General features: G+C 46.3%; 46 protein-coding genes (1 of these 46 running past the window's edge). 24 read left to right on the top strand and 22 right to left on the bottom strand.

The window, feature by feature from the left end:
• From NDA03_RS05720 to NDA03_RS05690, 7 genes are all read left to right on the top strand, one after another.
• On the top strand, window positions 1-2,758 hold the 3' portion of the coding sequence (locus tag NDA03_RS05720; RefSeq protein WP_190532757.1) for a PAS domain S-box protein. 605 nt of this gene lie to the left of the window's left edge; 2,758 of the gene's 3,363 nt are visible here — the last part of the coding sequence; its start codon lies beyond the left edge, outside the window; the stop codon is at window positions 2,756-2,758.
• Window positions 2,759-2,828: 70 nt separating this feature from the next.
• Window positions 2,829-3,290, top strand: a complete 462-nt coding sequence (locus NDA03_RS05715; protein ID WP_348237534.1) for a response regulator — start codon at window positions 2,829-2,831, stop codon at window positions 3,288-3,290.
• Window positions 3,291-3,501: 211 nt separating this feature from the next.
• The gene (locus NDA03_RS05710) at window positions 3,502-6,156 is read left to right on the top strand and encodes a response regulator (protein ID WP_348237532.1); all 2,655 of its coding nucleotides are present in this window, start codon (window positions 3,502-3,504) and stop codon (window positions 6,154-6,156) included.
• Window positions 6,157-6,748: 592 nt separating this feature from the next.
• Complete coding sequence (locus tag NDA03_RS05705) at window positions 6,749-8,077, top strand: ABC transporter substrate-binding protein (protein ID WP_348237531.1); 1,329 nt, start codon at window positions 6,749-6,751, stop codon at window positions 8,075-8,077.
• Window positions 8,078-8,204: 127 nt separating this feature from the next.
• Entirely contained in the window at window positions 8,205-9,116 is a 912-nt protein-coding gene (locus tag NDA03_RS05700; RefSeq protein ID WP_190436357.1) for an ABC transporter permease subunit, read from the top strand.
• A gap of 81 nt (window positions 9,117-9,197) precedes the next feature.
• Window positions 9,198-10,004 (top strand): carbohydrate ABC transporter permease, encoded by an 807-nt coding sequence (locus NDA03_RS05695; RefSeq protein ID WP_242028893.1) that lies wholly within the window; start codon window positions 9,198-9,200, stop codon window positions 10,002-10,004.
• A gap of 144 nt (window positions 10,005-10,148) precedes the next feature.
• On the top strand, window positions 10,149-11,249 hold the full coding sequence (locus tag NDA03_RS05690; protein WP_348237530.1) for an ABC transporter ATP-binding protein: 1,101 nt from the start codon (window positions 10,149-10,151) through the stop codon (window positions 11,247-11,249).
• A 202-nt stretch (window positions 11,250-11,451) separates the two neighbouring features.
• On the opposite strand, the gene NDA03_RS05685 is transcribed toward NDA03_RS05690, so the two are convergent.
• Entirely contained in the window at window positions 11,452-13,269 is a 1,818-nt protein-coding gene (locus NDA03_RS05685) for an iron uptake porin (RefSeq protein WP_348237529.1), read from the bottom strand.
• Window positions 13,270-13,795: 526 nt separating this feature from the next.
• Between NDA03_RS05685 and NDA03_RS05680 the strand changes: the two genes are divergently transcribed.
• From NDA03_RS05680 to upp, 4 genes are all read left to right on the top strand, one after another.
• Window positions 13,796-14,350, top strand: a complete 555-nt coding sequence (locus tag NDA03_RS05680) for a DUF2808 domain-containing protein (RefSeq protein ID WP_190411440.1) — start codon at window positions 13,796-13,798, stop codon at window positions 14,348-14,350.
• A 480-nt stretch (window positions 14,351-14,830) separates the two neighbouring features.
• On the top strand, window positions 14,831-16,096 hold the full coding sequence (locus NDA03_RS05675) for a GTP cyclohydrolase II (protein ID WP_190411441.1): 1,266 nt from the start codon (window positions 14,831-14,833) through the stop codon (window positions 16,094-16,096).
• 72 nt (window positions 16,097-16,168) lie between these two features.
• A complete protein-coding gene (locus tag NDA03_RS05670) occupies window positions 16,169-17,404 on the top strand; it encodes a URC4/urg3 family protein (protein WP_348237528.1) in 1,236 nt (411 codons plus the stop codon).
• A 232-nt stretch (window positions 17,405-17,636) separates the two neighbouring features.
• A complete protein-coding gene (gene upp / locus NDA03_RS05665; protein ID WP_190411443.1) occupies window positions 17,637-18,272 on the top strand; it encodes a uracil phosphoribosyltransferase in 636 nt (211 codons plus the stop codon).
• 10 nt (window positions 18,273-18,282) lie between these two features.
• Here upp and NDA03_RS05660 read toward each other — a convergent pair whose 3' ends face one another.
• The 7 genes from NDA03_RS05660 to NDA03_RS05630 all read right to left on the bottom strand — a co-directional run bounded on the left by NDA03_RS05660 (window position 18,283) and on the right by NDA03_RS05630 (window position 26,618).
• Window positions 18,283-18,942 carry an HAD family hydrolase gene (locus NDA03_RS05660; protein ID WP_190411444.1) on the bottom strand — a complete coding sequence of 220 codons (660 nt, stop codon included), beginning with the start codon at window positions 18,940-18,942 and terminating at the stop codon, window positions 18,283-18,285.
• Window positions 18,939-19,874, bottom strand: coding sequence for an ABC transporter permease (locus NDA03_RS05655; protein ID WP_348237527.1), 936 nt, complete (start codon window positions 19,872-19,874; stop codon window positions 18,939-18,941). Before NDA03_RS05655 ends, NDA03_RS05660 begins: the two co-directional genes overlap by 4 nt.
• 244 nt (window positions 19,875-20,118) lie before the next feature.
• Window positions 20,119-21,903 carry a pyruvate kinase gene (pyk, locus tag NDA03_RS05650; protein WP_190411446.1) on the bottom strand — a complete coding sequence of 595 codons (1,785 nt, stop codon included), beginning with the start codon at window positions 21,901-21,903 and terminating at the stop codon, window positions 20,119-20,121.
• A 143-nt stretch (window positions 21,904-22,046) separates the two neighbouring features.
• Window positions 22,047-22,550 carry a pentapeptide repeat-containing protein gene (locus tag NDA03_RS05645; protein ID WP_190689496.1) on the bottom strand — a complete coding sequence of 168 codons (504 nt, stop codon included), beginning with the start codon at window positions 22,548-22,550 and terminating at the stop codon, window positions 22,047-22,049.
• Window positions 22,551-22,681: 131 nt separating this feature from the next.
• Window positions 22,682-23,974: a pentapeptide repeat-containing protein gene (locus NDA03_RS05640; protein ID WP_348237526.1), complete on the bottom strand. Its 1,293-nt coding sequence runs from the start codon at window positions 23,972-23,974 to the stop codon at window positions 22,682-22,684.
• Between the two features lie 33 nt (window positions 23,975-24,007).
• A complete protein-coding gene (locus NDA03_RS05635; protein ID WP_348237525.1) occupies window positions 24,008-25,366 on the bottom strand; it encodes a sorbosone dehydrogenase family protein in 1,359 nt (452 codons plus the stop codon).
• Window positions 25,367-25,532: 166 nt separating this feature from the next.
• Window positions 25,533-26,618: an RNA ligase family protein gene (locus tag NDA03_RS05630; RefSeq protein WP_348237524.1), complete on the bottom strand. Its 1,086-nt coding sequence runs from the start codon at window positions 26,616-26,618 to the stop codon at window positions 25,533-25,535.
• Window positions 26,619-26,831: 213 nt separating this feature from the next.
• On the opposite strand from NDA03_RS05630, the gene NDA03_RS05625 reads away from it, so the two are divergent.
• Complete coding sequence (locus NDA03_RS05625) at window positions 26,832-27,050, top strand: hypothetical protein (protein ID WP_348237522.1); 219 nt, start codon at window positions 26,832-26,834, stop codon at window positions 27,048-27,050.
• Window positions 27,051-27,265: 215 nt separating this feature from the next.
• On the opposite strand, the gene NDA03_RS05620 is transcribed toward NDA03_RS05625, so the two are convergent.
• Both NDA03_RS05620 and NDA03_RS05615 read right to left on the bottom strand, forming a co-directional pair.
• Window positions 27,266-29,743, bottom strand: coding sequence for a tetratricopeptide repeat protein (locus NDA03_RS05620; RefSeq protein WP_348237521.1), 2,478 nt, complete (start codon window positions 29,741-29,743; stop codon window positions 27,266-27,268).
• A 124-nt stretch (window positions 29,744-29,867) separates the two neighbouring features.
• The gene (locus NDA03_RS05615; protein WP_348237519.1) at window positions 29,868-31,139 is read right to left on the bottom strand and encodes an NACHT domain-containing protein; all 1,272 of its coding nucleotides are present in this window, start codon (window positions 31,137-31,139) and stop codon (window positions 29,868-29,870) included.
• A gap of 117 nt (window positions 31,140-31,256) precedes the next feature.
• Here NDA03_RS05615 and NDA03_RS05610 point away from each other — a divergent pair, with 117 nt between their 5' ends.
• Window positions 31,257-31,529, top strand: coding sequence for a hypothetical protein (locus NDA03_RS05610; RefSeq protein ID WP_348237518.1), 273 nt, complete (start codon window positions 31,257-31,259; stop codon window positions 31,527-31,529).
• On the opposite strand, the gene NDA03_RS05605 is transcribed toward NDA03_RS05610, so the two are convergent.
• The 5 genes from NDA03_RS05605 to NDA03_RS05585 all read right to left on the bottom strand — a co-directional run bounded on the left by NDA03_RS05605 (window position 31,508) and on the right by NDA03_RS05585 (window position 34,587).
• Entirely contained in the window at window positions 31,508-32,191 is a 684-nt protein-coding gene (locus tag NDA03_RS05605; RefSeq protein WP_348237517.1) for a chromophore lyase CpcT/CpeT, read from the bottom strand. The two genes, NDA03_RS05610 and NDA03_RS05605, sit on opposite strands and share 22 nt — an antisense overlap.
• A gap of 15 nt (window positions 32,192-32,206) precedes the next feature.
• Entirely contained in the window at window positions 32,207-32,623 is a 417-nt protein-coding gene (locus NDA03_RS05600; RefSeq protein ID WP_348237516.1) for a hypothetical protein, read from the bottom strand.
• A 57-nt stretch (window positions 32,624-32,680) separates the two neighbouring features.
• Window positions 32,681-33,523: an FAD-binding domain-containing protein gene (locus tag NDA03_RS05595; RefSeq protein ID WP_348237553.1), complete on the bottom strand. Its 843-nt coding sequence runs from the start codon at window positions 33,521-33,523 to the stop codon at window positions 32,681-32,683.
• A gap of 147 nt (window positions 33,524-33,670) precedes the next feature.
• On the bottom strand, window positions 33,671-34,354 hold the full coding sequence (locus tag NDA03_RS05590) for an S-layer homology domain-containing protein (protein WP_190430327.1): 684 nt from the start codon (window positions 34,352-34,354) through the stop codon (window positions 33,671-33,673).
• Between the two features lie 56 nt (window positions 34,355-34,410).
• The gene (locus NDA03_RS05585) at window positions 34,411-34,587 is read right to left on the bottom strand and encodes a hypothetical protein (protein WP_190436328.1); all 177 of its coding nucleotides are present in this window, start codon (window positions 34,585-34,587) and stop codon (window positions 34,411-34,413) included.
• Between the two features lie 455 nt (window positions 34,588-35,042).
• Here NDA03_RS05585 and NDA03_RS05580 point away from each other — a divergent pair, with 455 nt between their 5' ends.
• The 5 genes from NDA03_RS05580 (at window position 35,043) to NDA03_RS05560 (ending at window position 43,357) form a co-directional block, all read left to right on the top strand.
• Complete coding sequence (locus NDA03_RS05580; RefSeq protein WP_190411459.1) at window positions 35,043-36,839, top strand: serine/threonine-protein kinase; 1,797 nt, start codon at window positions 35,043-35,045, stop codon at window positions 36,837-36,839.
• Window positions 36,840-37,055: 216 nt separating this feature from the next.
• The gene (locus tag NDA03_RS05575; protein ID WP_190411460.1) at window positions 37,056-37,403 is read left to right on the top strand and encodes a hypothetical protein; all 348 of its coding nucleotides are present in this window, start codon (window positions 37,056-37,058) and stop codon (window positions 37,401-37,403) included.
• Window positions 37,404-37,612: 209 nt separating this feature from the next.
• Entirely contained in the window at window positions 37,613-39,826 is a 2,214-nt protein-coding gene (locus NDA03_RS05570; protein WP_190411461.1) for a polysaccharide biosynthesis tyrosine autokinase, read from the top strand.
• A gap of 1,099 nt (window positions 39,827-40,925) precedes the next feature.
• Window positions 40,926-42,173 (top strand): glycosyltransferase family 4 protein, encoded by a 1,248-nt coding sequence (locus NDA03_RS05565; RefSeq protein WP_190411462.1) that lies wholly within the window; start codon window positions 40,926-40,928, stop codon window positions 42,171-42,173.
• Complete coding sequence (locus NDA03_RS05560) at window positions 42,170-43,357, top strand: glycosyltransferase family 4 protein (protein ID WP_190411463.1); 1,188 nt, start codon at window positions 42,170-42,172, stop codon at window positions 43,355-43,357. Before NDA03_RS05565 ends, NDA03_RS05560 begins: the two co-directional genes overlap by 4 nt.
• A gap of 1,028 nt (window positions 43,358-44,385) precedes the next feature.
• Here NDA03_RS05560 and NDA03_RS05555 read toward each other — a convergent pair.
• Window positions 44,386-44,565 carry a hypothetical protein gene (locus NDA03_RS05555; protein ID WP_348237514.1) on the bottom strand — a complete coding sequence of 60 codons (180 nt, stop codon included), beginning with the start codon at window positions 44,563-44,565 and terminating at the stop codon, window positions 44,386-44,388.
• Window positions 44,566-44,711: 146 nt separating this feature from the next.
• Window positions 44,712-45,191, bottom strand: a complete 480-nt coding sequence (locus tag NDA03_RS05550; RefSeq protein ID WP_348237513.1) for a hypothetical protein — start codon at window positions 45,189-45,191, stop codon at window positions 44,712-44,714.
• A gap of 874 nt (window positions 45,192-46,065) precedes the next feature.
• Here NDA03_RS05550 and NDA03_RS05545 point away from each other — a divergent pair.
• The 5 genes from NDA03_RS05545 (at window position 46,066) to NDA03_RS05525 (ending at window position 53,409) form a co-directional block, all read left to right on the top strand.
• Window positions 46,066-47,466: an oligosaccharide flippase family protein gene (locus NDA03_RS05545; protein ID WP_348237512.1), complete on the top strand. Its 1,401-nt coding sequence runs from the start codon at window positions 46,066-46,068 to the stop codon at window positions 47,464-47,466.
• A 125-nt stretch (window positions 47,467-47,591) separates the two neighbouring features.
• On the top strand, window positions 47,592-48,884 hold the full coding sequence (locus NDA03_RS05540; protein ID WP_348237511.1) for an O-antigen ligase: 1,293 nt from the start codon (window positions 47,592-47,594) through the stop codon (window positions 48,882-48,884).
• Between the two features lie 105 nt (window positions 48,885-48,989).
• Window positions 48,990-50,087 carry a glycosyltransferase gene (locus NDA03_RS05535; protein WP_348237510.1) on the top strand — a complete coding sequence of 366 codons (1,098 nt, stop codon included), beginning with the start codon at window positions 48,990-48,992 and terminating at the stop codon, window positions 50,085-50,087.
• Between the two features lie 77 nt (window positions 50,088-50,164).
• Window positions 50,165-51,112 carry a glycosyltransferase gene (locus NDA03_RS05530; protein WP_348237509.1) on the top strand — a complete coding sequence of 316 codons (948 nt, stop codon included), beginning with the start codon at window positions 50,165-50,167 and terminating at the stop codon, window positions 51,110-51,112.
• Window positions 51,113-51,231: 119 nt separating this feature from the next.
• Window positions 51,232-53,409 carry a hypothetical protein gene (locus tag NDA03_RS05525; RefSeq protein ID WP_190436305.1) on the top strand — a complete coding sequence of 726 codons (2,178 nt, stop codon included), beginning with the start codon at window positions 51,232-51,234 and terminating at the stop codon, window positions 53,407-53,409.
• Between the two features lie 284 nt (window positions 53,410-53,693).
• Here the strand turns inward: NDA03_RS05525 and NDA03_RS05520 are convergent, their stop codons facing one another.
• The 4 genes from NDA03_RS05520 to rpmI form a co-directional block, all read right to left on the bottom strand.
• Window positions 53,694-54,221, bottom strand: coding sequence for a tetratricopeptide repeat protein (locus NDA03_RS05520; protein WP_190413797.1), 528 nt, complete (start codon window positions 54,219-54,221; stop codon window positions 53,694-53,696).
• Window positions 54,222-54,318: 97 nt separating this feature from the next.
• Window positions 54,319-55,092: a transporter substrate-binding domain-containing protein gene (locus tag NDA03_RS05515; protein ID WP_348237552.1), complete on the bottom strand. Its 774-nt coding sequence runs from the start codon at window positions 55,090-55,092 to the stop codon at window positions 54,319-54,321.
• A 98-nt stretch (window positions 55,093-55,190) separates the two neighbouring features.
• Window positions 55,191-55,547 carry a 50S ribosomal protein L20 gene (gene rplT, locus NDA03_RS05510; RefSeq protein WP_190413799.1) on the bottom strand — a complete coding sequence of 119 codons (357 nt, stop codon included), beginning with the start codon at window positions 55,545-55,547 and terminating at the stop codon, window positions 55,191-55,193.
• 98 nt (window positions 55,548-55,645) lie between these two features.
• Window positions 55,646-55,843 (bottom strand): 50S ribosomal protein L35, encoded by a 198-nt coding sequence (gene rpmI / locus NDA03_RS05505; protein ID WP_190413800.1) that lies wholly within the window; start codon window positions 55,841-55,843, stop codon window positions 55,646-55,648.
• Between the two features lie 130 nt (window positions 55,844-55,973).
• Here rpmI and NDA03_RS05500 point away from each other — a divergent pair, with 130 nt between their 5' ends.
• On the top strand, window positions 55,974-56,417 hold the full coding sequence (locus NDA03_RS05500; protein WP_190532696.1) for a late competence development ComFB family protein: 444 nt from the start codon (window positions 55,974-55,976) through the stop codon (window positions 56,415-56,417).
• Window positions 56,418-56,471: 54 nt separating this feature from the next.
• On the opposite strand, the gene galK is transcribed toward NDA03_RS05500, so the two are convergent.
• Window positions 56,472-57,530 (bottom strand): galactokinase, encoded by a 1,059-nt coding sequence (gene galK, locus NDA03_RS05495; protein WP_348237551.1) that lies wholly within the window; start codon window positions 57,528-57,530, stop codon window positions 56,472-56,474.
• Window positions 57,531-57,671 lie beyond the last annotated feature (141 nt).

Below are 57,671 nucleotides of genomic sequence, written 5' to 3'. Positions count from 1 at the left end.
CCGCCGCAAAGACGGCTCGGATCTCTGGGCAATTGTATGTACCAGTCCAATTTTCAGCGACATGGGGGAATTCCTCGGCACGCTTGCCATGATTACCGATGTCAGCGATCGCAAGCAAGCAGAGTTGGTGCTACAGGAGTCCACCCGTCGCGTTACGAACGTCCTAGAGAGCATCACTGATGCGTTTGTCGCTTTGGATCGCCAGTGGCGGATCACCTATGTAAACCATGAAACAGCGAGGCTCAACGGGCAAAAGCTGGAGGAAATCGTTGGAAAAACTCACTGGGAGCAATGGCCTTGGTCAGTAGGGACGAAAGTTGAGCGAGAATATCGACGGGCAATTACCGAGCAGGTGGCTGTCCATTTCGAGGTGTTCTACGAGCCGTTAAGCATCTGGTTAGAGATCCATGCTTATCCTTCCGAAGACGGGCTGAGCATTTATTACCGGGACATCACCGAGCGCAAGCAAGCGCAGGAGACGCTGGAAAAAAAAGAAAATGAACTCCGCCTGATTACAAATGCCTTGCCAGTCCTGATTGCCTATATCAATTCAGAACAGCGCTATTGCTTTCACAACAAAGCCTATGAAGAATGGTTCGGGGATTATGGCACGCAAGTGAATGGAAAGCAAGTTCGGGAGGTTCTGGGCGAAGCCGCTTATGAAGCGACTCGTCCGTATATCGAAGCAGTCTTGTCAGGAAAACAAGTTACTTACGAAACCGAAATCCCTTATCAAGATGGTGGCATCCGCTACATCAGTGCCACTTACATTCCCCAGTTTGACAGTCTTGGGCAAGTTGAAGGATTTGTCGGCTTAGTTAGCGATATCAGCGATCGCAAAGCATCTGAGGAAGCGTTGCGTCGCTCGGAAGAGCGCTTCCGCAGACTCTTCGACTCCAACCTGAGCGGCGTTGCCTTCTGGAATTTGGATGGTTTCATCACTGAAGCCAATGACGCTTACCTCCGCTTGGTTGGCTACACCCGCGAAGAATTTACCGAATTGGGAAAAATCAGTTGGAAAAACCTAACGCCCCCAGAGTACCAACACGTAGATGAGCGAGCGATCGCAGAGGTTCTAGCAACGGGAGTTTCCAATATTTACGAGAAAGAGTACGTCCAACGGGACGGCAAGCGAGTGCCGATCGTTCTGGGGATTGCCTTGCTTAACGACTCTCAGCAAGAGGGTGTCGCCTTTTTACTGGACATTAGCGATCGCAAACAAGTAGAGGCAGAACGCGCTGTGCTTTTATCCTTAGAGCAAATCGCCCGTGCGGAAGCAGAAGCCGCTAGAGAGCAAGTCTCCAATATTCTCGAAAGCATCACCGACGGCTTTCTCGCCTTCGACCGCGAGTGGCGTTTCACCTACGTCAACCGCGAGGGAGCCAGAACTTTGGGTCGTTCCCCGGAAGAACTTCTGGGCAAGAACTTCTGGGAAGAGTTGCCAGAAGTTGTCAACACCCGCTTCGATCAGATGTACCGGCGGGTAATTGCCGAGCAAGTGCCTCTGGAACTGGAAGACTATTACCCACCATTCGACGCTTGGTTTGTCGTCCGCGCTTACCCTACGGAAACCGGAGGACTATCGCTATACTTCCGCAATATTAGCGATCGCAAGCACGCTGAAGCCGCATTAATCGAAAGTGAGGAACGCTTTCGCCTAATGGCAGATACGGCTCCCGTCTTGATTTGGATGTCTGGTTTAGACAAGCTCTATTACTACTTCAATAAACCTTGGCTAAACTTTACTGGCAGGACTTTGGAACAAGAGATGGGCAACGGTTGGATAGAAGGAGTCCATCCCGACGATCTCCAGTTTTTAGATACTTATGTAAATGCCTTTGATGCTCGTCAAGATTTCAAAATGGAATATCGTCTCAGACGCTTTGATGGGGAGTACCGATGGCTTCTAGAGATTGGGATTCCCCGATTTACACCGGATGGCAGTTTTCTGGGTTATATCGGCTCGTGTATCGACATTAGCGATCGCAAAGAAGCTGAAGCATCGATTCGACAACTCAATGAAAAGTTAGAAAAACGGGTCCAAGAACGGACTGCTCAACTAGAAGCTGCTAATAAAGAACTTGAATCTTTCTCCTACTCGGTTTCCCATGACTTGCGGGCACCACTTCGCCATATTAGCGGTTTCGTGGACTTGCTCCTAAAACGGCTAGGGTCAACAACCCTCGATGAAACCAGTCTGCGTTATCTCAAAACGATTGCCCAGACCACTAAACAAGCCGGAGTTCTCGTCGATGAACTGCTCGCCTTTTCCCGCATGGGGCGCACTGAGATGCGCTATGCATCGATTAATATGGATCGGCTGGTTCGAGAAGTCCAACGCGATCTAGAGCCGGAAATCAATAACCGGGCGGTAACTTGGCAACTTGAAAACTTACCTGAAGTCCAAGGCGACCCTTCCATGTTACGGCTGGTACTCCAGAATCTGATGGCGAATGCTATTAAGTACACGCAGACACGCACCCATGCCGAAATAGAAATTGGCAGCACTGACAATGAGTCTGAGGTTGTCTTTTTTATTCGTGATAATGGCGTAGGATTCGATATGCAGTACGTACACAAACTTTTTGGCGTATTTCAGCGCCTGCACAGCCAACAAGAGTTCGAGGGGACTGGCATTGGATTGGCGAACGTCCAGCGAATTATCCATCGTCATGGCGGTCGAACCTGGGCAGAGGGTGCGGTAGAGGGTGGAGCAACTTTCTACTTCTCATTGCCAAAATTGGCAGGAAAAACATGAAAATTAAAAATGCAAAATTAAAAATTAAGAAGAATAAATTTTTTAATTTTTAATTGATACAGGGGGATGAATGAAAGAATTGAAACGAATTTTGCTAGTTGAAGATAGTCCCAACGATGTTGAGTTAACACTCGCAGCGCTAGAGGAAAACCATCTAGCGAATGAAGTGGTGGTCGTGCGCGACGGGGAGGAAGCGCTAGATTATCTCTATCGACGGGGGATTTTTAAGCTGCGGATTGAAGGGAATCCGGTCGTGGTACTGCTAGATCTAAAATTACCCAAAGTGGATGGGCTGGAAGTGCTAGCACAGTTGAAGTCTGACCCTACGATGAAAGTAATCCCAATCGTCATGCTGACTTCTTCACGGGAGGAGCAAGATCTGATTAGGAGTTACGATTTAGGGGTGAATGCTTATGTTGTGAAGCCCGTTGATTTTCATGAATTTGTGAACGCCATCCAGGAAATCGGGCTTTTTTGGGCAATCGTCAATCAGCCACCACCTGGTTCTTTACCCATTGCCTGTACTGTCTAAGCAGGTAGAAGAAATTAAGCATTCACGATGGAGTTTATTCATGAAAACAAGGGATTATAAACGAAAATTTTTTAAATTATGAGTTTTAAATTTGGAATCAAAAAAAAATCTAATCACTCAAAATCAAAACTTTCATTTTCAGTTTTCAGCTTTAAGCAGTAATGTTGATTTCCACGGTTGCGCTGAATAATCAAAAAAAGGTTTGAGTCCTGTGAAAGTACTGCGTATCCTCCTACTCGAAGACAGTCTGCTAGATACAGAACTCATCTATGCGAATTTAAGCAATGGTGGGATTGACTGCGAGTTGGTGCAAGTAGAGACGCGCACTGACTTTGTTACAGCACTAGAAACAGACTCTTTTGACTTGATTCTCTCAGATTACTCACTGCCGTCGTTTGATGGCATCTCAGCGCTGAAAATCGCTCGCTCCCTTTGCTGCGATGTGCCATTTATTTTTGTCTCGGCGACGATTGGCGAGGAATTGGCGATTGACACTCTGAAAAACGGTGCGACAGACTACGTGGTGAAGCAACGGCTAGAGCGACTGGTGCCATCAGTCATGCGAGCTTTGCGAGAAAGCCAGGAACGCAGCGATCGCAAAGCTGCGGAACAAGACCTACACAAAAGCCACGAGCGGCTCAAGCTTCTATCGGAAACGGCAAGCAAGTTACTGTTGAACGATCGACCGCAAGAACTGATCGAAAACCTATTTCAAGAACTTTCTTCTCATCTAGGGCTTGAAGTTTATTTCAACTACTTGGTCGATCGGGAAAAACAACTTCTGCATTTAAACTGTTGTGGTGGAGTTTCCGAGCAAGTTTCTCAAGAAAGAGAGTGGTTGGATTTGGGTGAAACTGTGTGTGGACGTGTCGCTTTAGAGCGTCACCACTTCGTCGCAGAGAACGTTCAGCAATCCACAGACCCGAAAATAGAAATGGCGCGATCGCTGGGAATGACAGCTTATACTTGTCACCCGTTACTCGCCCACGGTCAGCTCATGGGAACCCTTTCTTTTGGCACCCGCAACCGCATCCGTTTCGAGACGGATGAAATTGAATTGATGAAGGTTGTTTGCGATCAGGTAGCGATCGCATTAGAACGCGCCCAAATGTTAACCCGTCAACGGCAATATACCAGCCGTTTGCAACGCCTCGCAGAGGCATCCGTTTCCATCAACTCAACCCTATCTCTCGAAGAGTTGCTACGGTTGATTACGGAGCAGTCCCGCGACATTATTGGGGCACATCAGTCAGTCACAAGCTTGACGCTAGACGAGAACTGGGCACAGGCGATTAACTCAGTCTCTCTGTCAGATAAGTACGCGCAGTGGCGAGATTACAGTGAAACAACTGATGGTTCTGGCATCTATGCACTGGTCTGTAGCATGAAGCGCCCGATGCGGATGACGCAAGCCGAACTAGAAGCACATCCAGCTTGGCGAGGTTTTGGGAAGGCGGCGGACAACCACCCACCCATGCGGGGTTGGCTGGCTGTTCCCCTGATCGGTCGCAATGGACAAAATATCGGTTTAATTCAGCTTTCCGACAAATACGAGGGGGAATTTACCGAAGAGGACGAAGCCATCCTGGTACAAATGGCTCAGATGGCATCGGCGGCGATTGATAATGCACAGCTTTACCAAGAATCTCAGCAAGCGAATCGCATGAAGGATGAGTTCTTGGCGATACTTTCTCACGAGTTGCGATCGCCGCTCAACCCAATCCTCGGTTGGACGCAACTACTCCGCACCCGCAAGTTTGACCAAGCTACCACCACTCGTGCGATTGAAACTATCGAGCGCAATGCTAAGTTACAGACACAGCTCATTGATGATTTGCTGGATGTCTCGCGGATCATCCGCGGAAAAGTCGGTCTAAATATCTCCCCAATCAACCTAGTCTCTACCCTTGAGGCAGCTATCGACACGGTGCGTCTGGCGGCTGACGCGAAATCGATTCAGCTTCAGTCTTTCCTCGATCCATCTGTAGGGCTGGTTTCGGGGGATTCCAGCCGCATACAACAAGTTGTTTGGAATTTGCTCTCAAACGCGATTAAGTTTACGCCGGAAGGCGGTCGTGTTGAGATAAGACTGTCAATGGTCAGCGGTCAAAAGTCATTCGCCAACGAACGCGAATTCATGACAAATGAAGGACTCAGGACTAATCGCAACTATGCCCAAATTCAAGTCCTTGACACCGGAAAGGGTATCCGTGCTGACTTTTTGCCCCATGTCTTTGATTACTTCCGACAAGCGGATGGCTCAACGACTCGGAAGCACGGTGGACTGGGACTCGGTTTGGCAATCGTGCATCATTTAGTAGAACTGCACGGTGGGACTGTCTACGCAGAAAGTCCGGGCGAAGGACAGGGAGCAACTTTCACAGTAATATTGCCACTTATCAAGAGTGAGGCGAAAAAACTAACAATGGAAGAAGATGTTTTATTGGGTTCTGAATCCTCCGTCGGCAGCGCTTTACTCGATGGCGTGCGAGTACTGGTTGTGGACGATGATACTGACACGCGGGAATTTCTGACCTTCATGCTGGAACAATATGGCGCTGAAGCGATCGCAGCGGCATCGGCACAAGAAGCATTTGAGCGAATCCCTCAAGTCAGACCGGATGTTCTGGTGAGTGACATTGGGATGCCCGACGAGGATGGCTATTCTTTGCTTGGGAAAGTGCGGAAACTGGATGCCAGCCAAGGAGGAGACACTCCGGCGATCGCGCTGACTGCCTATGCGAGGGAAGAAGACCGCACGCAGGCTCTCTCGGCAGGCTTTCAGATGCATTTGGCGAAGCCAGTTGAGCCAGATGAATTGGCGAATGTGGTTGCAAAGCTGGCGGCAAGCACTTCAAATCGATAACTGCTAATTCTAATAGATGAATATCAATAGAAATTGTGGTTTGTACAATTGGGTAGTTTTTCGCAGCGATCGCTAGTCTTAACCTTAGAGTTTTTCGTAGCGATCGCGAGTCTTAACCCTTCCAAGGTTAATCAAACTTTTTTTAAATTTAATAAAACTTAATCTTATATTAACGAGGATTTTACCACTTTTAGGTCTGCAACTCAAACCCCCCAGGAAAGTTTTTTGTTTATAGCTTGCTATCTCTTTGGAAGGTTGATCTCTCATTAATAAGAAATTAATTTACTGATATCAAAGCATTTTTATCTATCGGAAATAAACAGTTTGTACTCCTAGCAGAACCAGAGACGATCTTAGTTCAGTCTAGGATACGTTTCTGCAAACTTTGCCTTTTTCAAAGGAATCATCTGCATTGATGACAAGCTGAAACTTTATCTGTAGCACGAGCTATTTTTTTCGGGCTTCTTATCAGAGTATTAAGCAATTTTAAGCAAACTGAGTAAGCTAGCCATCAAATAAGCCGGTTGAGAAAATTTAATTGTCTTTATTTGTTTCCTAATCAACTATTAAACCTTTGCTTGATAAAGCGACAATGTTATATCGCCAATCGGTAAACAAACTGCGAAAATTCCTACCAAACCTCCGCTCTTTGCGTCGCTTTGGGATATCTATTCTTCTTTTCTTGGGCATCGTATTGTTTAGCTGGTTCGTGATGGCTCAGCAGCCAGTCACGCTCAACCTGTTGCTGCCTGCCCCAGATGCCCCACCCTTGCAGCGGATGATCAAAGACTTCGAGGCAGAGAATCCAGGCATTCGCATCAACATCGTTGAAGGTCCTAACGCTACAAACTTGGTTGAAGACCTCTATACCTCTGCTTTCATCTTGGGAGAATCTCCTTATGACCTGGTGGTCATGGATATCATCTGGACGCCAAAATTTGCGGCGGCGGGTTGGCTGCTAGACCTCAGCAACCGGATTTCCCAAGACGAATTGGCAGCATTTTCACCCAATGATGTCGAAGGGGGACGTTACGAAGGCAAGCTGTACCGACTGCCAATTCGTTCTGATGCGGGGATGCTCTACTACCGGAAAGACTTGCTAGCAGAAGCCGGATTGCAGCCGCCAGAAACTTTTCAAGATTTAATGGCAGCTTCCAAAACCTTGCAGAAGACAGGAAAGGTAACATGGGGCTACCTCTGGCAAGGTCGCCAATACGAAGGAGCGGTGGCAATGTTTATGGAGGTTCTCGAAGGCGCTGGTGGCTTCTGGGTGAATCCCGACACGTTAGAAGTTGGGTTAGATCGACCGGAAGCCTTAAGAGCCATCGAGTTTTTGCGCGGCACCGTTCAGGAGGGTGTTGCTCCGCCTGGGGTGACAACCTATCACGAAGAAGATACCCGACGCTTCTTCCAAAACGGTCAGGCAGCGTTTTTAAGAAGTTGGCCTTATGTCTGGCCCTTAGCGAATGAAGAGACTTCGCCAATTAAGGGAAAAATCGGGATTAAACCGATGGTTCACGCCGCCGGTCAAAGTGGGGCGGCTTGCCTAGGCGGCTGGGGTTTTGGAATTTCTAAATCCTCTCGACATCCAGAGGAAGCCTGGAAAGCGATTCAATACTTTACCAGTGAAGAAACACAGCGGCAATTCATATTGAAAGAGGGCTATCTGCCCAGCCGACGGGCATTATTTACAGACCCACAGATTGTCGCTAAATACCCCCACTACCCGCAGATTTTAGAGGTGGTGCAAAAAGCCGTCTTACGTCCGCCGATTGCACAATATGCCCAAGCCTCTGATATTTTGCAACGCTACCTCAGTGCCGCACTCACCAACCGGACGAGTCCGGAAAAAGCAATGCAATCTGCCGCCAATGAAACGCGCCGACTCCTCAACGCGGGTCAAGCGAAACCGTCGGCATAACCAGGCAACCCTGTAAAAGGCAAAAGTCAATCAAAACAATTGCATCATTTGCGGTTTCTTTTGCCTTTTCACCTTGGACTTTTTACTTGTTTAAGAGTTAGTCTTTTGAATTTTTACCTTTGACTTCATGATGAACCTGAATACAATCCGAGGTCGGGAACAACGCACGGGCTGGATCTTACTACTGCCTGCCTTGCTTGTCCTGTTATTGGTCTATGGCTACCCGATTGTCCGGGCATTCTGGTTGAGTTTGTTTACGAAGAACCTAGGAACCGAGTTGCAACCTGTCTTCGTGGGTCTGGATAATTACGGGCGGATGGCGGGGGATGGTCGTTTCTGGCAGAGTTTCTGGACAACAACAGTCTTCACTACCTCAGCCGTCATTATCGAGCTATTACTAGGGCTGGGAATCGCTCTGGTTCTGACTCAGAAATTTCGGGGAAGAAGCTTGGTGCGAACGACAGCTATCTTACCGTGGGCATTACCGACTGCTCTGATCGGTCTTGCCTGGGGTTGGATTTTTAACGACCAGTTTGGCGTTGTCAACGACATTCTCAGACGAGTGGGTCTAATTGAAGGTGGGATTAACTGGCTCGGAGATCCAACGCTGGCATTGATGGCGGTGATCTTTGCCGATGTTTGGAAAACCACGCCGTTTATCAGCATTCTGCTCTTGGCTGGGTTGCAGTCGATTTCGCCTGACCTCTACGAAGCCCATTCGATTGATGGAGCAACCCCTTGGCAAAACTTCACTAGAATTACGCTACCGTTGCTGATGCCGCAAATCTTAATTGCACTGCTATTTCGATTTGCCCAATCTTTCGGGATTTTCGACTTGATTGCGGTGATGACGGGTGGCGGGCCTGGAGGTTCGACGGAAGTGGTCTCGCTGTACATCTACTCCACCGTGATGCGCTACTTAGACTTTGGTTATGGTGCGGCGCTGGTGGTAGTGACCTTTACGTTGCTGATTGTAGCGGTAGCGATCGCTAGTTTCTTGCTCAGTCGCTCTCGTGCCAAAACTTCAGGAGCCGCTTAAGTTATGACTGTCATTCCCCAAGAACGCCCAACCGCTCCAACCCCAACCAAGGGGAAAAAGTTTTCCTGGAAAAAAATCTTAATGCCCCTGGCAGTTGCCCTGGTAGTAATCTTCTGCCTAGCGCCAGTTTTATGGCAACTGCTGACTTCATTCAAAGTCAATGAGGATATTGCCGCCGTTCCCACGGTCTATTTTCCCACTCGATACACCCTTGCTCACTACATTGAGTTATTCGTTCGTCGTCCATTTTGGCGCTACATCTTAAATAGTGCCTTCGTCTCGATTACTTCCACTGCTCTGGCTTTAGCGATTGGGGCACCCGCTGCTTACGCTCTGGCACGATTGCATCTTCGGGGCGGCAAAGTTATCCTCGCCGGTGTCCTCATCATTACTTTATTCCCTGGAATTTTGTTGTTCTTGGGACTGTTAGAAATTGTCCAGGCATTTCGCTTGGGTAACAACTATTTGGCGCTGATAATTCCTTATACTGCCATCAATTTACCGTTGACGATTTTAGTGCTGCGAAGCTTTTTCGAGCAATTACCAAAAGATTTGGAAGATGCTGCTAAAGTCGATGGCTATAATACGTTCCAAATGCTGACGCAAATCTTACTGCCGATGACGGTTCCAGCTTTGGTCACGACTGGAATTCTCACCTTTATTTTTGCTTGGAACGAGTTTATCTTCGCCCTCACCTTTATTACTCGTGAAGATATGAAGACGATTCCGGTTGGGGCTGCTCAATTAGGCGGTGCGTCCCTATTTGAAATTCCATACGGGCCAATTGCTGCGGCAACGGTCTTGGGGACTTTGCCCCTAGTTTTACTGGTGTTGTTCTTCCAGCGCAAGATTGTCCAAGGTTTAACAGCGGGTGCTGTTAAAGGATAAAGGGATGAATTTTGAGTTTTGAGTGATGAATGAATCACTCAACCTTAAAAATCATCCCTTTTCTCAGACTGAGCCAGAAACCGAGGTAAAAAACTTTCAACCTTCAACTTTCTGCAACTTTCAACCTTCAACCTGTTTAAAATCATGGCTAGACTCGAACTCCGAAACTTAAATAAAACCTATAATCCGAAAGTCATCCCGGTCAAAGACGTTAGCTTAAGCGTAGAAGATGGTGAGTTTCTCACGTTACTTGGACCTTCTGGATGCGGTAAATCTACCATTCTGCGGTTGATTGCAGGTTTGGAAGAACCCACTCGCGGTCGGGTCTCGATCGGGGATAAAGATGTCACAAACTTGCGACCGGGCGATCGCGACATTGCAATGGTATTTCAAAGCTATGCCCTTTATCCTCACATGACGGTTTACGAGAATATCGGTTCTGGTCTCAAACTGCAAAAAACACCCTCTGACGAAATTAAACAACGGGTGGCAGAAGCTTCAAGAGTATTGGGATTAGACGAATTAATGAGCCGCAAACCGGGTCAAATGTCTGGCGGACAACGGCAGCGGGTCGCTTTAGCACGGGCTTTAGTACGTCGCCCTCATGTCTTTTTATTAGATGAACCCCTCAGTAATCTGGATGCGCTGTTGCGGGAAAACGTCAGAGCTGAAATTAAGCAATTGTTTGAATCTCAACACGTTCCGGTTGTTTACGTCACCCACGACCAGACAGAAGCGATGACGCTTTCTAGTAAAGTCGCTGTTCTCAACAAGGGCGATGTGCAGCAACTTGACCCCCCCGAACGTATTTATAATAATCCGGCAAATCTATTTGTGGCTGGGTTTGTGGGCAGTCCCCAGATGAATTTGTTAACGCTGCCTTGCCAGGGAAATTCCGCCATGCTAGGTAATTTTAGAATCCCGCTGCCGGAAGTTCCAACCGTGCCGCTGCAGATTGTGTTGGGGATTCGTCCGGAAAATGTTCGCATTGCACAACCTGAAGATAGAAACACCGTTCGGGGTCGGGTGTTTTTGGTAGAAAACTTGGGGATGAACAACTTAGTAAGCGTACGGGTTGAGGGTTCTGCTGGCGAACCCACGACAATTCGTACCTTGTTACCGACGGATCGGCGCTGGAGTGGCGAAGATATAACACTGGCATTGCCACTTCAGAATATCCACTGGTTTGATGTGCAGACGGGGGATGCTGTTTTTAGACGGCAACCGCTTGCGGTTGGGCGTTAGGCAACACTAAAGGTTCATTTTGCAATCAGAAAAAATTTTTGTTTGACTCGGTCAAAGAGCCAGGGGATTGTTTCCCTGACTCTTTGCTATGCCCCTACATCTGCGAAGACTCTACAGAGCTTGCCTGTGCTATGCACCGCTACGCTAACAAGTGATCGCGCTTCGGTAATGCTCAGAATGGTAACAGGATTAAAACACTTTCTTAAAACACAAAACTGGTGCGGACGGTGCCGACATAAATTAGATCGTTGTTAGCATTGTGTTCGGGATTTGTGACTACAAAAAATCCTGGGGTAATCGCAATATTATCAGTGAGTTGATAGCGGTAAAAGGCTTCTAAATGTAAAGAGGTATCGGGATCTTCGCGCCCAACAACATCATTTTCAATCGCTTTGGGCGGTTGACCAATCACGAATCCGAGCAGATTACCGAGTCCACCGACATCGGGTAAAGCAAAGCTTAAAGCCCACGTAAAGATTTTGGCATCGCTACCTTTATTCGGTTCGGATTCGGCACGAGCATTAATTAACCCCGTCCAGCCAGAAATGTTGAAGTTAGGGGAGACTTGGTAGGAGGCTTGCAATCCATAAGCATTGGTAGAAAGATTCGCACCATTAAAGGGGTCTTCGGCGTTACGACTGCCTTTGCCAGTGACGATGTTGTAGGAATGAATATAAGTTAAACCCACACTCAGGCTGTCTGTGGGGTATAGAGTGACTTGAGCGATCGCGCCGTAACGACCCCCAAATAGACCCGTTTCCGCTTGATTGGTGTTCGATGCGAGATATCCCAAAGACAGCCGCACCGCTCGACTAATGCGATATTCTAAACCAAACCCCGTGCCTCCATTCAGCCCAAATAGCTGCGATTCTCCGGCAAAGTTAGAAACGGCAGCAAGAAGAGAATTGTTGACATAGGGATTGAGGGTAGGCGTAAAATCACCAAAGCCAATCCCGATCAGTCCAAAGTAAACGATCGCTTGCTCTGTCACCGGATACCGATAGAACAGTGCGCCAAGTTGAATGTCATTCTCGTTGTTTCCGGTGAATGAGAGTTTGGCAAAGTTGGTTCCCGTGACTTCTGCAAAGTTAGGCGTATTTTGAGCCGCTAATCGGGTTCTCAACAAGTCTTGACCAGAGAAACTGGTATCTAAATTCAATTCAACTCGGTTGCTGAGGACAACATTCGCATCGACATCCTGGTTGTTGATTTCGCCGCCACCAACTCCACTGACGGCAAACAGGATTTCTCCCCGGAGTCGAGTTGTCGTGGAAAAGCGTTGTTCTTCTAACTGAGTAACAGATGCCTCTAAGTTACCGACACGAGTTAACAAGGTTGCAAGTTCTGGTGCAAATTCGGTTTGTAATCGTTGCAGCGTCGCTAAATCTTCTTGGCTGGCAAGTTCGCCAGTTGAGGTTTGAATGAGTTGATTGATTCGATTGAGACAGGCATTTAACCCGGCGGCAAATTCATAGCGACTGAGTGCGCGGTTGCCTCTAAAGGTGCTATCGGGATAACCTGCAATGCAACCATAGCGCTCGACTAGGGATTCCAGCGCCTGGAATGCCCAGTCTGTCGGCTGCACATCGGAAAGTTGAGTGACGGAAGTGACTTGCTCCATCGAGTCAGCTTCTAGCTCATCTAGGCTGGTTGGCTCCAAGTCGTCGGGGGTTTGCGCTATTGTTGTCGCTTTTTCGCTTAACTCTGTTTCAATAACTGATTCAATAACTGGCGCTTCCGGTAAATTTGTATCGGTAGCGGCACGAGTCGGCTCAGATAGAACGGCAACTGAGCTGACATCTATGCTGACATCTATTGGTGCAAGCTCGGTGCTGTTTGCTTTTGGTGACTCCAGGGTTTCTGGGGTAGATGAGGCAATTGTTTCTAAGGAAGTGGTATTAGGTTCGGTATTGGCAATTTCTGTGGCGATCGCTTCTATAGCAACGGCACGATTGCACAATAGCAAAGCGACACCCCAGATGCCTATACCAAGTCCTAAAGCCCGGAATAGCTTAAACATAGTTCCTCCGCACACCTGTATACACGCTGGTGAAAGCGCTGAGTCGGCAAAGACAACCTGTGAAAAACTCCCTAGTTTTTCAAAATCTTTTGTAGTTAGGTTAAAACTCGGTTGTTCTCAGCTTTGCTCAACCGCGCTTTAAAAATTAATCTGTAGCTTGATTTTATCTATTATTTTCCGATTTTTAGCTGATTTGATGCAGTTATTGACATTCTGTAAACTTAGAAGCGGCGAATGAGAACTGCACAAATCTGAAGGGAATTATTAGGAGCGATCGCTCAAATCTTAAATGAAGGTTTAAAATTATATGTTCAAGGCGGAGCTACTTTTAAAATTCTTTGCTATAAAAAAGGTAAGAAAGATAAAGCATCCTTCTTAGGTAGCATTGTTACTTATCATTTTCATGAATAATTGTTGAAGATGATATACGCGATCGCTTTGCCGTAAATGGCTCTCCCTTTAGAACAGCTTTCCAAGTTCCTGAATCGCATCTACCAGACACTCGCAACCCTAGGAGGTCACAACAATGAAGCGTCTTAAGCAATTGTCTCTGGCATTAATTGCAGGCACTCTTACCTTTGGCGTCGGCGCTTCTGGAGTAAACAATCCATCAGCGCAGGCGATTCAATTCTCAAACGGCAGAAGTTCTTTTGGTGTTCCTTTTCAATTAAGTAATACCAGAACGAGTCAAGCCAGCGTCCGGTTCAGAGGCGCAAGCTATTACTTCACTTTTAACTTACCAAAAACGGCGTCTCAATCTTTAAATCGAGTAACAATTCGTCAAAATGGTGGCAATTTAGTTGAATTCGATTCTGCCAGAACTAAGGCGTTTCTCAATGAGAAACCCAAAGAGAATTGTAAGTTGGGCGAAGTAAAAGTTGACAAAAAAACTCAGGAAGTTGACCTAGTATTCGATCCCCCAATTCAACCCGGTCAAACTGTAACGGTTGCCATTGGACCCTTTGAAAATCCTAGTGTCTCTGGGATTTATAACTTTGGCGTGTCAGCGTTTCCTACAGGCGATAAACCCGAAAAGCAATTTTTAGGTTATGGTCCTTTGCGCTTTTTTGATGCTCGGTAAAGTTTGTATTATCAATAAAGCCAAGCCGCAACCGCTGGGGAGTTTTCTCTAGCGGTTTTTTCGTGAATATTCTTGACAATATAGTGATTCTCGGTTAAGCATAATTTCTCTGTATGGGCGTTGTATTGTAGTGCGGGGATCGTCTGCCGCGATCGCGCCGAGCGAACTTACTCATAAAGCCTAACTAGCGCTGAAAATCCTCTAAAAACCTCAGGAGAAAAGTTAAGCACAAACGTTTGTATGGATGAATTCATAGGAGTATAGCGATAGGATTAGATTTCTATTAAGTTAATTTAAAAATCTGGAAATTGTATAAGTTTGTAGCAAATAATACTAAATGAAAGGGTAGCAACCACAAACAGATTTGGCTGTGCAGGATACTCCGAGAGCCAAAATCCCCTTGCTATGATGAGAGCTTATTTCCAATTCCCTGCGTAGATTGCCCTAGACGACATCTTGAGTGCATCTTGTGAGCTATTTATGGAAAACCCAAAAAAAGTATCTTCGCATAAGCATATTGTTTTAACATCCCATCCCGGTAAATCGGGTAAAAAATCCGTTTCTGTTCATTGGGGAGAAAGCGATCCGATTAAACGAGGACCCATTATTGGGACATTAGCGAACCCAAATCAACGGAATGCAATTGGCACGCATTCGGGATCTTATGCCGTTTATCGGGCACTTGCGATCGCATCTGGCGCTCTCCAGGCAAATCACCGCGCCGATTTAACCAATACTTCTCCGGTTGTCCACATTGGGCCACATCCTAGTTGGGCAGATGCGAACAAAATTGTCTCACTCGATCCATTTGGAGCAATCGTGGGTGAAGTTTACCCTTCATTTTATGAAGAAGGGTACGATATTCGCCCTACCATTGCTGTCACCAAAGCTCACATTAATATGCCGGAATTGCAAGATTCTGTGGCAAAAGGGCGCTTGCAAGTTGATGGTCAAATTATCAAAAGTAACGGTAATTTAGTCGTCACAAAGGTCGCAATCGATCCAGTCTGGTATTTACCAGGGATTGCCAAGCGACTCAACATTGAAGAAAGCGATTTACGTCGCATTCTCTTCCAGCAAACAGGCGGGATGTTCCCAGAATTGGTAACGCGCCCAGATTTACACGTATTCTTACCACCGATTGGCGGCACGACGATTTATCTGATTGGCGATGTCGCCGCAATTACAGATCCCAACCGACTGCTTGCCGTGCGGGTACATGATGAATGTAACGGTTCAGATGTGTTTGGTTCCGATATTTGCACTTGTCGCCCTTATCTGGTGCATGGCATTGAAGTCTGCGTCCAGACAGCACAAGCAGGCGGCGCAGGGGTGATTGTCTATTTCCGCAAAGAAGGTCGTGCCTTGGGCGAAGTAACTAAATTTTTAGTTTACAATGCCCGGAAGCGTCAGGAAGGAGGCGATCGCGCAGATGCCTATTTTGCCCGGACTGAATGCGTGGCGGGACTTCAAGATATGCGGTTTCAAGAACTGATGCCGGATGTGTTGCATTGGCTAGGAATTACGCGAATTGACCGCTTGGTGTCGATGAGTGATATGAAATACAACGCGATTACAAATTCTGGTATCGAGGTAATCCAACGCATCCCGATTCCCGATGATTGGATTCCAGAAGATGCGTGGGTGGAAATTGCTGCCAAGCAAGCCGCTGGTTACTACACGCCGGGAGAGGTGCCCACTGCGACAACTCTGGCAGAAATTAAGGGACGGGGTTTAGGGGATTAGGTTTTTTAACGCAAAGGTACGCAAAGGTTTACGCAAAGGTACGCAAAGTTAATCTTTGCGTTTTTATTGTTTATGAGCAATTCTGAACGGGAAGCGATCGCATATTTGAGGAGTCCGGCGGCAATTCGGGAAAGATGCGATCGCCTCTTTCTTTTAGGCTGTGAAGACAAACTGCGTTACTTTCGAGTTGATTTAACGCAGTTAGAGAAATGCGCTGATTATGTCATCGGGGTGATGCGCGATGATTATCCCGATCTCGATATTCCTTTTCACAGTCGCTGGCGACATTTTGAAGTCGGAAATGTGCCTCGTCTTTTGGAACTTGAACAAGCTTTAACGAGACTGACTGGATTAGAAAAAGCGAAAGTTAAGTTTGATTTAGCGATTGTTAGCGTTTTACTGGATGCAGGTGCAGGCACTCATTGGGAGTATTGCGAACCAGAAACGGGACAAGTGTTTCGGCGTTCGGAAGGCTTAGCCGTGGCTAGCTTCCGAATGTTTTTTCAAGGTGCTTTCTCTAGCCACTCGAAATTACCATTACAGGTAGATGCTAATGGACTCCTACCGTTAACAGAAGACGCTTTAGCGCAGGGTTTCCAAGTTAGTGAAAAAAATCCGCTGGTAGGGGTAGAAGGGCGCGTTCAGATGCTACAGCGTTTGGGACAAATCCTCACTCAAAATCCTAAGTTTTTTGGCACCGAAAGCCCGCGTCTTGGCAATCTAGTCAATTATTTGTGGGATAACAGCAATCACGGACAACTGGCTGCAAGTAAGGTGTTGAGTGCAGTTTTGGAAGGGTTGGGGGAAATTTGGTCGGGAAGACTTGCGATCGCTGGGGTAAACCTAGGCGATGTCTGGATTCATTCCGCTTTACCGGGAGATCGGAAAAGTGACAATTATGTGCCATTTCACAAACTCTCCCAGTGGTTAACGTATTCTCTTTTAGAACCCCTTCAGGAACTCGATTTAAAAATCACTGGACTAGAGGAACTTACAGGTTTGCCCGAATATCGTAATGGCGGTTTATGTCTAGATACTGGATTGTTACAAGTCAAAGATTCAGCAGTTTTGCAGGAACGTCATCCAGTAGGTTCTGAGGTAATTGTAGAATGGAGGGCTTTAACGGTTAGTTTGTTAGATAAAATTGCGGCAACGATTCGACAAAAACTGAATATGACTGCTGATGAATTACCCCTAGTAAAAGTTTTACAAGGAGGAACTTGGAGTGCGGGGAGAAAAATTGCCGCACAATTACGAGAAGGCGGCGTTCCTCCAATTGAAATTGCGAGTGATGGAACCGTGTTTTAATAGAAATTAGCTGGTGAATATAGCAATGCTCTATTGGATGCAGTTTAACCCCACCCTTGCCCCTCCCCGCTTACGAGGAGGGGTTAAATATTCCCTCTTCCCCGTTTACGGAGAGGGGTTGGGGGTGAGGTTCTTTTATATATTGCACTCAAGTGAAAAGGAATTTTTGCTTATTTTTTAAGCCTGCGTAGGTAGGCTTTGTCTTTGTGCATCTTTCGAGAGGAATTTATTAATGAATGCTGAAGTCACTGTAATCGAACATCCCTTGATCCAACATAAATTAACCCTGATGCGGAAAACGGAAACTAGCACAGGAAAATTTCGCAATCTCCTCAAAGAAATCGGAATGTTGTTAGCTTACGAGGTGACGCGAGATTTACCGCTAAAATATGAAGAAATTAAGACGCCTATTGCCCCCATGTTGGCACCGATGCTGGCTGCTGAAAAGAAGATGGTGATTGTCTCAATTATGCGGGCAGGGCAGGGAATTTTAGATGGAATTTTGGAACTGATTCCTTCAGCGAGAGTCGGGCATATTGGTTTATATCGCGACCCGACTACTCATGTTGCGATCGAGTATTATTTCAAGGTTCCGAATGATATTGAACAGCGAGATATTTTAGTTGTCGATCCGATGTTGGCAACCGGAAATTCAGCCGTCGCAGCGATTGACAGAATTAAGGAAGTTAGCCCGATGTCAATCAAGTTTTTGTGCTTGCTGGCAGCACCAGAGGGGATTGCACACTTACGCCGCGAACATCCGGACGTGTCTATTTATACGGCTGCAATTGACGAAAAATTAGATGAACACGGTTATATTGTCCCAGGACTTGGGGATGCAGGCGATCGCTTGTACGGGACAAAGTAGCGATTTGCGCTTAGGATTTGATGATTGAAATCAGTTGGGAAATCTCGTTAACGACAAAAGTTGGGTTGAGTGCTAAACATTTTGCGCGATCGCCATAACCATAAGTAGCCCAACAAGCATCTAATCCAGCATTTTTAGCAAACATTAAGTCTACATGACTGTCGCCAAATACTAAAACTTCGTTACTTTGGATGTCTGGATAAATTGGCTGGATGACTGAGTGGAATAATCTTGCATCCGGTTTGGTTGGCGTTTGTCCGTCATCGCCAATAACCAGATCGAAGTCAGTATTAATTTTTAGCTTTTCTACGGCAAGCTTTAAAAATTTAGTGTGTTTGACGCTAACAATTGCTAAGTTCAAACCCTCGGAGGATGCAGCTTGGATCGCTTGCTTCACTCCCGAAAATAAATTGATTTTTAATAAACCTTCTGTTTGGTAAAAGTGTCTGTAAGTTTGAATCCATCTAGGAATTTCTTCGGGCGCGATCGCTGGATGAAAAATCGGGAAAGCCTCGGCAAGCGTAACGCCAATGACTGAACGAATCTGTTCTTCATCTGGCGGATCGATGTTAAATGTTTGGAAGGTTTTAATAACGCAGGATATGATAGCTGGATGCGTAATTGCTAAAGTGCCATCAAAGTCAAAAATAATTAACTGATATCGACTCATTGTTCGCGACTTTCGGGAATGTAAGGAATACCGAGGGCGGCGGGAGGGGTTGATTTGCCAGCTAATCCCACTAGCGCCAATAGCGCAATGACATAAGGCAACATTACTAAAAATTGATAGGGAATATTCAGATTAAAGGCTTGAATTCGCAGTTGCAAAGCTTCTGTAGCACCGAATAACAGGCAAGCTAAAGCCGTGCTGACGGGATGCCATCTGCCAAAAATCAAAGCTGCAAGGGCGATAAAACCTCTTCCTGCACTCATATCCTCTACAAAGAATCTGACGTGAACTAATGTTAGATAAGCTCCTCCTAAACCAGCAAGACAGCCGCTGAGAGTGACTGCAATATAGCGCACTTTAGTGACAGAAACTCCGGCAGTATCCGCAGCACGGGGATATTCTCCAACGGCCCGTAAAGATAAGCCTAAACTTGTACGAAATAGCAGGTATGTACTCAGGGGAACTAACAGAAATAATAAGTAAATTAAGGGGTCTTGATTAAACAAGAGATTACCGATAACTGGAATATTTTGTAATCCGAGAATGCCGCTGATTTGAATGCCTGGTAGCTGCTGCGCTTGACCGCTATTAAATAAGACACGCGACCAGAAAGAAGTCAATCCCGCTGCTGTAAGATTGATAGCAAGTCCAGATACTAATTGATCGACCCGCAAGGTAACGCACAGATAGGCATGAAGCAGCCCAACTAATCCCCCGACGACGATTGCTAAAAGCATTCCCAGCCAAACGTTGCCGGTAAAAAATGCTCCTGCTGCACTCGCAAATGCCCCGGAGAGTAACATTCCTTCTAGTCCAATATTTAGCACTCCCGATCGTTCGGAAAAAAGTCCGCCAAGGGCAGCAAAGGCTAATGGTACCGAGAGGCGCAGGCTAGCAATTAGATAGTCGGTGAAAAAGTTGAGAGTGTCCATGCTGAATGAGGAACCTCTCCCCCAACCCCTCCCCTGCAAGGGAAGGGGAGAAAGATCCCTTGCAGATAAAAAATTTCTTCTTCCCGCTCCTATTAGGAGCAGGAAGAGAGATGCGAAGGGGGCTGGAGGTTATGTTTTTTGTGGTCTCGTGTAGTAAAAATTAAATCCTTACTTTCTTTACCTCATTGTGAAGGTTTGGGGGAAAGCGCGATCGCTTATGAGAGATAAACAGACGCGATCGCACTTAAACTGGCAGTGCCGGAGTCGTCTGAGAAGTCCCCGCCATCGCCCCAGAGTAAACCAGACCCCGTTGCATATCTAGGGTCAAAATCGCCCCATCCCGAATCATTTCCGTCGCCTTCTTGACGCCCACAATGACCGGCACCCCAAGGCGTAAGCCAATCACAGCCGCATGACTGGTTAGACTTTCATCCTCAGTAATAATCCCAGATGCTTTGCGAATTGCTTCCACATAATCGGCATTTGTGCCCGGTACTACCAAAATTTCCCCATGATTGAAATTGCCCACCTCTCTGGCAGTGCGAGCCACTCGCGCTCGACCGCTCACCGATCCCTGACCAATCCCAATTCCCTTGCCAAGAATGGATGTCACCACCTCAACTTTAATCAGGTCGGTTGAACCAGAGATACCTTGGAGCGTCCCGGCAGTCATTACCACCAAATCTCCTTCAGCCAGCAGCTGTTTCTCCAGCGCCACATTGATTGCCGCTTGGAACGTCTGACCCGCAGAAGGCAAATCCAGCACTAGAAGCGGCTTCACGCCCCACACCATCTGCAACTGCCGCGCCACGTCTACATGGGGAGTCACTGCTAGAACGGGCGTTGAAGGTCGAAACTTAGAAACATTTCGGGCAGTGGCACCGCTTTTGGTCAACGACATAATCGCAGCTGCCCCTAGCTGCTCAGAAATTTGACCAACCGCCTGACTAATCGCATTCGTGATCGAGCGAGTCGTACCCCGGACGTTCCGGGCGATTTGTTCTTGCTCGATCCGCACGGCAATCCGCGCCATCGTCTCCACCGCTTCGACGGCGTATTTACCCACCGCTGTCTCGTTGGAGAGCATCACGGCGTCGGTTCCGTCCAAAATCGCATTGGCGACATCGGAAATTTCAGCACGGGTGGGACGGGGATTGTTCACCATGCTGTCCAACATCTGAGTTGCCGTAATCACCGGAATCCCCAGTTGATTCGCCGTGGCAATCAGCCGCTTTTGCAGAATGGGGACATCCTCAGCAGGCAATTCAACGCCTAAGTCACCACGAGCCACCATGACACCATCGCTGAGCGAGAGAATCGCTTCCATTTGGTCGATGGCTTCGTGCTTTTCAATCTTGACAACCACCGGCACTTGCTTACCAGCACTAGAAATCAGCTCTTTAATTTCCAGCACATCCTGGGGGTTGCGGACAAAGCTCAGCGCTACCCAGTCAACCCCTTGGTCAAGACCAAACATCAAGTCTTTACGGTCTTTGTCAGTTAGCGCCTTAATTGACAGATAGACGCCGGGGAAATTCACTCCTTTGTTGTTAGAAAGTGGGCCGCCGACGACAACGCGACAGTGCAATTCCCGCGCCGTGCGGTCTACCTGCTCGACCCGCATTTCCACTTTGCCATCATCCAAGAGAATCGTTGCCCCGTTTGGAACTTCATCTGCTAGAGGTTCGTAGGTGACAGAGCTAATTTCTTGGGTGCCTGGGACAGGGTGACTGGTTAGGATGAAGCGATCGCCCTTATTCAGGACGATAGACCCCGTTTCAAACCGTCCCAAACGAATTTTCGGGCCTTGCAAGTCTTGCAAAATGCCCACCGGCTGATTCAGTTCAAAAGCCATCTGGCGGATCAAGCGAATGCTCCGCTGATGGTCTTCATGAGTTCCATGAGAAAAGTTGAGGCGCAGGGTCGTCGCCCCCGCTTCAATTAAAGCGCGTAAGACCTCTGGGCTACTGGTAGCAGGGCCAATCGTTGCGACAATTTTTGTCCGGCGCTGGGGATTTCGCAGTTGCATGGGGCAAAATTCAGGGACAGAAGAGGACTGCGTGTAACAGGAAAGCAAAGGGATACTATCACATTTGTTCCAACTCCTATTAGGGCTTTGGAGCTGGTTCCCCTCTCTACTGTGTGGGTATTATACTAAAAAGCTTGTTGATTTTACGGGTTTATCGGGTCGCTTCGGTCTTGGTTGAGGGGTTTCCCGGTCTCAGGTGCCGGTTTCTTTGGACCCTCAGCAAGCGGCTTGTAAACTAGACCGGAAGGCATAATTGTCCCGGTGAGATCGGCACCTGTCACGTCAAATGCTTCCTTCGCTTTGACTCCTTGTAGACTCGCATACTGCAAGTTCGCAAACCGCATCTTCGTACCGCTGAGGTTCGCGCCATTAAGAACCGCATTGTTCAAATTCGCATTTTCCAAGGTGGCTGCTGTAAGATCGGCTCCAGCTAGCACGACACTGGTGAGATTGGCATTGAGTAGATTGGCACCCTTCAAGTTGGCACCGCTGAGGTCATACCCAGTTAAGTTCACATTGCTCAAGTCACAAAATTGGCATTCTTTATAAATTAATAATCTCTGAACGTGTTCTGGATTCTCTGCTTTGACCGGCACTGCAAAGCAGACAGGCATCAACAGGGCAACAGCGAGGATTCCTGGTTTCATGGGAGGCTAGCCAACTGAGGAAATGAGTATCGATTGAACTGCCAAAACACCCTCTTGGTAGCCATGCGCGATCGCGCTATAGAATGCACAAAATCAGAACAAAAGAGTCAATGGGGATAGAATGCGATCGCTCAATATCCATTCAATCCAATGACACCTTTGAGCTTAGCATCCTTCCAGTTGGCACCCGTCAGGTTGGCATTCGCTAAGCTAGCTTGACCCAAATCTGTTTGAGTCAAGTTGGCATAACTCAGATTAGTATTTCCTAAATTGGCACCCCGGAGATCGGCACTGCTGAAATTGGTGTAACTCAAATTGGCTCCTGTCAAAATAGCATTCGTCAGATTGGCACTTTCTAGATTCGTACCCATCATCGACGCACCGCTTAAATTGGCAGACCGCAAATTCGCCCCGCGCAAGTTTACACCGCTGAGATTAGCACCGTTGAGATTGGTACTATCCAGATAAGCATCCTGGAGGTTAGCACCCGCTAAATTAGCGTTGGTAAGATTGGCAAGCGGCAGTTTGGCATTGGTTAAATCAGCATCGTTAAATTTAGCACCCGTCAAATTGGCACGATTGAAACCAGCACCCGTCAAATTGGCACCCGTCAAATTGGCACCTGTGAGCGTAGCACTTTGCAAATTAGCTGCTGTCAGCGATCCTTTTTGCAGATTGGCACCCGTGAGAATTCCCCCATTCAAGTCAGCATTATTCAAAGAAGCCTGACTCAAATCAGCATTGCTCAAGTTGACACTATCCATATTGGCAGTCTCTAACTGGGCATTATTCAACTTGGCACCTGTAAGATTGGCACCGGCTAAGTTAACAATTTGCATCTGAGCATCTTTTAGGTTTGCCCCGCCTAAATTGGCACCCGAAAGATTCGCTTCGATCAAATTCGATTGTCCGAGATTTGCACCGACTAACTGAGCAAAATTCAGTTGAGTTTGGGCTAGCTGGGCACGCTCTAGCTTAGCGCCCGTGAGGTTCGCTGCATATAAGTTTGCCCCCCGCAATTTAGCGTCTGTTAAATCAGCAACAATCTTATTCGCCGCCGCCAATTTTGCCTGTCTCAAGTTCGCTTTTTCCAAATTAGCGGCAGTTAGTTTGGCACCGTTGAGCTGGGCACCCTCTAGCTTAGCGCCCGAAAGGTCAGCCGCCGTTAAATCCGCACCGTCAAGCTGGGCATTCTTCAAGTCGGCGTTTCTGAGGTTAATCCCCCTGAGTTGGGCATCTTTTAGGTCACATCCAGGGCAAGTTTTCAGCGTCAGTAACTTCTGCAAGTCTTTGGAGTTTGCCGCTTGGGCTGGGGTTGGTAAGCCAAGCGTTAACACTCCGACGGCTGAAGTCGCAGCTAAACAAACCAAGCCCGCCTTCGCGGGCTTAAGGACAGCAAATTGATTAACGAGTTTTGGGCGCATGGGGCAGTTCTTTGAGCCGCGATTAACAACTACTTAAGAGCCACGATACTGGATGCGGTAAATCCGTTTATTGGCTTCTTCCGTCAGCAGCAAACTCCCATCGGGTAGCACGAGTAACCCCACCGGACGCCCCCAGGTGGTTGGGACAGAGGGGTCAAGCAGGAACCCAGTGAGAAAGTCTTCATAGTAGCCCTGAGGACGCCCGTTAGAGAAGGGGGCAAAGACAATTTTGTAGCCGGTGCCTTGGTTACGGTTCCAGGAACCGCGAAAGGCGACAAAAGCGCCATTGCGATATTTTTCTGGAAAGGTATTACCGTCATAAAACTGCAATCCCAAAGCAGCCGAGTGGGCTTGGAACAGAACGTCGGGCGTCTTTGTTTTCGCTACCAGGTCGGGACGTTTGCTCTTTCCGTTGACCAGATGACGCGGGTCAAGGAGATTTGGTGCCAGGTAGGCGTAAGGCCAGCCATAGAATTCTCCCTGTTGGATGCGGGTTAGGTAGTCGGGTACCAGGTCGTCGCCCAGTCCGTCTCGTTCGTTCACGGCGGTATAAAGTTCGCCAGTGGTGGGGTGAAAGTCGAGTCCGACTGGGTTCCGTAAACCGTAAGCAAAAGTTTGCTGGTTGGAACCGTCCAGGTTCATCACCTGTACAGAAGCGCGGGGGATGGGTTCTTCTGAAGCGTTGGATGCCGACCCAACTGAGACATAAAGCTTTTGCCCATCGGGTGAGGCAACGACGTTGCGCGTCCAGTGCTGGTTGTAGCCGCCAGGGGTTAATTCAGCGATTTTTTCGCCGGTTCCGGTGAGTTGTTGTTGTCCTTGAGTGTAGGGATACCGCCGGACTTCGCCTGTGTTTGCGAGGAAGAAGTATCCGCCCGCAAAGGTCATGCCAAAGGGGATATTTACCCCATTTTGGGAACTGGCAAAGGTTTGGCGGACATCGGCGACGCCATCGCCGTTAGTGTCGCGCAGTAGGCGAATCTGGTTTTGTCGGGTTTCGGTGACTAACACGTCACCGTTCGGGGTGAGTGCCAGCCAACGGGGTGCATCTAATCCATCGGCAAAAACGTTGACGACGAAACCAGCCGGGACGCGCAGGGTGGGGTTTTCTGGGATGGGCACCACATTGGGCGAGTTGGAGGCACTGTCGCTGGCGTAGGGTTTGGGTAAGTTATCGAGGGTGATGCGAATCGGTTGGGGTGTGAGTGGTTCGGTTCGCACCACGTTGTTGGTCTGCGCCGCTTGGGAAAGCTGTTGGTTCGGCTGTGCCGGAGTTTCTGTCGGTTGTTGGCTTGCTTGGGTTATCTGGGGGTCGAGGGATGCCTGAGTTGAGTCACAGGCGGCTGCTGTAGTCAGGATGAGCAGCAGCAGCAAGAAACGTATCGATTTCATGTCAAAAGGTGGGAACTCTAATTCCAGGGTAGTCATTGAAGACAGGAGAGCGATCGCGCTCATGCGAAGCGAGGCGTTAGCCTAGCGCAGAAAAAGTCAGTTCGCATCGTCTCAGATTCAGATCGAGTATTTAGTTGGTCGCTGACCCTAAAATTGTCCTTAAATATTATTTTTTGAAGTAATTATTCATCAATTTTTTGGATTCCTGCTCCAATTGTTCGATTAAAGTCTGTTGACTTTTCTCAGGTAAGGTTTTAAAAATGCTTTCATAAGATTCGTTAAATGTTTCTATTACATCATTCACAAATAATTGAAAAACTTTGTCTATTGCTTTTGGGTCTTTACCAGAAACCCGGCCTACTTTTGATAGAGTATTCATCAATCTATTTTCTGTAACCAATGCAAGCATCGCCTCATGTAGCCATTTGTCATCACTCAAATAGTGAGGAGATGTTGCTAATTTTTGACCGCTCCATTTTTCTGCCTGATGGAATCGGCTCTCTTCAGCGAATTTTGGAATTTTTCTCTTCAAAACCGGCCTAATTCTTCCCTTGGGAGTATCTATATAGATCGACCTTACAGGTTTAATGACAATCCCTTCTGCCTGATTGCTAAACGGCAATTTGGGTAAACCTAATAAGCCAGGAATGGTAGAATCAAACTCTATCTTCTGTGCAAGCGCTTGTTCGTATTTTCCAGTAAATAGCGGTTTAGCACCCTGCATTTCTACTTGCTGAAATAATTTCAGCGCTTTCTCATAATCTATGTAATCTCGTTTTGCCGTTCTATTATTTTCTTCAATAGCAATATCAAAAGCACAAAACTCAATTTTAGGTGAATAATAGATTCCTGTTTGGACAGCCTGTACATTAGGAACAGCCGCTACGTCAGGATGGGGATATTCTCCGCCAAATAATTCCCCATACACAGAAACTCTAAACGTTTCCGGATGTTCCAACTGGATAATTTTGAATATATCTTTGGCTTGTTGGGCTAATTTATATCTAAGTGTTTGATATCCAAAAAAGTCTTCGTCTGGCTGCAATAATTCTTTTCTCTTGGCAAAGCGAACGTCTGATCCGTCTGCGATTATACAGAAATTCGCCCCGTGAATTTTTTCAGTTACCACCCAGGCAGTTTTCTTGAAAATGCGATAATCTGATTCTGTTAAATTCCAATTATTCGAGCTTTCCGGTATTTTTTCATAGCTGATATGCGTCCAGCCGGTGAAGTTGCTTTCTTGTTTGTCCATCGGTTTTATTTTTTTGGAAAGAAGCTGAGAAAATGCGATCGCGTAGCTGGTTGAGGGATGCGATCGCGCTTGAGCCGCTTGTGCCTTGAGTGCCTATGTAATTCAGATCACTCGAAAGGCTGAGAATTTTCACACGTTACTCATTGAAGCGATCGCGCGGCGGGACGGAAAGGGGTGAGATATTAAATATCGTAGAGTTGACGCCCAACAACCATGCTTCCCCAAATCCAACTGCTCCCCGGTGCTATCTCTGAAATCCTAGCCTCTGTCACTGAAACTGGTATTCTGACTCTGGCTGACCGTTATGGACTGATGGCAGCCGCTCTGGATGAGTCTTTGGATGAGGAAGAAAGAGGTTGCGTCAACAGACTGCTGCGTTCTGTACTCAAAGGACGGGTAACAGTAGTGGCTGACCTCTCCGCTGCCGCTTAATCTCGAAGTCAGGAAGTGTGCATTGCTGCTGTCAGGACAATGGGCGTTGAACTCAGTAGCGATCGCATTCTAAAATTTTGAACCAAAATTGTAACTAGATGAAGCTTCAAGCTTATCAAGAGCGATCGCGTGGTTGAAGGGATGTGATCGCTATCATAGTTTCGTCTTTATTATTGGCAAATAACTTAAGGAGGTTGAGCGTGCCTGATTACCCATCAGTCTTCTTCGACTTCGAGCCAGCTTTGAATTGTTTCACTGGAAATACCAGCAAGCGAGTAATTCAATATTGCTTTCAGTGTTTCCAGACCACCCAGTTTTATTGCGCTGAGCAGCTTACCTTTAAGGGTAGGATTCTGCTTGATTTCTTGCTGAATTCTCTTAGATAGAACCCAGAGTCGTACATCTGCGCTCTGATCCGAATATTCCTCAGCCAGTTGCTTCAGTAATGATTGGATTTCTACTGTTGCTTCAATTATAAACACCTCTTTGTCTCCAATTTGGAGAACTGCCTGGAGTTGTTTTAACTCGTTACGGCTAGATTCACTAAGTGGAAATTCCTGTTCTATTGCTTGAGTAAACACTTGTAAATACTCCTCGAATTTTCGTTGGTTATCCTGATAAGGTTTTAGAATTTCCCGTTCAATCTCGTTTGCTTCTTCAGGCAGCAATTCTAGCTGATTACGCATCACGTTCAGAATTCTGCGAGCAATAGGAGAGATATTGCCATCAATAACAAAACTTTCAACTTCTTGACGGTAGCGGCTCTTAGATTTTTCCAAAGCAGCTTCTAACTGTGGTATAAATTGCTTCCTGATTTTTATTACATCTTCTCCTTTGAGCCTTAATTCTCGTGGTAAAGCATCTAGTTTACTTCTAGTATTTAATGACAGCGGCTCTTCTTGATGAGTTGCTTGCAACAGAAAGTCTCGATATTTCTCTAATTTTCTTTGGTATTCTGTCCAAGCATTAATTTGTGCTTCAATTATTACTTTCTGGTCGTCGCTGAGTTTTACAGCCTGCTCTAAATACAACAAAAACATCTGACTATTTATTTCAGATGTATACTTAGGTCGTAATTCTTCAACTATGAACTTAACAAGCTGATTATTAGGCTGAAGGAGTAATACTTGACTAAATTGCTCTCTCCCAAGCTCAAACTTTCCTTGCAGCATTAAGCCACGTCCCGATAGTAATAGTGACTGGATAAATCCCTCTTTAGTCCGTATTGAATCAACTTTGTACGCTCGCTCATTAAGTTCCACAGCCTGGTCAAACTCTTGGACATCCAAGTATGCCTCTGCCAAATCGAATAAAACACTGAAGTGGTTAGGATTGGCTGTTAAAGCTTGCTTATAGAACCTGATGGCATTTAGTGTATCGCCTCGTTGACGCATTAGAGCTGCTACTTCGTAGAGGTGATGAACTCTTTGGTCAAGGTTCTCTAGTTCAAATATTTCTCGTCGTAGGGAGTACCGCTTTACTAACCAACGACGAACCAATTCAACTGCTACTTTGTAAGTATTAAGTTTCAGTGGTAGCGGATTTCCGGCAAGCCCTAAGTGTTGTAAAAAATTCCATTCGAGCAATTGTTCCTCTGCTCTACGCAATGGTTCTGTTAAGATAACACCAAACTGCTTTAACAGATTTAAGGCTTCTCCTTCAACAACACCACCTTCTAAAGTTCCTCCAAACTGCTTTAACAGGTTTAAGGCTTCTCCTCCAACAACACCGCCGTCTGAAGTTCCATCTTTTGTAGAACTGGCAAGACGCTCCTGCTGAGCTTCTGCTACTGCTGAGAAAAACACCCGCTCAGGAATAGGCAACCCATCCCGAAACCATGCCAGCCCCCCTTCACCTATCTCAATCGCCTTGTCTACAATACTCTCGACATCTGCGCGAGTCACCTGCCAACGCTGTTCCTCCCTGGCATTTGCGAAAAGAGCAAAACAAATTACTTGCGTAAAATAAGGATGCCCAGCCGAGAGTGCCAAAATTGCATCAATCACCTCAGAGTTGTATTCCAGCACACCCTTAGCAGGTTCGATAATTAACCGTTCTGCACCCCGCCTGTCTAGCAGACCAATTTCGTGCCTGGGTGCTTCCCTAAACAAACCCAGTAGCGTTGGCATATCGGTCAATCGTCGTCCTACAACTGGGATGATAAACAGTTCCGGTTGCTGATAAACGATGGATTGTAAATAGGGGAAAAAGTGATTAGCCGCTGTATCTGGGTTGCAGTCGCCTAAAACATCGAATTCATCCAACAGAAGTACAAGATTCTTACCGCCGAGAACTTGATAAATTTGGGGCAAGAAATCATCAGCAAAGACCTGTGATTGTTTTTCCAGTTCGGATTTTGTAGGCAGAGTTACCTTGTCTTTGGGCAATCCTAGGTGATCGATAATATCTCTAGCAAGTTCGTGTAGAACTTCACTCAGTGGCTTCTGGCTTTTACCTTCAAGTGAAAGGGAAACAAAGACGAACTTTTCTAGATGGACAAAGTTAGGAATTTGGCACAGTACAGATGACTTACCAATGCGGCGCTGACCATGTAAGAGAATGACTTTAGCGCTTTTGTTGAGATTGTCTTGAATAAACTGGAAAAGCTCCTCCCGTCCAAAGAAGTATTCTGGTTCGTAGATTGGGCGACCAATAATATAAGGATTCTCCTTCCAATCTTCTGAAGTAGCCATTCTCGATCAACTTCTCCCTTGCAGAATTCTATTCTTCCTCAGCAGAAGGGCATTACTGCAAACGCTCAATTAAAAAAACTCAGCCAAAAATTGACAAAAGTTCAAGGCAGTTTTAAGTTGCTGCTCAAGAAGTAGCCTTTAAAGTACCCACTATCCATTCAATCAATGACTTGGCTGCTTCTCTAGACTGCCATACTTGTTGGATCACCTTTTTAACTCGCTGTGCTTGCTCACGGCTCATCAGCTTAAGAAACACCTTCTCTCGGTTCTGAAGTTCTACGTTATCGCTGTTCTCAATTTCCCGAATCACCCACCACTCCATCATAGAAGAGGCAAAAGAATAGACCTTTTTTTCTTGCTGTACGGTGTGCTTAACCATCCCTCTCTCTTCTAGATCAATCAGCTCTCGACTCCGCTGGCTGAGAATTAAGTCAATATCTACCAGAGCGTACTGTTCTTTTCTATTTAAACGACCTTCCAAACGGCATAGAGCAATCAGCATCAAAAGGAGTTGTTCTACCTCAGTTGACCACTTCCATGCATTATGGAAGAACTGCTCGCTCCGGCTTTGAAAATCCCTTGTAAATGCCTCAAGGTCTGGTGTTTGTTGAGCAGCAAGAGTGTCATACAACAAATATCCTGCAATTTGAAGCAGAGCAGGATGTCCACCAGTAATCTCTAAAACCCCTTTTCTTAGAGTGGGTGTAATAGGCAGGTCAAACAGAGAATTAATCTCGTTGTTAGAAAATGGTCTAAGTGGTAGGAAGAGATAGTGGTTGTACCACGGAGAGCCGCCTGGAGGGAGTTTAGGCCCTAGTTCATTTAAACGCCGGAATGACATCACAATAGTTGACAGGTATCGACCTTCCTGACTGTGAACTGCCAAATCCCGAAACTCGCTTAAGAATGTTAGCATCTCCGCTTCTGTGTACTGATCGTTGGGATAGAGGGCCACATCGTAGTCGTCTAGCAACAGTAACAAGAATTGGTTCTGCTGCCCAATTTGTCGCAATACCCGACGTAAATCTCCCTTTTCTACTGTTTCCTCTTGCAACAACTGCTCAATAGCAGTCTGTAAAGAGCCATTATCCTCTGCCTGCTCTTTCAATAGGCTAAGTACCTCTCTCCAAAAGAAAGAAGGCTTAAAAGGATAGATCCCGGAACAGTTGAGATAAACAATAAATGCTTTTGATGGCTTAAGTCCTCGCATCTCCCAAGCTTGAGGCGAAGCTAAATACTGTAATAGAGAGGACTTGCCAATACCTGTGCTGCCATAAAACGCCGCGTGACCACACTTGGAAATCTGATCAAATGCAATTTTGACTTCAGAGGTGCGTCCTATAAAGGATTCTAAAGGAACGCGACCTCCAACAAAAAAAGGGTTTTGCGATACCATCGTGACTTGACTTGCCTAGAGAAATTTGGGGAAGGAGCCTGCTTTGTCTATAAGCAGAGTTTATCTGATTGAGATTAGCGCGATCGCTTCATCACACCAAGCCACCCCATCTTTATAATGCTCTCGACTATTCATCCTGTACTTGCTTATAACGAGAGTTTAATCCCAGGCACCTCTTTGTCGGAGAGAATTGAGCTAGCGAAGCGGGAAAACCTGGCGTTAGAAGTAGCTAACACGGGGAATTTTCCAGTTGAACTGTATCGGCAATGTCAAGTTAGCACTGTGCAAGCTTACGCGATGCATGAGTTTCGTCCACTGCACTGCGATCGCTACCAACTTCAAGAAGCTTTCGCGTCTAAGAAACTGTTTCACCGACTCGCGCTTGGCTGAACCCACCTAAACTGATAAGGTTCACCTTTTGACCCCCAAACTTGATTCCCTGCGGCATCAAAAGCCCGATCTAAGGTGTCCATTCCAGTAGAATGCAACACAATTCGATTTGTTACTTTCACTGCGCCTTTGTAGTCGCTGGGACAACCTGCCTTCGGTGTCTCGCCGATGTAATTCTCACCGTCAGGTTTTAAAAATACGCTGCATTTAGCAGCACCAATATCGGTTAATTTGATGACACGCTTTGCTTCTGGTTTGCTACATAGACCAATCAACGCTTCTGGTGTTGGTGGTTTAAATGATTGCGATTCTATGCTTTGGTTATCAGCACTGGGGGCAATTTTTAGGAATCTCTGCCGATAGGGTTTGGCAAGATTCTGGGACATCGCTTGTTCTTGGTAGAGGAAAACTACCTTGGGATTTTTTTTAGTATTTTCTACGCTGACTTTGCAGGTAGTCATTCTCACATTTGGGGCTTTGGGGTTAGCTTGCGCTTGTGCAGAAGTATCCATTACTCCGACTAAATGCGACACTACTTCCCCAACTTGTTGCTGCATTGGCACCAATGTTTGTATATTCGGCGCTGGACGCGAATAAGCCGCAGTGCTAGTTGAGGAAAAAAGAGCGATCGCTATCAAACTCCTAATTCTTGTATTCTTCACAATAGTCTCCCAGTGCTAATCAAAAACATAACGTTCGGCAACGCGCCAGTACCGAGAAAAGCGCTTAAGGTCAATATATCCGTCGTATTTCACAAATGGCTCAACAGGTAACACTTCGATAGGCAGCGATTCCTCAATTTGGTCGCAAATGCCGTCAAAACGGGGGCTAGGACTTTCTGCTGTAACGATTCCATCGGCATTATGTTCCTTGGCAAAAGCGATAACTTCAGCAGCGACATCCCCGCGTCGAATCGTTACTGGAAGTTCTAGCAGACACTCATAAATAAAAGTAATCCGCTTCAGACTCATCTGCCACTCTTCAATCAAAGCATCATCCCAAACCCATATTGCAGGGCTTTCAGGGTAGGCTTGCAATACGGGATTTTCCGGACTTAAAACATCTCCATGCACCCAAATAATCGGCTGTTTCATTAATTCAAGACTCACGCACTCAAAACTCACGCACTCAAAAGCGCACTCAAAAGCGCACTACCGACGCTTCTTTCCGCGCTGAAAACTCTTACTACCGCCACTTCGATCGAAGCTTTGAGCTTTAGGAAACAATCGCTTCTCTAGTTCATCGTAGCTGCCCTCGAAGTCACAATGACCATACAGGGGGCATTGGCGGCAATAGACGCCATCCGTATAGCGTTCTAAGTTCTCCCGATTGAAGAAATAAGGCTTTTGGCTAAAGGTGCTGGCAACCCACTGCCAGGAGAGATTATTGCTGGCTGGATCGCCATCCAGTAAGTGTTGCAGAAACCATCTTGCCCCGACTTGCCAACGAATCCGCCGCCAGTGAACTAAGTAAGCGGCTAGCCACATTCTCCCGTGGTTGTGCAGGTAGCCAGAGGTGTGCAAGTCGCGGCTAAAACTATCAATACAGACCATGCCGGTGCTACTTTTATCAACATCTTCCGGTAACTTTTCGGCATAGTCTTGGGCTATGTAGCCTGTCTTGTAAGGCTCTTGGTCTTCCCAAATGTCGTTTCCCAGTTTGGCATAGAGACGCTGCCAGTAATCGCGCCAGCCGAGTTCGTTGATGAGTTTTTGTGCGTCATCTCGGTTTTCCACTTTGTCCAGCACAGCATCCCGCACTTCTGCCAAGCTCAAGACGCCGTAGCGGAGATAGGGCGAAAGGCGCGTGACTGCGCCACTAAAAGAATTGCGCGTTTTGGCGTAACGGGCGGGATCTACTTGACTTAAGAAGGCTTCTGCGGCTTTACGTCCTCCTACGGTGGTAGCGATCGCGTCATCGCGTTCGGTGACGGTAGGGAATTGTTCGCGGAGATAGGTAATTAAATCGTCGCGGCTGGCAAAATCTCGCCGCATATCTCGATTATTTGGCGTGGCGTTCATCGGTTAGCGATCGCTCAAACTGATCGTTCCAAACTTATCGAGTGTAACAAGTGAGCCGTCTTATCGCGCTCTTCAAAAGCAAAAAAGCCGTTTTCTTTGAGAAAACGGCTTTTTCGGAACTTATTGGATTGGTAAGCTCGCTGGCGAAGGTAAATCTTCTTCCAACATCGGTGCGGGTGCTTCTTGTCGCTCCAAAAATTTACTCAAGGCGTAAGCCATATCCCCTCTCGTCATCGGATTTAGGGGATTCAGATTGCCTTGTTCATCGGGATTAGCAAATCCCTCGTAAAGTGCAGTTGCCATCGATTTTTTAGCCCAATCCGGTATATTCCCGGAATCTGGATACTTCGCAAGAATTTTAGCAACGGTGTCATTCGGAAACTGAAATACACCGTGAGCTTGGGCAAAGATAGATAAAGCTTCAGCGCGATTGATTTTTTGGTTGGGGAAGAACATATCTCCCCGATATCCCTTCATAATGCCAGTTTTTAAAACTGTCTGAATGTCGTTATATGCCCAGTGGGAAGAAGGTACATCTTGAACTGAAATAACTTCTTGTTTGGTGGCACCCGCTCGTTTGTCCAGTTTAAAAGTTTTGACCAAAATTGAGGCAAGTTCTGCACGACTGATGAATTGTTCTGAACGAAACTGTCCATCAGGATATGCAGTCATTAATTTGGCAGCAATCACCTGTTCGATGGGGTCAGATGGGGCGTCTGAAGCAGGTTGTGTTTGAGCAGAAACAACTGCTGGAAAACATTGTAGAAATCCCAATAGAGAAAGAGTGCCCAGGATCTGACGCATAATTAAAATCACTTTTCAGTTGCTAACTTCACTGTATAAACACTGGAACCAAATCTTCATCGCCCATTCGGGTCAATCCAAGCGGGGATGTTGGCAATAATGGTGACGAATCTGGAGTTTGCAAAGTTGCAACCAGTGCTAAGACCGTGGATGCTTCCGAGGAGCCGTTGCAAAAAGTGGCATTCGCTGACGACGATCCCGGCTAAGAGCGCATAGGAAGAAGGCGATCGCAACAATCAGCCTAGACACTCCCAACCTAAACAATCGGAACCTCTCAAATTATTAACTTCCTTAGAAATCGCCACATTCGCTTCTGATAGCTGTGTCATAATTACGATCCTTAGATATCAAGTTCTTAACTAGGTGTAGCTCACTCACTTTATTTTTATGAACTTTCACAGCGAAAACAGAAATTCCTACTCCTAAGCTGGTGAACTAGGATGAGAAGGGACAACTGGGAAAAGGGGCAAGATCAAGTCTCAAAAAAGGCGTACACCCACTTCCTTTATCTGCCATCCCTGGTTTGTTCGGATTGCGCGATCGCTTTGGCGTCTGCCGCAGTTAGCGGCTACTCGCTCTAGCATATGACCGCAAGTTAGCGGCTACTCGCTCTAGCTGCTCCCGTTAACTGCAACTGCTCGCGTAGCAGTTGCATAAACTCATTCAACCTGCGTTCGTTCTCTCACACATGAGCAACTTTCCAGACTTATCCAGCCACGGTTATCAGGTCGTCCGAGAATTAGGACACAACCGCGCCGGTGGTCGAGTAACCTACCTGGCGCTCAATCTGAAAACTCGGCAACCCGCTGTCATTAAACGGTTTCAGTTTGCTAAAATCAACGCCACCTGGTCAGACTACGACGCCTACCAGCGCGAAATTCAAGTGTTACAGGGACTGAATCATCCCGGAATCCCCCGCTACCTAGATTCCTTCCAAACATCCGATGGCTTTTGCATGGTTCAGGAGTATAAAAAAGCACCGTCTTTAGCCGTACCTCGTAGCTTCGACCCGGATGAAATTAAGAAAATTGCCGTCTCTTTATTAGAAATTCTTGTTTATCTGCAAAATCGCATTCCCACCGTTATCCATCGAGATATTAAACCCGAAAATATCTTGGTCGATGGCAACATCAATGTTTTTTTAGTTGATTTTGGTTTGGCTCGAATTGGGGATGGGGAAGTGACGATGAACAGCGTGGCGAAAGGAACTTTAGGGTTCATGCCGCCCGAACAATTATTTCATCGCCAACTCACTGAAGCCTCAGATTTATATAGTTTGGGAGCAACGCTGATTTGCTTATTAACTGGCATCAAATCTTCTGAGATTAGCCAGTTAATTGATGATGATTATCGAATTAATTTCAAGCATCTCGTTCCCAAGCTCAGTCTGCGGTGGATTGACTGGTTGCAAAAGATGGTGGAAATCAAACCAAAAGACCGCTATCCTAACGCAGCGATCGCCTTGGAAGCTCTCAAGCCTATCTATGTGATTCGCGTACCCGAAGCGAAGCTGAGTAAACCCATCCTAGAATTTAAGGCAAGAAAATTAGGTGAAAGGGTGACTCAAACAATCGCAGTTACGAACTCGATTCCTGATACCCTTCTGGAAGGAAATTGGGAAGTGGCACCCCACGAAAGCGATCCCCCCCATACACCAGATACTCACACTTGGATTTCTTTTGATTCCGTTAAGTTTGAGAACAATCAGGCGAAGTGTAAAATCAATGTGAATACCAGCCGGTTGATGGCAGATAAGACCTACGAGCGACATCTGTTATTACACACAAATTCTCTGCCAGAAACTCACGATATTACTGTTAAGATTCAGACTGCCCCGGTTCCGATTACGAACAAAAAACTACCTTATATCGCGCTCGCTTTACTGGTGACACTTGCTGCCTCGGCGGCTTGGATTGAGGGAATCGCTTGGGGCGGAACGATTGCCCAAGTTGGGGCGATGGGTGTGGTCATGGCTGGGTTTATCACGCTGTTTGTCGCTGCATTTGGTGTGGCAGCAGCGGCTACGGCGGCGGCTGGGGCTGTGTTTGTCGCTAAGCTTCTATCCAGGTATAAAGTTAAGTTTGCGGGTATAGACACGGTTGTAGCTTTGTTGGTTGCGGGAATTGTCGCTTTTTTTGTGACGGGTTTTGGCGAGCAATTTAGAGCGGCAAATTCGGCGGCGGTTGGGTTTGAAGCGGTGGATTTTGCTGTATTTATGGCTGGTTTTGGGGCGCAGAGTCTGGCAGTTAGTTGTTTGAAAAGAGGATTTAGTCCCAATCTCGCGATTGGGGTGTCGCTATTAGCAATGGCGTTAGGCATGACTTTAGGAGTTGGCTTCCAAGTTGGATTGCTAAATCCTTTGGTGATGGGCGCTGTTTTGGCAGTTGGTTTACCTTTGGGAACCATCTTGTTTTATCCCCCTTTTGAGCGGGCAAGGTTAATTGGTAACTATCGCAAGTTTGAGCAACATTTGATTAAGCCGTAGTCAGGCAATTTGGCTCACGCCGCGTGCAACTTTTTTTAGGGAGTTTAGGCAAAGGCTTTCAACCTGTCAAACAGGTTGAAAGCTTTAAGGTAAGAGATTTATCTTCAGGAGCGGGGACGGTTTCATTCACACACCAAGGATATTCATGCCGTGAATCCTGGCAATCATCCGATTTGTTCAGGCTGGTGGTAATCTCTTTGGCTAAAGAATAATCGGATGTTTATACAGATATCTCAGGATTTTGAGGGCGATCGCACAAAGCAGAAATATGTTCCCAGATATTTGTGCCAAATTAATCTTCCAGTCACTCCGGCAATCGTCCCAAAACTGCCTCCGATAGGACCTAAAATATTTCCGACTCAATTGTTTGAGTCATTCTATAGCGATCGCGCAGTTAATCCTGCTTTAAGGTGTAAGCTTAAGGTGCTTTCATCCAAAGCGATCGCACTTCTACTCTTTGCCATAGTCCGGTTGTCCGTCAGCATCAAAAAAATTTCGCAGCCCGCTTTTGTTAATCCCTCTTATCTAGAGCTACCAGCCGAATGCTACTGCATACAGCTTTAAGCTCATCCTTTCATTGATTAACAGTTTTTTTTATCACTCCAACTTTTACTAGCCTTGTTAGGATACAATTGTCGGCTGAGTAAGAACTACCAGATGCTGCCTCTCGATAAGCGAGGAAATAGTCTACACTGCAAGGACTCGCTTCTGGGAGCGGCTAATACACCTGCCTCCAAAACAACCTTATTACCACTCTCCTACACGAGCCTCTTATGGAAACTAGACAATACACAGAAGATATAGATTTTAAAAAATACTGGCTTATCCTCAAACGGCGTTGGCTACCCGCCAGTACCGTCTTTATATTTACAGTTGCACTCGCCGCCGCATTTGCGTTCTTAAAAAAGCCTACCTACGAAGCCGAAGGGAGGCTTTTGTTTAAGAAGCAAAATACGACTTCTGCTTTAGTCACAGAGGCGGGAGCAAAAATCGGACAGTTGGAACCGCTCAATGTCTTGAATACTCCTCTGGATACAGAAGCCGAGATAGTCCGTTCTGAGCCTCTGATACAAGAGACGATAAATTCTCTAAACCTAAAAGACAAAAAGGGAGATCCCCTAAAACCTGCTGATTTCCTAAAACAGCTTACGGTAAAAGGGATCAAAGGAACCGATGTTTTGCAGATATCCGTTAAAGGCAAAGATCCCCAGGAAGCTGCAAAGATAGTCAACAAACTGATGGATTTGTATCGCGAGAAGAATGTACTTAATAACCGCGCTCAAGCAGCGGCGGCTCGCGAATTTATTAGTAAGCAGCTACCGAAGACTGAAGCCACTGTTCGTCAAGCAGAAGCCGCTTTGCGTAGTTTCAAAGAACAGAATAACATTGTAGCTCTAGAAGAAGAAGGAAGCTCAGCCGTAAAAGCGATCGCAGAGCTAGACAGCAAAAAAGCGCAAACTCAAGCTGAACTTGAAGATGCAACTGCTAGAGTCGCCGCCTTCCAAAGTAAGATAGGACTGAATTCACAGCGGGCTATGGCTCTAAACTCGCTCAGCCAATCTCCCGCAGTTCAGCAAGTGCTGATAGAACTCCAAAAAATTGAAGGCGAGTTGACAGTTGAGCGCACCCGCTTTCAGGATGAAAACCCCAAAATAATTAATCTCGAAAGCAAACAAGCGGCATTAAAAGCTTTACTACAGGAACGGGTAGGAGAGATTGTTGGCACCAACCAACAAGTATCCGAAGCAAATTTACAAATTGGGGAACTTGAACAAAAACTGACCGCAGAGTTAGTCAACGCAGAAGTGCAACGCTTAGGTTTGGCTAATCAAGTGACTTTTTTATCTCGCGCTCAGGAGGCGTACAAACAAAGAGCGAACATTTTACCTAGATTGCAACAGGGTCAGCGGGATTTACAACGGCAAGTAGAAGCCGCGCAATCTACCTACCAAATTCTTTTGAAAAATCTTCAAGAGGTACAGATTGCGGAAAATCAAAATGTAGGCAACGCTAGTTTAATTTCCGCCGCTACAGTTCCAGAAAAGCCCGTAGGTACTCGCAAGCTAATAATCATAGCTGCCGGAATTGTTGCAGGCAGTCTACTTTATGTAATTACTGCTTTCCTTGTAGACCTGAAAGATCCAACTATCAAAACTGCCAAGGAGGTGCGGGAGTTATTTAAATATACTGTCCTGGGAATGATTCCTTCTTTGAAGAAAAAAGTTACTTTTCGCAGTAAGAAACTAGAAAGAATTCTTCCGCAGCTTCCTGTTAGAGATAATCCACATTCGGTTATCAGTGAAGCTTACCGTATGCTTCAGGCAAACTTGAAGTTTCTCAGTCCAGATCAAGAGCTGAAAGTCATTGCGGTGACAAGTTCTGTTTCTAAAGAAGGCAAGTCTACAGTTTGTGCCAACTTGGCTATCGCTATGGCTCAACTAGGAAGACGAGTTTTATTAATAGATGCGGATCTGCACCATCCCATGCAGCATCATATTTGGGACTTGACTAATGCAATTGGTCTGAGCGATGTCATCGTTAATCAAGCTGAGTTTGAGATGGCTGTGCGAGAAGTGATGGATAACTTGGATGTGCTTCCTTCTGGGGTGATTCCTCCTAATCCATTGGCTCTTGTTGACTCAAAGCGGATGGCTGGATTAATTGACAATTTTTCTAAAGACTACGATTTTATAATCCTTGATACGCCTCCAATTGTTCTGGTGGCAGATGCTCTGGCAGTAGGCAAGATGACTGATGGTATGTTATTGGTAGTTCGCCCAGGCGTGGTTGATACTGTCAGCGCTGCTGCTTGTAAGCAATTTTTGGTGCAATCAGGTCAGAAGGTCTTGGGCTTGGTCGTCAATGGTGTGATTGTGGAAAACGAACCTGATAGTTATTTCCACCATGCCAAGGCATACTACAAGGAAGATGCCAGTACGCCAAAAATGCTGACAGCGAAGGCTCCTAAAAATAGCGATCGCGCTTAAACAAGCATTAATCGATTACTTCTCTAGCTCGAACCATAAGCGTACCGTTGTAAGGACGTTCTATACGCTTATGGCGAATCCTCTTCTCCTAACCGTGTTCGGGGTAGGAGAATTTTGTTATGGGAAAAAGGCGAGTCCCCTTTCCGTGTAGAGAAGACCGCTGATATACACTTGCTTAAATGCGTTACGTTGATACCCCTCACCAATAGGACAACTAAGCAAATTCGCTCTTGCAGGCTGCTACTGCGGATCGGCAAAGAAATATCTTCTAGTAGAGAATATTAAATAAAATTGTATTTTTGCATAGTGGCTGTCAAATTACACTTTTAAATACAGACTTCATTAGCAGTTTATATCCGATGCCTCGGAAAGTTAATTGTAAAGTACGAAAGTACAATTTATACAATCAAGCGGTTTTACGTATAAACTCAGTTCGCATCTTCCATAAGGAGTATTCATAATTCCTACTTTTGATAGTAGTAATAGGCTTCGGAAAGTTAATCGTAAAGTACAATTCATCCAACCAAGTAATCTTACGTATAAACTCAGTCCGCATCTTCCATAAGGAGTATTCATAATTCCTACTTTTGATAGTAGTAATAGGCTTCGGAAAGTTAATCGTAAAGTACAATTCATCCAACCAAGTAATCTTACGTATAAACTCAGTCCGCATCTTCCATAAGGAGTATTTTATAACTCCTACTTTTGATAGTAGTAGTAGGAGTAACGAGTTCTCTTCTAGAGTGGTATTAGATTTAGTAAAAGCTTAGGAATGGCTGGGTCAGGGTTTTTCGGGTTTGGGAGAAATTATTGGGCAGTGTTAAAATTGAGCCATTTTTTGCCTTCATAGCGTCTTGAACCTCATTATAAAGTTGCCATGAAGTCAAGTGGGAAATTTGAGAACTTTCTGTAAAATCTGGCAAATTCAATTTACTTAAGTAGGGTTTTACAGTAATCTAAGCAATTATGAGGAAGAGAATCTCAGACTCTCAAGTCAGCTAAGCAATCATGCTGAAATAAATCTACTGACAGACTGCTTAATTAATCTTTGCCACAACAAAAAAACAACCAATACACCTAGCTATATATAGGTATTGTTATGCGTAAACCTGTTTTGACTATCTTCTACCAGTTCAATCCGAGTAGCATTAGCATCGGGGGTATACAAACAGTCATACGCACTTTTGTTAAATACGCTCCTAGCGAGTTTGAAATCCGGCTGGTAGGAACGGAGAACGATCCATCGCAACCCATAGGAGTATGGAGAGACGCCCAGTTGGCAGGCAGAGAGATCCGCTTTATGCCCTTGTTTTTTATAGAAAACGATAACTTTAAAAAATTAGTACCAACCACTATTAAATATACGGCTGCCCTTTTGGGTCGGAATTTGAGTTCGGATTTCATGCACTTTCACAGGCTGGAACCCACACTTTTTACTCGCAACTGGTCAGGAGAAAAGACTCTCTTTATTCACAACGATATTCAAAAGCAAATTAATTCTGCGGACAAAAAAAATGCGATTCTGTGGCAACGTTTTCCAGCAGCATATTTTGCTATCGAACGCTATCTTGTAAGTCAGTTTTCTCAAATCTTGTCGTGTAATACTGAATCGGTGCAACATTACCAGCAGCATTACCCAGAGATAGCAGAGCGCATTTCCTACGTCAAAAACACAGTAGATAACGAAATCTGCTACCCATTGACCTTAGATGAACGAGAGAAAGGTAGGCGCACACTTGCACAGCAGATGGGTTTAGCGGAAGATACACGCTTTATTCTATTTGCTGGTCGCCTTCACGCCCAGAAAGACCCCGTCTTGCTAGTCCGCTCCATTGCTGCCCTGAACGATTCAACTGTTCACCTCCTCATAGCAGGCGATGGAGACTTAAAGGATAAGCTACGTTCTGAGATTTCCCGCCTTGGATTGTCCGGACAGGTAACGCTGCTGGGACCATTAGCCCAGGCAGAACTTGCACAGTTGCAACGTGTATGTAGTGTTTTTGTACTAACGAGCGCCTATGAAGGTCTTCCTATGGTCGTTCTCGAAGCACTTGCCAGTGGTACGCCAGTGGTGACAACCCAATGCGGCGAAACTCCAAACCTACTCACTACTGATAGTGGAGTGGTGTGCGAGGAGCGATCGCCAGCCGCAATTGCAGATGCCTTGCGGAAGGTACTGCACAACGGTGGAGATTATCCAATCGAGGCGTGCGTTAAAGCTGCCAAACCTTACAGTGCCAAGACTGTCGTGGGTGATATCTACAGCGATATGCTAAGCCGCTGGCAACAGCGGAATTTGTCTACTAGCCAGATTAATCAAAAAACTTTTACCGGGGTTTCGCCATGAAAATTGCCGTAATTGGAGCAAAAGGGTTGCCTGCTAAACAGGGTGGTATCGAGCACCACTGTGAAGAAATTTATTCACGGGTTGTAGAACAGGGTCATGAAGTGGATTTGTTTGCCCGTTCCTCATACACTGGAGATGTTTCGCTCAGCCACTATAACGTTCATGGTGTGAAGGTTGTTTCCATACCCAGCTTGAATATCAAGGGAATGGATGCTCTGTTGAGTTCGGCGCTGGGAGCGATCGCTTGCAATGCGAAGCGTTATGATATCGTTCACTTCCATGCTTTAGGACCAGCCCTCTTTACTTGGCTACCCAAAATTGCTTCCTCGGCAAAAGTTGTTGTTACCTGTCATGGCTTAGATTGGCAACGTGCCAAATGGAACAAAGCTTCTAGCGACCTAATCCGTCGCGGCGAACGTGCTGCTGTCCGCTTCTCTGATAGCATGATCGTCGTCTCAGAGGAACTGCGCTCATACTTTAAGGAAACTTACGGTAAGGAGACAATTTATATTCCTAACGCACCCTCAAATATGGGTGATTCAGACCCTACTTTTAGCTATGGAACTTCGCTAGGTCTGGAACAGGGACGCTATATTCTATTTTTAGGTAGACTCGTACCGGAAAAGTGCCCTGACTTACTCATCAAAGCCTTCCAAAATCTTCAGCAAGAAGGATGGAAACTCGTCATGGTGGGCGGTACCAGCGATACCAATGAGTTCACCTCGGAGATCACCGAGATGGCGGCGAATAACAAGAACATCATATTCACAGGTGAACTTAGAGGTCCCCGTCTTGCAGAAATCCTTCGGGGTGCGGGATTGTTTGTACTTCCTTCTGAGTTGGAGGGATTACCTCTATCAATGTTGGAAGCAATGCAGGAAGGTGTTCCCGTACTCGGTAGTGACATTCCCGTGCATCAGCAATTGATTGGCAAAAACCGAGGGATGCTTTTCCAGGTAAAAAATGTAGACTCTTGCCTCCGCAGCTTGGAATGGGCAATCAATCACCAGAATGAATTGGCGGTAATGGCTAAAAACGCCCAGAGTTATGTGCAAGCACACTATACCTGGAACCAGATTACTAGCGAAACATTGGAGTTGTACAGAACACTCACCGCCCTTGCTCCACTAGACAACGAAAACGGCAAACGAATTCCAGTTCCATCAGACCTAGTCAAGGCTTAAAAGCGCTGTTGCATTTCTAAATTGTCAATATAACTTAATATTTTCCTGCCAGGTGATAGGGGCGCACAAATAGCTGTACGCCCCTACTATTTTTTGTCTTTATATTATCTTTATATTTTTTTTACACAAAATAGCCATGAACACTCACTTCACCAGTGTTATAAGCGCGACACACATATTTACATTCAATTACGTATTTACTAGCAGCATTTAGCAGCATTCAGTTAAAAAAACTTAGCTTTCAGGACAAAATCAGAAAAACATCCTTTAATTTATTTGTAGAAAAATATACTTAAAGCGTCCCCGTATGTTTTCGGGTTTATAAAGGAGTTCTTTACAAAAAATTCAAAAAATTCACTGATGTCAAAACCATATAGTGTTTCATATCCTAGAGGGGTAAACAAAACTATTTACCAAAATGAACGCCTTTATCAAGAAACTAATTTCTACAAGCGTCATGTTTCTCTTCACAGCTGCTGGTTTCGTAGTATTGGCATTTTCGGTAGTCTTGATGACGGTTGAATCCCTCGTCTCGCACGTGTTGTCACAAGTAACAGCACTACAAAATCATTCTTTAACAGAACGTGTTACTAGCGTGAAACAACCGTTTTCTGTTAAAGGCTAATGCCTTGGTACTTTTCGGGTAAATTTCACCAGTATTCAGGGGCGAATTGCGTGTACGGGCGCGGAAGATAAAGCAGCCTACTCCTTGGAATCGTCAGGAGTTCCGTAGTAGATGCCCCTGCCATTGGTACCAACGAAAACCAAGCCAAACTGTTGCCAACTCGCCTCCATCGCATTTGGCTGGCTAGCGATGGATTTTGGCTAGAACCAATGCTTATCCAAGTTTTGCCTCTGTCGAGAGAACGGAAGATTCCCTCGCCCATACCAGAAATTTTTCCATACAAATAAAGCGCTGGAGTTGTCCTTCCGGTCTGCGGTTTCCCAAAAGTAAACAAATGCGCCTTTTCTACTGAAGGCAGCTTAGCGAACGTTTTGCCACCGTCTGTGGAGTTAAATAAACCTTCCTAGTCTAAGCTGAACCTGACTTCAGTTTTCGCATCTGGAACTGTTTTCAGCGCATACGAATAGTAGTCACTCTTAATATTGGGAATCGATGAGTTGACAATGCTAAAGGCTAAAGGATGCACCTTGGTCAGTGCTGCGGTAAACTTTGCTGTCGCTGTAATAGTAAAAAGTATTTCCATCTACTTTATTCGCCACCAAGGGCTGATCTCAATACCAGGGGCATTCTGAGCAATTTGGTAGTCCAGACACTGCACTCCCTGAAGCGCCGCCATTAGTGGTGCGTAGGGGTAGAGCTTTACTTACAGCTACAACGAACAAGTTTGGATTAGTTGCTGATATCGCTACGCGCAGTGGTAATTGATGCCGGAAACGACGCAAACTTCTTCCAGGTTAATCCACCGTCTGTTGAAGTTGCTCCTGTAGAAGTTGAGTTCCACCTTGAACCGCCAACGCGGACAAGATGCCAACGCTCTTTGTAAACGTTGGGGAAAAAGAAGCGACTTTCGCCCATTGTCGCGCCTGCATTCGAGGATCTCCACACCCCATCGTGCCGCGAATCAAAGAAAATAATGTTGGAGTTAGCCGGATTGAGAGCTAGTCTTTTTCCCACCCAGCAATGCTCAACATTACTGTCTATCCCTAAGTTTATGTTTAGTTTAGTCCAGTTTTTACCTCGCTCTGTGGACTTAAAGATTGATCCTTTGGGTTGCCGCTGGGAGTATTTACCTGCTGCCATGTAAACGATATTTGGGTTGATGGGATCTGTTGCGATCGCTTCTTCCCCGTAATATGTTTTCTCTTTCATTGTGAAGCTGTCATGTAATCGAATGCAGGTTTTATCTTCGGTATTCCAGAGAGAAAAGCCACCAACGTCGGTTCTGATCTAAACCAGATCCTTTTGTGCGTTGTAAGTATAAACACCTGTAACAAACCCTCTACTGCCTATCGACACGTTAGCCTAGCGACGTAGGAAGTGGGTGCCATCGGTACGGACACAAGATCCGCGCCTACAATCGGCTGTTGGTTGCTACCTATTGCTACTAGCAGTACACCCAAGCATAGTGCCAATAAACACAGGAGCCACAGCCCGATGGAGAAGTTTTAATATCATGATTGCCTAAACACTGGTAAGATTACAGACATTTTGCAGAGAATAATGTAAGTTATCTATTTCATAAAGTTGAAGTTCTAATGAAGAATTATCAAGCCTTCCATAGCTCAATGCCAAATGTGTAAATATTCAGTGTCTTTATAAAAGCTTTAAACTTTGGGGGGGAATTCTCACAAATCCACACTGTTGTCTGTGGTAAATTAAATTTGCTTGCTTAAAAAGAGATTGGCACCCAAGTACGATCGCTTTAACTGTTGCTGAGATATTTTTGCCAATCTGTACTAGCGTTAGTAGCAATTGACTATTTATTCAATGAAATATGCTGACGACCTTAGAAGGCCGTCTACTGATGCAGTAGCGATGAACCAAGGCAAACTAAGGAGAAAAATGTGCTGGAGCTGAGCCACCTGCTCAAAAAATTGATGAGCATTCTACCGATTTTCCCGCATCTTGCGCCGCTAAAGACTCCCAAGCTGCGATCGCTATCTATAAATCTCTTTTTCTGGAAGTCTTCATTGGTAGAACATCAAGGATTTCTCCGTAATATTTGCTACTTTGAGGGACAAGCATGAACCTGAAAACGCAAGTCATGCGGGGAGGAGCCTACCTGGTACTGCGTCAGGGACTGGGAGTATTCATCAGTCTGGCAGGAGTGATGCTAGTTACCAAAGTCATAGGACCGGAGAAATACGGTCTCTATGCTGCCACCATCAGTATATTTTTGTACCTTCAGATGCTCAGCCAGCTAGGCATTGAAGTTTATCTGGTGCGGCGGGAAGGGGAAGAGGAACTCGGAGTATATCACCAAGCTTTCACCCTGCTGTTGCTGCAAGCGTTTACAGGAATGCTTTTAGCTTTTTTGGCGCTTCCCTTAATAGAAAGCTGGGTGAATATCCAAGGGTTTCGCCCGGTAGCGCAAGTCTTGTTTCTGGGACTTCCCGTCGTTCTCCTCAATCAAGTCCCGATGGCTCGGCTAGAGCGCAATCTAGATTACAAGCGGGTAGCTTTAATTGAACTTCTCGGTCAGTTAGTTTACTACGTGATAGCCTTTCCAATGGCTTTTCGGGGAGCCGGAGTTTGGGCGCTGGTGGCTGGATGGTGGCTACAGCAAGTTCAAACTCTAGCACTACTCTACTGGAGTGCCGGATATCGTCCCCGCTTTGCTTGGAATTGGGTTTTAGTTAAGCAGATGCTGGGATACAGCATCGGATTTTCCACCTCAGTCTGGGTGTGGCAACTACGTACTCTGATCAACCCCCTGCTAGTAGGTAGATACGCTGGTGCCGAGGCAGTGGGATATGTAGCCTTAGCCATCCGGATCATCGACATTCTCAGTTTTGTAAAAACCGCAACCTGGCGGATTTCCATTGCCACCTTGGGGCGCTTGCAGGGAGATCGAGAGCGGTTACGGAGAGCTGTCACTGAGGGCATGGGCCTTCAGATATTAGCTTTAGGACCCCTGCTCGTAGTAGTCAGCTGGGCTTTGCCTGTGCTTATTCCATTGGTGTTTGGCGATCGCTGGCTTCCCGTAGTGGCGATCTATCCTTATATCGCCTTGAGCAATCTGACCAACTCCATGTTTAATATGCATTCCTCAACCCTCTACGTTTTGCGGCGGAACTGGGAAGTTACAGTTTTTCACATCGTGTATATGGCTCTTTTTGTAGGAGCAGCATTCGTGCTGTTACCCCGCTTGGGATTAGTGGGATACGGCTGGGCTGAGGTGGCGACTTTAGCGAGTTATATTGTCATCCACTTCTACCTAGTGCGGGACATTGGCAGTCCTGACTATCGATTGGCTGGCTTGTGGTGCGGGACCTTTGGAATAGCTTTGTTTGCCTACCAGTTAGGATGGTGGGTAGTTTTGGGCTTAGTAGTCGTGGCATTGTTGCCCAGTACCCAGCAGAAGCTGAGAGATTATATTAAAAGTATCAAAGGAGTAAAGCAGGAAAAATCATCCGAAGCTTAACGCCACCTTTAACAAAAACTGCATCATCCTAGAAACTTGTCAAAAGTCATTTTCTCCCCCCTCACCCGACTGAAAAGACCTAGACTTGAGTTGAATTCTAGATACTTTTACCACCCTCTAAAGTAGTGAATCCACTCCTAAATTTCGCTGAAAAGAGATTCTCGGTTCTGGCGCTGCTAGTGTTCTCAGGATTATTAAACTTTGCCAGCTTAAACAATGCGTCGGAGGGAACAGCTGGCTACGCTGTTTATGTTCCTTCCGTGTTTGACAAGATTATATCGCTGCTACAGTTGGGAGTCTATGCCGGGACAATTTTCTTGATTATTGCCCGGTTCAAAAGTGTTGTTCGTCCAGCTTTGAGAGACGTTTTCTTATGGGGTTTAGTCGCAACGATTGTAATCTCATTTTTTTGGTCTGATTTTCCGCCTATTTCTAGAAAAGCTGGCATCAATGTGTTACAAACAACCTTGTTTGGACTGTATTTTGCTTCGCGCTATACCTTGAAAGAGCAAGTACGCATAATAGCGTGGGCGCTGGGTATAGGAGCAGTAATTACCGTAATGTACACCCTAGTTTTTCGGGGAGGTGGAATAGAAAGTGGAACTCATGCAGGAGCTTGGCGGGGGCCTTTGTTACACAAAAACCTCTTGTCTCGCCTGATGCTGGTACCAGCATTGTCTACCTTACTTGTGGCTCTGAACGTTCGCAAATATCGTTACTTGGTATGGGGTGTTTGTGGTATTTGCGTTGGCGTGATTGTACTTACAACTTCAAAAACTGCTTTAATCATCTTCTTGACTTTGATAATTCTCTTGCCTTTTTACAGCGCTTTACGGTGGAGCGACAACTTAGCTATTCCCTTCTTCATTACATTGATATTAATCGGTGGAAGTCTAGCTACATGGGGCGTGGCAAGTTGGGATAACTTGCTGTTTAGCTTAGGCAAAGATCCTACCCTCAGCGGTCGTACAGAGATTTGGGATGCTGTAATAGAAAAAATCTGGGATCGCCCTTGGTTAGGCTATGGTTATCAGGGATTTTGGCTGGAGGGAGGGGAGTCGGAATATGTTTGGCGTGTACTTCGCTATAAGGTATACCACGCTCACAATGGGTTTTTAAACTTGACGGTTGATCTCGGCTTTGTAGGGATATTCTTTTTTGGGATTAGTATTATTTTTACCTATTTTAGAGCCATAAAATGGGTGCGTTCCACTAAAGAACCCGAAGATTTATGGCCGATAACCTACGTGACGTTTTTACTAATGTATAACTATACCGAAAGTACAATTGTAGAACCGCACTCTCTGTTTTGGATATTGTATGTATCAGTAACCTTATCATTGAAGCGCCTCCCAATGTCGAATATTAGGTCGTTTGAGACGGAGGAAAGAAAAGAAGGATTAGTTGAAACAACGTAGTAAGGTTAGCAATAAATTTACCAACTTTTTCAAGTAACCCTTCCCTTAACTCCTCCCCAGAGAGCGGGAATTAGGGAATAGAAGTATTTTCAACCTCAAATAAAAATGTCTAGCATAACAATTTTTCTTACTTCCCTATATGGCGGTGGCGCTGAGAGAGTCCTCGTTAATTTGGCTCGTGGTTTTGTCGAGCAAGGCTTAAGCGTAGACTTAGTTTTAGTTAAGGTGGAAGGACCTTATCTGTCTCTAGTACCGCCAGAGGTGAGAATTGTGGACTTGAAAGGTAAGCGGCTGCTATCAAGTCTCCCCGCCTTGGTACGCTATCTGAAAGAAAATAAACCTACAGCTTTGCTTTCGGCTTTGGAAGATACGAATATAGTGGCTTTGTTGGCTCGAAGGCTGGCTGGTGTATCTACAAGAGTGGTAGTGAGCGTACATAACACCCTGTCTCAGGAGGCGCAAAACTCTAAGCAGCTGAAAAGGCGAATTGCACCTTACTTGGTACGCTGGTTTTACCCGATGGCTGATGCAGTTGTTAGTGTGTCTCAAGGGTCGGCTGATGATTTGGTGCATCTAGGATTAGCAAAAGAACAAATCAAAGTTATTTACAACCCAGTTGTTACCCCGGATCTGTTAAAAAAAGCCAGTGAACTTGTGGAACATCCTTGGTTTGAGGCGGGACAGCCTCCGGTGATTTTGGGTGTGGGACGCCTGGAAAAGCAAAAAGACTTTCCTTCTTTGATTCGCGCCTTTGCTCAAGTGCAACAACAGCGTCCGGCGCGGCTGATGATTTTAGGGGAGGGAACGGAGCGATCGCAGCTTGAAGCTTTGGTGCAGGAATTGGGTATAGCATCGAATGTGGCTTTACCTGGGTTTGTGGCAAATCCCTATGCTTATATGGCATCTTCAGCAGTATTCGTCCTATCTTCTTTATATGAAGGATTGCCTACTGTACTCATTGAGGCGATCGCTATGGGAACCAGGGTAGTTTCTACCGATTGTCCTAGCGGGCCAGAAGAGATTTTAGCAAACGGAAAGTACGGTCAGTTAGTCAGTGTTGGAGATGTCAAAGGTTTAGCAGAAGCGATCGCGACTACCTTAGATAAGCCTTCTGACTCGGAAGCACTGCGGCTAAGAGCTGATGAGTTCTCCCTGGAAAAGTCTGTAGCACAGTATCGGCAAGTATTGGGTATTGATTCATAGGCATTGCTGTGTTCTTCCCAAGCTTGCTGCTATAACTGTCACTACTCAAACCAGACGCTCATAACAACACTAAAAGCATGAACAGCAACCCTAAAGTTAGCATCGCCATTAATAACTACAATTATGCTCGTTTCCTATCACAGGCAATTGATAGCGCCCTCAGCCAAACCTATCCCCACGTCGAGGTAATTGTGGTGGACGACGGTTCTACCGACAACTCACGAGAAGTTATTGCCAGTTATGGCGATAAAATTCTCCCGGTACTAAAGGAAAATGGGGGACAAGCTTCAGCTTTCAATGCAGGCTTTGCCGCGAGTAAAGGAGATATTGTTTGCTTTTTGGATGCTGACGATACTTTTGTACCTGAAAAAGCAGAAAAAGTAGTAGAAGCATTAGGCGATCGCCCAGATTTAGGTTGGTGTTTCCATCCTCTTAAATTTGTGGACGAAAAGTTAGTGGAAATAAATGATAAAAAACTTAAAACCAGTCCCGATTTATTCCGCGAGTACGATTTGACACAGTTAACGAAAAGTGGCAGATTCTACAAAAACTTTCCTTACCCCTCTACCTCTGGTCTTTGCTTGAAACGGTCACTCTTACAACAAATTCTGCCAATGCCGGATAAAGCAGGAAGCACTTTGCTCAATGATGCTTTTTTAATTTTTAGCTCATTAGGGCTAAGTAAAGGGATCGTTTTGGATAAGGAATTAAGTCTTTATCGGGTACATGGGAAGAACGCCAATGCTATCGGAAAAGAGACTAAGGGGAAATCAAAAGACTATCAGAAGCGAACCGCCAAGATCAATATCCTTTTAGGCTATTGGATAGGAGTCAAATTCCCATCATTTTATGAGTTTTCTAACCACATGATGGCGACAGGAATGGGTGTGTATCTCCGGAATGGAGAAATGGATGCGGAGTTTAAAAAACTTGTTAAAAATCATCTTGCCACCGTAAAACCGATAGATAAACTAAAAATCTATATGAGAGCTTTCTATAATTTTTTAAAAAACCCTAAATATTAAACTTAAGCAATATAACTTCTCATACACCATCAATTTACTAGGAATGAAATCGGGAATGAACAGAGACTTACACAAATAATTCATTGGGGTTCATCTGTGTTTATCTTTGGTTATAAATTATGAAAATACCAAAATTTATCGCTTTGACTGGTTTGCCTATTGTGGTGGGAATTATTGCTGCGTGTGCCACTAGCAACCAACAACCGCAAACATACAAAAGCCTTGGCATAGCATCTGTAGCCGCAGCACCCATCTACTCGATCGGGGGAAATGGATATCGCTGGGCTAACGTTTCTATAGGTGGAGGTGGGTTTGTTACAGGTGTCTACCCCCATCCTTTAGAAAAGGATCTTGTTTATATCAGAACTGACGTTGGTGGTTTTTATCGCTGGAATGCAGCAGATAAAAGTTGGATTCCTTTAAATGACAGCTTTCCACTTGCCCAAAAAACTTATTACGGGGGAGAAGCACTAGCCGTCGATCCAAAGGATGCGAATATTGTCTACATGGCGGCAGGCAAATACTCCCAGTGGGAGCCGAAGGGGTCAATTTTCAAGTCTAGCGATCGAGGAAAAACTTGGACTAAATTGAAGATAGACTTAGGGATGGACAGCAACTCCGAAGAGCGGTGGGCAGGAGAAAGGTTAGCTGTCGATCCGTCTAACTCTAAAGTAATCTTTTTTGGTTCGCGGCACGATGGGTTGTGGAAGTCGTCTGACGCGGGGGCGACATGGGCTAGAGTTACTTCTTTTTCCCCAAATCTGACAAAAGGAATTGGAATTTTAGGCATTGCGTTTGACAAGCGATCGCCCGGTTTAGTCTACGCGAATGTCTATGGAGATGGAATCTATAAATCTACTGACACGGGTAATACTTGGAGCAAAATCCAGGGAAGCCCGACACAGGCACAGCGAATGGCTGTTTCCAGCAACGGTATTCTCTACGTTACGCACAAATCAGGAGTTAGCAAATATGCTGGTGGAACCTGGAGTAACATCACTCCAGATGGCAAGCCAGCGTTTTTCAATGCCTTGGGTGTTAACCCAACGAATCCCAATCATTTAGTCGTATCTTTAGGTCAAATAACTAGCAAAATCCTCTATAGTTCCTTAGATGGGGGAGCGACTTGGACAGAAAAAAAGGCAAATATAAACCACACGGTTTCTTGGTGGCATGATGCCATGTTTGAATCGTGGGTTTCAGCAATTGAATTTGACCCGAAAGTACCGGGAAAAGTTTGGTTGACGAATGGTTCTGGAATTTGGCAAACAGAAAATATCAACGCCAATCCGGTGACTTGGGCTAACTATCAGCAAGGACAAGAAGAGATAGTCGCTTTCGCCTTAGCTGCACCTCCAAAAGGTGCTGTGTTATTGAGTGGTGTAGCCGATGTAGACGGTTTCAATCACAACAATGGGCTTAATTCTTATCCATCGAAAAGGATGGGCGGTATCGGACCTTGGCCTCAGCATACTTACGGTATTACCTACTCTGAAAGCGACCCGTCGCGGGTGGTGCGGGTTGGTGGTGTGGAGTGGGAACCAATCCACAATGGCGGAACAACTTCGACAGACGGCGGATTGACTTGGAAGAAGTTTGGGTCATTTCCCTCAAAGGCAATGCCGTTGCGCGTAGCTATATCGGCAAATAACCCAAACAATTTTGTCGTGACTCTCAGCGAGGCTCAGCCGATACAGACAACTGATGGCGGCGCGTCATGGAGTAAAGTGTCGGGGCTACCTAATGGGGCTAAAGGCCCCTGGTATTGGGGTGAGCCGTTGGCCGCAGATAAAGTAGATGGCAACACGTTTTACTATTACAGCGAAGGCAAAGTTTATCGCAGTACTGATAGGGGCGCATCGTTTCAGGTTGTTAACTCATCGATTAAAAGCGAGTATTGGGCAGATTTGTGGTGCAGGCTGAAAACAGTTCCGGGTGTGAAAGATGAGGTGTGGCTTAGTCTGGATTGGAATGGTTTGTACCGTTCAACAGACGGTGGCAAGACGCTGACTAAGCTGCCTTCAGTAGAGAGGGCGCATTTGTTTGCCTTCGGGAAACCACCGGATGGCAGCACGACTCCGGCACTTTATCTCTATGGAAAAGTTGCTGGTATGGGCGAGGGAATTTTTCGTTCTCTTGATAGAGGCCAAACTTGGACGAGCATTGGCTCTCAAGAGAATCCTATCGGTGGTGAGCCAAATGTGATGGAGGCGAGTTGGCAGCAGTTTGGGCTGGTGTTTATCGGTACCAATGGTAGGGGCATCTACTACGGAAAACCAGATGGTTCCTCTGGATAGGCGGCTTCATCTTCCACGCGGGCGATCGCACTCCGTCACTGAAAGTTTGCTTTTTCCCGTTCCCAGCCTCCAACTTGAAACGCCTGTAATGAGGCTCAGCCTCATTACAGGCGTCAGCTTTTTTAATTAACTTTGCTTTGTATAGCGTCCCATCAGTTCTACAGCCTCCAAAATATGACCTTGCTACGGATAAAGCTGTAGGGGCACAAAGGTTTGCGCCCCTACAATCGTTACGTTTTATTTGAGTTCCGCGGGAGGCAGAGCCTCAGGGATGACAAGGCGTTTTAAGTCGAGGGAACCAACCGTTTCCGCAAGGATTCGGCGCGGCGCTTGGCGGTGCCATTGTCAGGCTCGTGCTTCAGCGCTTCCTCATAGCTTTCCAACGCCTGAGCAGTTAACTTCTTCTTCTCGTAAACATGACCCAGATTATTGAGCGCCGTGACATAATTTGGAGCTATTTTCAAAGCTTCTTTGTAGTTGCGAATCGCTACGTCGTACTGCTCTTGGGAGAAGTAAGCAAAGCCTAAGGCATTGTAGATAGGCGCGAGGTTTTCCTCTTCGGCATCCTCAGCTTTGAGTGCTTTTTGAAGCAGCGAGATTGCCTGGGTGTAAAGTTTTTTATCTAAATAGATGCTGCCGAGTTCGTAAAACTCTTGGGTTGTGCATTTGTCGTTTTGCACCTTATTTTGCAGCCGGGAGAGGACACTTTCAACTTTGCGGGTTTTGAAAACCTGGCGCACAACTGCCCAACCGGCAACGGCAAGCAGTACCAGCAACAAGGAGAGATAAAAAATTGCTAGAGAGTTATCCATTGCCCTTCAAATACAGAGATTAATTTGCTTTCTCTATTCATTATGGGACGTGATTGCGGCGGAGGTAGCTCGCCACAGGTGCCCTATCGGAAGTTTTCTAAAATCGGTTGGTATCGCTCTGGGGGAGTCCCCAATACTTCACCCGTTCTTGTAGCCAGCCTTCTCGCTTCCAACGCGCGATCACATCATTTACCCGTTGCCGCAATTGATTGTACTGCAACCCTTTGGGCATTACCACGGCTAGCGGCTCCCCCGACAAGCGTACCGGCAGCAGTCGGTACTGGGGATATTCCTGCACCCAGCCGCTGAGAATGCTGGCATCGGCGGCGAAGGCATCGGCGTTACCCGATTCCAGGAGCGATCGCGCCTGTTCGTAGGAATCTACGCCAATTAGCTGAACTTGGGGGATAAGATAGCGCACCGTAGAAATCGTATCCGATCCTTTCAGAACGGCGACTTTTCTCTGTTGCAGATCGTTAAGCCTTTGTAAGGATGCGTCCTGAGTGACTAAAGCGGTGCCGTCTAGGTAGTAAGGAATGCTGAAGTTGACCAAGCGATCGCGCGAAGCATTTTGTGTCACCCTCGCGATCGTCAGATCGACCGTTCCATCCACCACTACCGAGAGCCGATCTCGATTCGCCACCGGCTGCAACTTTACCGCATCGGGTTTATCTAGGAGTTCTGCTGCCAAACGCTGGGCAATGTCAATTTCCAGCCCTTGCAGTTTGCCTTCCCCATCCCGAAAAGCCAGGGGACGGACATTGTCTTTCACTGCAACAATTAGGTAGCCGCGCTCCACAATCTCTTGTAGCTCGGCAGCAACCGCTAAGTTTGGCGTTTTTATACTAGCAAAGAGCCAAAGAAAAAACATTCCCAGGCACCGCCTGGGAACGAGGCTGGCAACAAACGAGTGGCGAGCTTCATTCATCCCACCCTCTGGGAAGGACAAAGCCCTACATCCTTCATCCTTTACCCTTGAGCCTGTGTAGCGAGTTGCAGCACTTTGTCAAAGCCAGCGGGATCGAGAACAGCCATCTGTGCCAGCATCTTGCGATTAATCTGGACATTTGCCTTTTTCAATTTGCCCATCAGCTGGCTATAGCTAATGCCGTGCTGACGTGCTGCGGCGTTGATACGGGTGATCCAGAGGCTGCGGAAATCGCGCTTGCGCTTTTTGCGATCGCGGTAGGCGTTACGCAGCGCCTTCATGACCTGTTGATTGGCTGTCCGGAACAAAGTTGAATGAGAACCTCGGAAGCCTTTGGCTAGTTTGAGAATTTTTTTGCGGCGTTTGCGAGCAACGTTACCGCGTTTTACCCGTGTCATGGCTAATTATTAGTTGTTATTGATCGGTGGTCAGCAGTCATTCGTCATTAGTCATTAGCAATTGACTAGAGACTCATCATAGAAAGCAAATTGCTTCCTTACAAATAGGGCAGCATCAAGCGCACATTTTCTTCATCGCGTTCATGCACCAGAGCCATTTTAGAAATCCGCCGTTTCCGGTCAGAACTCTTGTGCTGTAGCAAGTGACTTTTGAAGGCTTTGCGGTGGACGATTTTGCCGCTGCCGGTGGCTCTAAAACGCTTTGCCGCTGCTTTACGGGTTTTCAGTTTAGGCATGGATGGTCTTTAATTCGACACAATCTATAAAGTTAGCACTATTTATGCTAATTAGACAAGTTATAAATTTCAAATCTAAGGCAGAATCATAGGATTGCCGTTTGAAATGCGATCGTCAGGGAGAGATGCAATGAGTCTAGAAAAGCTCACGATAGGAACAATTGTCGAACAAGCTTTGCAGGACGGATATATGACGCCATCTCTAGCACAAGAGATTGGCAGCATCTGCGAAATTTCGGAAATTTCTGTTGACGACTACATCGCTTTAGATCGCTTATTCGGGCAACTTTTAACCGATGAAGCGATCGCTATTCCCGGAAAACAGTTTATCAATGTGATGGAAGCATTGGTGCTAATAGAAGCGAGCGTGCAGGTGCTAAAAATGGAAGTATCCAACCCTTGCCTTCTGGATCTGGGAGAGATTGCTGCTTATGCGCTCAATCGACTGCCACCCCTCTATGCCACCACTGAGGAAGGCGCTAGCTTTCAGCGTCAGCGTGGCAAGGAGGAACTTCGAGAGTTAATTACCCAGAAAGTTAAAGAAGCGATCGCGCGATCGCCGATGCCAGGATGATTCGGCTGCTCGCCCTTCCCCTGAGTGTATAAAGTGTATACCGCTAGCTTCGCCTTACTGAACCAGAATCCGTCCGGTGTAACCCGATCCGTTGTAGCGTTGAAGTACATTTTGGGCGATCGCTTCCGCCTTCCCAACCTCTACCAAAGCAACGCAAGCGCCCCCAAACCCAGCACCCGTCAATCGTGCGCCGAATACGCCACGGGTTTCTTGCAACATTCTCACCAGCGTATCCAACGCCGGTACGGAAACTTCGTAATCGTCCCGCAAACTGGCATGAGAAGCATTCATCAACTCGCCAAAGCGCTCCGCAGAGACGCCCTGTATCGCCTCCAGCACCCGGTTATCCTCTGTAACCACATGAAGAGCGCGACGCCGCAGCGGTTCGGGTAAAGACTCTACAGCTTGCGGATCGGTGATATCTCTGAGCGCCTTCACTCCCAACAACCGTGCTGCTTCCTCACAATCAGCGCGTCGTTGGTTGTAGCCACTTGCCGCCAGGGTACGAGGTACGCCGCTATCGATTACCACAACTTCTGCTCCCTTTGGGAAAGGAAGAACTTGACGTTCCAGCGTGCGCGTGTCCAGAAACAGCATCGAATCAGTGTCAGCAAGACTCGACGCCATCTGATCCATAATTCCGCATTGCACACCAGCATAGTGAATTTCTGCCTGTTGTGCGAGTTGGGCGATTTGCACATCATCGAGAGTAAGTGAAAGAAGCGATCTCAATCCTCTGAGAGTCGCCACTTCCAACGCCGCACTGCTAGACAAACCCGAACCAATAGGAACGGAGGATGTAACATACACGTTAACCGGCGGGATAGTGTTACCTTTCTGCTCTAAAAGTCGGATACACCCAAATACATAACTTGCGAAACTAGACGGCGTATGAGTGCTTTCTAAAACGTCTACTTTTTCGTCAAGTTCCGCAGAGTAAAAGTGGTGCTGTTCATCTTTGCTAAATCCCAATTGTACCGTCGTTTTTTGGGGGATAGCTGTTGGGAGGACAAATCCATCGTTATAGTCCGTGTGTTCGCCTAGTAGATTTACTCGTCCTGGTGCGCTGGCTTCGACTTCTGGTTCTGTACCGAATACTTGTTGAAAATTCATCATGGTTTGTTGAGAGAAAGTACCTAGCGATGTTTATAATCGCAACTTCTGCCCCCCTTCAGAAGAAGGAGGGCAGAAATTGCGAGAGCTTTTATCAAACGAAGTCTGTCTTCGCTGACTGTCGAGAGGCAAAGTTTCGGG

This window comes from Trichocoleus sp. Lan (assembly GCF_039961855.1).
In the GTDB taxonomy this organism is placed as follows: Bacteria; Cyanobacteriota; Cyanobacteriia; order Cyanobacteriales; family FACHB-T130; genus FACHB-T130.
The sequence above is the reverse complement of the archived record's forward strand: the minus strand, read 5'-3'. Positions and strand labels throughout refer to the sequence as shown.

Coding starts and splice junctions, on each gene's coding strand:
- NDA03_RS05690 (WP_348237530.1), top strand. CDS start 10,149: ATGGCTAGACTCGAACTCCGAAACTTAAATAAAACCTATAATCCGAAA.
- NDA03_RS05580 (WP_190411459.1), top strand. CDS start 35,043: ATGAGCAACTTTCCAGACTTATCCAGCCACGGTTATCAGGTCGTCCGA.
- NDA03_RS05500 (WP_190532696.1), top strand. CDS start 55,974: ATGAGTCTAGAAAAGCTCACGATAGGAACAATTGTCGAACAAGCTTTG.
- NDA03_RS05560 (WP_190411463.1), top strand. CDS start 42,170: ATGAAAATTGCCGTAATTGGAGCAAAAGGGTTGCCTGCTAAACAGGGT.
- NDA03_RS05550 (WP_348237513.1), bottom strand. CDS start 45,191: ATGAAAGAGAAAACATATTACGGGGAAGAAGCGATCGCAACAGATCCC.
- NDA03_RS05600 (WP_348237516.1), bottom strand. CDS start 32,623: ATGAAACAGCCGATTATTTGGGTGCATGGAGATGTTTTAAGTCCGGAA.
- NDA03_RS05675 (WP_190411441.1), top strand. CDS start 14,831: ATGGAAAACCCAAAAAAAGTATCTTCGCATAAGCATATTGTTTTAACA.
- NDA03_RS05535 (WP_348237510.1), top strand. CDS start 48,990: ATGTCTAGCATAACAATTTTTCTTACTTCCCTATATGGCGGTGGCGCT.
- NDA03_RS05640 (WP_348237526.1), bottom strand. CDS start 23,974: ATGCGCCCAAAACTCGTTAATCAATTTGCTGTCCTTAAGCCCGCGAAG.
- NDA03_RS05595 (WP_348237553.1), bottom strand. CDS start 33,523: ATGCGGCGAGATTTTGCCAGCCGCGACGATTTAATTACCTATCTCCGC.
- rpmI (WP_190413800.1), bottom strand. CDS start 55,843: ATGCCTAAACTGAAAACCCGTAAAGCAGCGGCAAAGCGTTTTAGAGCC.
- NDA03_RS05705 (WP_348237531.1), top strand. CDS start 6,749: ATGTTATATCGCCAATCGGTAAACAAACTGCGAAAATTCCTACCAAAC.
- NDA03_RS05545 (WP_348237512.1), top strand. CDS start 46,066: ATGAACCTGAAAACGCAAGTCATGCGGGGAGGAGCCTACCTGGTACTG.
- NDA03_RS05680 (WP_190411440.1), top strand. CDS start 13,796: ATGAAGCGTCTTAAGCAATTGTCTCTGGCATTAATTGCAGGCACTCTT.
- NDA03_RS05570 (WP_190411461.1), top strand. CDS start 37,613: ATGGAAACTAGACAATACACAGAAGATATAGATTTTAAAAAATACTGG.
- galK (WP_348237551.1), bottom strand. CDS start 57,530: ATGAATTTTCAACAAGTATTCGGTACAGAACCAGAAGTCGAAGCCAGC.
- NDA03_RS05670 (WP_348237528.1), top strand. CDS start 16,169: ATGAGCAATTCTGAACGGGAAGCGATCGCATATTTGAGGAGTCCGGCG.
- NDA03_RS05575 (WP_190411460.1), top strand. CDS start 37,056: ATGTTTATACAGATATCTCAGGATTTTGAGGGCGATCGCACAAAGCAG.
- NDA03_RS05715 (WP_348237534.1), top strand. CDS start 2,829: ATGAAAGAATTGAAACGAATTTTGCTAGTTGAAGATAGTCCCAACGAT.
- NDA03_RS05555 (WP_348237514.1), bottom strand. CDS start 44,565: ATGGAAATACTTTTTACTATTACAGCGACAGCAAAGTTTACCGCAGCA.
- NDA03_RS05565 (WP_190411462.1), top strand. CDS start 40,926: ATGCGTAAACCTGTTTTGACTATCTTCTACCAGTTCAATCCGAGTAGC.
- NDA03_RS05655 (WP_348237527.1), bottom strand. CDS start 19,874: ATGGACACTCTCAACTTTTTCACCGACTATCTAATTGCTAGCCTGCGC.
- NDA03_RS05620 (WP_348237521.1), bottom strand. CDS start 29,743: ATGGCTACTTCAGAAGATTGGAAGGAGAATCCTTATATTATTGGTCGC.
- NDA03_RS05645 (WP_190689496.1), bottom strand. CDS start 22,550: ATGAAACCAGGAATCCTCGCTGTTGCCCTGTTGATGCCTGTCTGCTTT.
- NDA03_RS05635 (WP_348237525.1), bottom strand. CDS start 25,366: ATGAAATCGATACGTTTCTTGCTGCTGCTGCTCATCCTGACTACAGCA.
- NDA03_RS05610 (WP_348237518.1), top strand. CDS start 31,257: ATGCTCTCGACTATTCATCCTGTACTTGCTTATAACGAGAGTTTAATC.
- rplT (WP_190413799.1), bottom strand. CDS start 55,547: ATGACACGGGTAAAACGCGGTAACGTTGCTCGCAAACGCCGCAAAAAA.
- NDA03_RS05520 (WP_190413797.1), bottom strand. CDS start 54,221: ATGGATAACTCTCTAGCAATTTTTTATCTCTCCTTGTTGCTGGTACTG.
- NDA03_RS05630 (WP_348237524.1), bottom strand. CDS start 26,618: ATGGACAAACAAGAAAGCAACTTCACCGGCTGGACGCATATCAGCTAT.
- NDA03_RS05515 (WP_348237552.1), bottom strand. CDS start 55,092: ATGTTTTTTCTTTGGCTCTTTGCTAGTATAAAAACGCCAAACTTAGCG.
- NDA03_RS05685 (WP_348237529.1), bottom strand. CDS start 13,269: ATGTTTAAGCTATTCCGGGCTTTAGGACTTGGTATAGGCATCTGGGGT.
- NDA03_RS05615 (WP_348237519.1), bottom strand. CDS start 31,139: ATGGTATCGCAAAACCCTTTTTTTGTTGGAGGTCGCGTTCCTTTAGAA.
- upp (WP_190411443.1), top strand. CDS start 17,637: ATGAATGCTGAAGTCACTGTAATCGAACATCCCTTGATCCAACATAAA.
- NDA03_RS05530 (WP_348237509.1), top strand. CDS start 50,165: ATGAACAGCAACCCTAAAGTTAGCATCGCCATTAATAACTACAATTAT.
- NDA03_RS05590 (WP_190430327.1), bottom strand. CDS start 34,354: ATGCGTCAGATCCTGGGCACTCTTTCTCTATTGGGATTTCTACAATGT.
- NDA03_RS05525 (WP_190436305.1), top strand. CDS start 51,232: ATGAAAATACCAAAATTTATCGCTTTGACTGGTTTGCCTATTGTGGTG.
- NDA03_RS05695 (WP_242028893.1), top strand. CDS start 9,198: ATGCCCCTGGCAGTTGCCCTGGTAGTAATCTTCTGCCTAGCGCCAGTT.
- pyk (WP_190411446.1), bottom strand. CDS start 21,903: ATGCAACTGCGAAATCCCCAGCGCCGGACAAAAATTGTCGCAACGATT.
- NDA03_RS05660 (WP_190411444.1), bottom strand. CDS start 18,942: ATGAGTCGATATCAGTTAATTATTTTTGACTTTGATGGCACTTTAGCA.
- NDA03_RS05700 (WP_190436357.1), top strand. CDS start 8,205: ATGATGAACCTGAATACAATCCGAGGTCGGGAACAACGCACGGGCTGG.
- NDA03_RS05625 (WP_348237522.1), top strand. CDS start 26,832: ATGCTTCCCCAAATCCAACTGCTCCCCGGTGCTATCTCTGAAATCCTA.